This is a genomic window from Paraburkholderia sp. IW21, assembly GCF_041321145.1.
Taxonomy (GTDB): Bacteria; Pseudomonadota; Gammaproteobacteria; order Burkholderiales; family Burkholderiaceae; genus Paraburkholderia.
The window spans coordinates 229180-285167 of the sequence record NZ_JBGGWA010000001.1; the positions used below are offsets into that span (position 1 = coordinate 229180).

A 55988-nucleotide genomic window follows, 5' to 3' on the forward strand; every position below is an offset into this window, starting at 1 on the left:
CAAAGGCCGGTATTGCCGTGCTGAAAGGCAACCTTGCCGTGGACGGCGCGGTCATCAAGCCATCGGCGGCCACGCCCGAACTCTTGCAGCACCGCGGCCGCGCCGTCGTGTTCGAAAACGTCGAAGACCTGCATGCACGCATCAACGACGAAAGCCTCGATATCGACGCCAATTGCGTGATGGTGCTCAAAGGCGCCGGGCCGAAAGGCTATCCGGGCTTCGCCGAGGTCGGCAACATGCCGCTGCCCACCAAGGTGCTGAAGCAGGGCATTACCGACATGGTGCGCATCTCCGACGGTCGCATGAGCGGCACGGCGTATGGTGCGGTCGTGCTGCACGTGGCGCCCGAGGCCGCGGCGGGCGGCACGCTGGCGCTCGTTCGCGACGGCGACATGATCGAACTCGACGTCGCCGGGCGGCGCCTGCATCTGGATGTGGACGACGCGGAACTGGCACGCCGGCGCGCCGAGTGGAAGCCGGCTGCCGCGCCCGCGCGCGGTTGGTACAAGTTGTATGTCGAAACGGTGCAGCAGGCCAATCTGGGCGCCGACCTGGAATTCCTTGTCGGCTCCAGCGGCGCGGCCGTTCCGCGCGATTCGCATTGATTGAGCCAGCCAACGCGAACGAATGCGTGGCGGAGCGAACCGCCGCGACCACGGTGAACTAAAGTCATGAATCAACCTTCTGTCCATTCCGGCCGCATCGCCGGAATCTATCCGATCCTGTACGCGTTCTTCGATCGCGACAATCGTCTGGACCGCAACGCAATGCGCCGGCAAATTGAAGCCGTCGTCCGGGCGCAAGCGCCCGGGGTCGCCGTGCTTGGGCTTGCCACCGAGGTCAACAAGCTGTCGCGTACCGAGCGCGAACAGATCATCCAGTGGGCGATCGAAGATAGCGGCGGCACGCTGCCGCTCGCGGTCACGGTGAGCGGCAGTTCAGTCGAGGCCCAGCGCGATCTGGCTCGCTACGCAATTGCACAAGGCGCTAGTTGGCTGATCCTGCAGCCGCCCGCGCTGGCCGCAGGCGCGATACCGCAGCCCGAAGCGTTCTATTTCGACTTCTTTGCGGAGGTGATGAACGGACTCGGCGTGCCGGTCGGCATTCAGAACGCGCCCGAATATCTAGGCGTCGGGTTGTCAGCCGAAAGTCTCGAACGTCTTGCCGCACAGTGCCCGAACTTTCGGGTGCTCAAGGGTGAAGGGCCGTCGATCGTGCTGGCGGAAACGGTGGCGCGCGTCGGCCATCTGATGCCGGTGCTCAACGGGCGCGGCGGCATGGAGTTGCTCGACAATCTGCGCGCCGGATGCGCGGGCATGATCGTGGCGCCCGACTGTTTCGACTGGCAGCAGCGGATTTATCAGGCGTTCATCAGCGGCGACGTTGCGCACGCCGAAGCGCTGTACCGGCAAGTGCTGCCCGCGATAGTCTTCGTCATGCAGTCGTTGGATACCTTGATCTGTTACGGCAAACGTATCGCGGCATGGCGGATGGGTTTTGAGGTCCAGCATGATCGCGAAGTAAAACTGCTGCCCACCAGGTTCGGCCTCGAAGCCGCGCGACGCTTTGCAGACATGCTCGGACCGTTGCCTTGATCTCTTGCGTGTAGCCCGAAGTCTGCGTTTCCGGTGCGCCTATCCCTGCGCGGCCATCGCGCCGCGCTCGGCGATGGGCGACTCGGCTCCCGAAAAGTCTCACCTTTAGCGCGAAGCAACTGAGGCCCGGCGCGAAGCGCACATCGGGCCACTCCCGAAAACACTCACCTTTAGCGCTTGGGGACAGGCCGCAAAGGCATGCTGGGCGCGACACCGATGGTCCAGAACAGGCTATTCCCGCAAACTCTCACCTTTGAAGGTCGTCGGGTAATCTGCATACCCAGGTAAGAGGAAGGGTGCCGGGCTGTGCCGCGTTGACGTGTGCGCTTACCGGTTACTCACGACTCATCCGTCGGTGTGGCGCGCGGATACGTCGGCGCCCGCAGCCGATCTGTTCAACGAATGTTTGCGGCAGCCCTCGCGGAATTGCTGGATGGTGAGGCGGAATGATACGGACGGGCTCACGTCCCGTGATCACGGTCCGGCTCCCGAATGTTCTCACCTTGAGGCGTGAAACACGTCGAGGAAGCACGGCCGTCATCGCCGATCGAAGCCTGTGCGCTCACCAACTTGCCGCTCGCCTTCTGGCAGCCGGTCCGTGCGTACAGATCGGTGCGCTTTGACAGTGCGTCGTCCGCACCGAGGTTGACCTGGTTGTGATGCGCCGAGCTGCTTGCGCGGGCTCCCGAAAACACTCACCTTTGCCTGGGCTGCGGCGCGTGCGGCGTCTAGCTCGCCAGCTTGCGGAACGTTTCGAGCACCGCGTCGCCCTTGAACGGCTTGACGATCCAGCCCTTCACGCCCGCCGCCTTGCCACGCTCTTTCATGGCCGGGCTGCTCTCCGTCGTCAGCATGATGACGTTGACGGTCTTGTTCGCGAGTTCGCCGCGAATCTTCTCGACCATCGTCAGGCCGTCCATATTCGGCATGTTGACGTCGCTGATCACCAGCTTGATGCCCGGACTGGCCTTCAGCTTGGCGAGGCCGTCCTTGCCGTCCACCGCGGTGTCGACGTCGAGACCGTTCTTCTTCAGAAAGCTGGCTACTTCGTCGCGCACCGTGCTCGAGTCGTCCACCACCAGAATTTTTGACATGACTTTTTCCTATGACAACAATCAGAACAACTCCAGCTCGCCGCTGGTTTCTTCGATGGCGTTCGTGTCCGCCACGAAGTCGATCGGCGCATGCGCACAGACACATATCGTCGCGGCAAGCTGCACGGAACCGTTAAGCGTGACCGAATACGACGACAAAAAAGCCGGCTTCAATTCCCGCAGATGCGGCAGGCAACGCGCACTCAACACATAAGGCGTCGACATGCCGAGGTCCGGAAAATAGCGCAGCAGTTCCTGATTCATCGCGCCGCAGCACAGATTGCAGACTTCCAGAAAAACTTCCTGAAACGGCCGGTCGTCAGCCTCGTTCAGGTAGTACTTGCGGGTGCTGTCGTTTTCGTCGAAGTGAAGGATCAGCAACAGTCTGAAAACGATCGACGAGATGGTCAGCACGACCACCTGAGTGTCCTTCGTTGCACCCGAGCCGGCTTCGGCGATCGGCGCGATCTCGCACGGATCGCCGGAATCCAGCGGCAAGCGCGCCTGCGCCGCTTTGCGGAAAATGCGTTCGAAGCTGTCCTGCGCGTGGGCCGTGATCACATCGGCACCTCGTGCAACTTGGAGTGAAACTGATTGGCCAGCGATTCGACGCTGGCGAGCGAGGCCGCGATCATCTTGCCGCCCGCCTGGATATCCTGGAACGTGGAGGTCGTGGTCAGATCGTTGCGGTGCAGGCTGTCGCGATAGCTCTTCGACAATTCCTCGGAACGCGCGGCGAGCGCCCGGACCTCGCTCGCCACCACTGCGAAGCCGCGTCCGGCTGGACCCGCGCGCGCGGCTTCGATCGACGCGTTCAGCGAAACGATCACCACATGCCGGACGATCGACGACAACTCCTGATTCTTCGCGTGCATGTCGTGGTTTTGCGTCATCAGCGAGATCATCTGCTCATGCCAGCGCTCGAATGTCGCGCCGAGACTCTTCAGACGCGCGGCTTCGCTGGCGATCTGTTGCGCCTGATGCACCCACTGGTCTTTGTCGTCGGTCGCCGCTTTCAGCGTTGCGCGCAACTCGTCGACGCTTGCCGACTGCTGCATCAAGTCCTCGCGCCACTGTGCAGCCAATGCTTCCATCTCTTGCGCGGCCTGTTCGCGTTCGCGCATGGCTTCATCATGGTCAGCCTGTTCGGCCGACAGCGCTTTGATCCGGGCGTCTACTTCGGCGCGCAGGCGTGCCGTCAGCTTTGCGCTGTGCAGCTTGTGCGCGATAAACGCCAACAGCGCGGTCACCGCGCTGCCTGCCGCCGCTGCCAATACATACTGTTGAATCACAACCCATCCTTCCTAAGTCCGTCGCGAAATCCGTCAATCAGCACTCGACCCACGCTTACTCCGCCATCGCGTCGTATTGCATTGCGCCGGCATCGCCGCGCGCTTCCATACCGAGCGTATCGACGGCGACACTATCCGGCAGGCAGACGATCGTCTGGAACTGACGGAACGGCGCGCCCTTGTGATCGTCGGTGAAGCGCAGTTCGATGCTGCCGTTCTCGCGCTTGAGAAAGTCGCGCACGGCATCCATACCGACGCCGCGGCCTGACACTTCCGTGACCGTTTCCGCTGTCGAGAAGCCTGGCCGAAAAATGAATTCGGCGGTGGCTTCGTCGCTCAAGTGTTCGTGACTGCCGATCCAGCCGCGCTGGACGGCGATGCCGCGAATCCGTTCGAGCGCGAGGCCACGGCCGTCGTCGCTGAGCGTGATCTGCAGTGCCCGCTTGTCCACGCCCACTTCGATATCGATCGTGCCAGCCGGTGTCTTGCCGTGTGCGCTTCGCGCCTCGGCGGTTTCGATGCCGTGGTCCATCGAATTGCGCAGCAGGTGCATGAACACATTGTTCAATGTGCCGCCCGCCTGGCCACGCAGACGGTAGCCGTTGTCGTCGATACGGACGGTCGGCGCCGGCTTGCCCAGCTCTTGCGCGAGCGAAGGCAGGGCGTCCAGCACGCCGGACAGCGCATCGTGCACGCTTTCGCTGCCCAAGGCGCGCAAGGTTTGACGCATCGCATCGCGCATCGACTGCAAGTCCTGGAGTTCGCTGGCGTTCGTCTTGTCCAGCATGCTCAAGGTCTGCTGAATATGTTCCTTCTCAACCATCACGTAGCGGCTCGCGTTGCCGGCGTTGTTCACGCCGCCTTTGCCCTTGCGGCCGAGGCTATGCTCGTTGATCTTCGCGTAGCTCTCGATCGCCTCGCGCACGCGCGTCAACTCCTGCATCAGATGTTCCTGATCCCACGAGCGGTCCGCGTCCGGTTGGCGCAGTTCGTGATAGCTCTGCTCGGTTTCGTGGACGACGTTGGTCAGGTGCGCCAGGTTGTAGGTCCGCGCATTGCCCTTGATGGTGTGCATGTTGCGGAACAGCTCGGCGATCGCCGCATGATCGGCTTCCGAATGCTTGCGAATGATCCGCTCGTTCTCGCTGACAAAGCCGGCAGAGCTTTCGATGAAGTGATGGAACTTCTCTTCGCTCACCGCGAGAATCTCGCCGATCATGTCGAGACGGCGGCGCTGCTCGCTCGCTTCAGCAGCGAGCTTGCGCAGTTCGGTGACGTCGCGCACGCACACCATCAAACGCACGATGACGTCGTTTTCGTCGGTGATCGCCGACCAGCTCAGGTCGAGAATCTTCACGCGGCCATCGGGCATGCGCTTCGAAATTTCGCCGACCAGCAAATGCTGATTGAACGCGAAATTGATGCAGTCTTCACCAAGGCATGCGTGCGCCGCCGCATCGACTTGCGAGAGCACGTCCGAGCCGAGCTCGGTATCCGAGAACACCAGATCCATCAGGCCGCGGCCGGCAATGTCCTTCGTTTCGAAGATGTCTTCCAGATACGCCGAGTACTCCGCATGGATCACCGCACCGTCGATCACGGTCAGAATACCCTGCTGCATGTTCTGCAACATCGCCTGAATGTCGGCGGTCTTCTGCTTGAGTTGCGCCGAGCTTTCCTGGATCTTTTCGATCATCCCATTGAAGGCCACGATCGAATGGCCGATCTCGTCCAGGCGGCCCACCGGCACGCGGCGCGTGAAGTCCTGACTCGACGCGATTTCGCTCATCATGGCCTGCATGCGGCTAAGCGGGCGCGTAATCTGACGGTAGAGCAGCGAGCCGATCGAGGTCAGCAGAATGATCGCGATACCGGTAACGGAGGCGATGGCCGTCGTGGTCGTGGCGAGCGTGGCATTCAGTGCGGTGATCGCCTCGTCTTTCTGGCGGTTCTTCTCGACGCGCAGGGTTTCGACAATGCCTTCGAGTTCGTCGCGATACTGTGCGACGTTGGCGAACAGATACGCCTGCGCGAGTTCGTTCTTGCCGTCGGCCTTCATTTTTTCCGTCTCGCCGATCGCGGAGAAGTAGTTCTCGAGGCTGTCGTTGGCTTGTGACACGAGGCCTTGCTGGGCGTGGCTCGCAGCATCTTTGGCTTGCAGCGCGAGGGCCTGTTGCAGCGACACCTTTTTCTTCTTCAGTTCGTCCTGTGCCTGAGCGACGACGTTGCCGTCGGGGGCGTACACGAGGGTCATCGTGGCCAGTTGCACGTCTTTGACTTGCGACACGAGGTCGGCTGAGGCGAGCGCGCTTGGCACCACGCCTTCTGTTACCTTGCGCACTTCGGCTGCGCTGCCGCGCGTCTGATACACGGCGTAGCCGCCGATCGCCGACAAGGCGACGAACATCAAGACAACCAAAAGCGTGATGCGATGACGGATAGTCATGTGAACCCCCGGGTGTGGCCTTTTGCGTCAGCCCTCGATCGGGGCAGCGCGTTTTTTGCAAAGTGTGGTGATGCCTGCAGCCTGGTCATGCTTGCAGCGCTGCCGAGTATTACCGACGCATGTTACTAAGCGATGACTACAGGGTTTTGAATGGCGAAAACGGGGTTAAATATATTTCTAAAGTTTTGGGTCTTAACGCCGTTAATTCATGACCATTCATTTTTTCAACGTGTAGCACCTGAGCGACCCGCTGTGGGCGATCCCCGCCTTCGAAGCGTTCGGGGAAGAGGCAGGACAACGCGTCGCTTGCGATCGTCTACGACTCGCATGAAGTGGTGCAGAGGGGCAAGCCGCCCCTGGAAGCGCGCGTAGATACGCCAAGGTGAGGAATTCCAGGAGACGACGCGCAAGGTGAGCGATTCCAGGAGGTGAGCCATCGCCGTATTGAACACGCACCCGGAATAAGGTGAGGATTTCCAGGGAGTTTTCCTCATGCGCCATAGCGGTGATACTCGTGGCTTGATACAAGGTGAGTGGTGGCGGCGGGGAAGGAAGCCGATAGGTGAGGATATTCGGGAGCTGGCGCGGTGAGAATAATGCTACCTGTCCGTGCACTTTAGATTCAAAGGTGAGGATATTCGGGACCGCATGCCGAAGTCCTCACCAGTGATCGACGGTCTCTTCCTCCATGAACCGTCACAACGCGTTGTTTTTCGTTATTGCCCCGCGCACCATCAGTTTGCTTTAGCTCCCGCCGAAGAAGATATTGCATTGCGGGTCATTGCCGCAGGACTTCATATGTTTTCCGCCGCCCTGTACTCTCGTGTCGGGCATGCCGCCGTATGCCTGCGTCGCCGTATCGGCGGGGGCAGCCTGAGTCGCTGCGTTTTCCTGTGGAGCGGATTGTTGCTCCGGCATGGCTTGCGAATGCGCAAACCCGGCGATGACAAGCAATCCGGCAGCAGAAGCGATCATCAGTTGTGATTTCACGTTAGCTCCTTAATTCAGGTTGCGTTCTTACTCATGCGATTCGTTATTCGCGTGCCCGTTAGTCGGCATTCGTGGGGGATTTTCGGACGCGCGAAGCGCTCTTCGGTCCGCGGGCGAATTGCTCGCGGTCAAAGTTTTGGGTCGTTGTGAAAAATAAGGAGAGCAGTGCGCCGAGCCGAGGCCCCGGGCGCAAGGTGGCGTGCGAACTGGCAGTGTCAACGGATTTTGTGGACCCGTCGGCACGTAATAATCGCCCTGCAAATAAGTTATAGAGCGCGGGATGCTGAAGCGATAGCGAATATTTGCGTCGAGGCCGGCTACACGCTCGCAAGCGGCTTTTTACGCCAGGTTCGGAGCTTATTACGCCAGCCAGCTCCTCAGCGTTCTGGCTCCTATACCAGTCGCTACGCCCGAAGTTCGCGTCCGGTCCTTCGAGACGGATTCAGCGTAAAACCTGCTTTAGAACTTCACCTTCAACTGAAACCCGATCGTGAACGGAAGATCGTTCGATGGAATCGGCGGAATCACAATGAAGTTCGCCCCGACGCGCTTGTATTCGACCATCACGATCGGCGCGACCACCGGTCCGATCGTGTGGTTGCGGCCCAAGCCCCAGTTGCCGTAGTTATAGCCCGAGATGATCCCGCCGAGCGCCGCGATCCGCATAATGCCCCAGTGCGCAAATTCCGGCGCCCAGAGACCGCCACCATAGTAAGAAGGCCGCCGCAGCGAGTTGCGAAAGCCGCCGGCCGTCACCGCCCACTGGTTGTTGATCCAGCATTCGACGCCGAGGCCCGGATTGAACTGTTCGAAATGGGTATTTGGGTCGGGGTTGATGTGATACGAGCCGAGCATTGCGTCGACCCATACGCCGCCCTGACACCAGTCGTCCGCATGCGCCACGGACGCCGCGGCGAAGCTCGCGGCGAGCGCCACGGCGGTGTGTCGAGCGTGCTTCCTTATCTGCCGAAAATGCATGTGTTCTCCGCCACCGGTCGAGCGCAGGTGTCACTTTGTTGTGGGTATTCTTGCTTGCCGTCCGTCGCGCACTGTACCTCAACCCGCACAGGCGACGTGGAGGACACACTCGGGGATACGGGCACAAGACGTGCCCGGCAGCCTCGAAGACGGAACAATAACGGAGGACCGATGGCAGAGCCGTGAACGCGCGGCAGCCGTTCACCTTCAATGCATGGATAAAGTCTAGAGGCCGAGGTCGGACAAGCCCGGATGATCGTCCGGGCGACGGCCGAGCGGCCAATGATAAAGACGGTCGGCCTCGCGGATCGGCAGATCGTTGATGCTGGCATGACGGCGCGCCATCAGCCCGTGCTCGTCGAACGCCCAATTCTCGTTGCCGTATGAACGGAACCAGTTGTTCGAGTCGTCGTGCCATTCGTAGGCAAAGCGCACCGCGATGCGGTTACCGGTGAACGCCCAGAGTTCCTTGATCAGGCGGTAGTCCAGTTCCTTTGCCCATTTGCGGCGCAACAGTCCGACGATCTCCGCGCGGCCATGCGTGAACTCGGCGCGGTTGCGCCACACGCTATCCGGCGTGTATGCGAGTGACACGCGCTCGGGGTCGCGGGTATTCCAACCGTCTTCTGCGGCGCGCACCTTCCGGGTCGCGGTTTCATGCGTGAACGGCGGCAGCGGCGGGCGAGTTTCGATCGGGTCAGCCATGATGTTTCCTCAGTCAGGTTGCGGTTCGCCGGGACGGCGGTCGGTTGCGTGGGGACGTGCCTGGATTCCTGGCTGCGAGCTTGCGTGATTGGCTCGCCGACTCGATGTCGAGCAAGGCTTCGGCTGCGGCTCGCGCGTCGAGCGCTGCGTCGGCCTCGCCGCTCACCAGCGCCACGGCGATTGCGCCGTCGAGCAGGATGAGCCATTGGCGCGACAAGCGCGCTGCGCGGCGGGTGTCCATAGCCGATTCGGCAGCGTATTCATCGCACTGTGTTTGCACGAACGCGAGAAGGCGTTCCTTATGTTCACGCGCGACGATCCGGATCGGATCATCTGCGGAAGCGATCTCACCGGCGGCATTCAGAAACGCGCAACCATGAAAATCCTCCGATGCAAACCATTCGCGCAACACATCGAACATGCCGAGCAAGTGTTTGCGCGCGCTCTTGCCCTGTCGCAACGTGCCCGCGATAAACCAGTTCATCCAGCGTTCATCGCGCCGCGCTAGCGCGGCGGCGACGAGCGCGTCTTTCGATTCGAAATGCGTGTAAAAGCTTTTGCGCGCGGTGCCGGACTGCTTGACGATCGCGTCGACGCCGGTTGCATGGATGCCGCCGGCGTAGATCAGCGCCTCCGCTGCGTCGAGCAGCCGCTCACGCGCGCTGCCAGATGCCGCTAATTCAGTTTGGGGTTCAGTCACCATGCACGAAGGGTAGAACGATCATTCTCCTTCGTCAAGTTGTCGAGCGTTTTTGCGGCTTGGGTGCGCAAGCTGCTATCTTGATGACGATCGGCTAACCGGAACGAATTTCATGAGTACCACTCTTGTCCGCGTCACGTTTGTGCGCGCATTGCTCAGCGCAGCGCTGCTGACGGCGATGGCCTGCACGCCCGTGCAAGTGCTCACGCATACCGTCAGCCAGAACGAAACGCGCGTGCCGCCCGGACACTATGATCTCGATCCGGACCATTGCAGCATTACCTTTGACATCGATCACTTCAAGTATTCCCGCTTTACCATGCGCTTCGATCGCAAGCAGGGGCACCTCGACTGGAACGAAGGGGGTCTCGACAAGAGTACAGCGACGATTACGATCGACGCCGCGAGCATCGATACGAACGTGCCGCTACTCGACAAGATGGTGAAAAGCGCCAGCATGCTCGATGTGTCGCGCTATCCGGAGGTGCGCTTCGTCAGCACGCGCTTTGAGCGCACCGGCGAATCGCGTGGCACGTTGACCGGCGACCTGACGATTCACGGTGTCACGCAACCCGTAGTGCTCGACGTGACCTTCAACGGTTTCGCACCCGACCCGCTCACGAAAAAAGATACGCTCGGCTTTTCCGCCGATGGTCATTTCAGCCGCGCGAGGTTCGGTTTGGCGACGTGGTATCCGGCTGTCGGGGACGACATTCATGTGCGCGTTCAGGCCGAGTTCGTCAAAACGCCCGCAGGCGCGTGAGCGCGGTGCGGGCGTTTTGTGGGCATTTCTTTTTACGCGTTGCGCTTGAGTGCGCCGTTCGCTTCAGCTCACGCGGCGGTCCAGTCGAGAATCACCTTGCCGCTCTCGCCTGACAGCATCGTGGCAAATGCCTCTTGATAATCGTCGACCTTGAAATGGTGAGTGAGGATTGGCGACAAATCCAAACCGCTTTGCAGCATCGCGACCATCTTGTACCAGGTCTCGAACATCTCGCGACCATAAATGCCCTTGATTTCAAGGCCTTTAAAGATGACCTGGGTCCAGTCGATGGCAGTCTGCGCAGGCGGAATGCCGAGCAGCGCGATCTTGCCGCCGTGGTTCATCGCTTCGAGCATGCCGGTGAAGGCGCTTGGCACACCTGACATTTCCAGCCCGACGTCGAAGCCTTCGGCCATGTGCAGATCGGCCATCACGTCGCGCAACGATTCACGCGACACATTCACCGCACGCGTGGCGCCCATCTTGCGCGCGAGTTCGAGGCGATAGTCATTGACGTCGGTAATCACGACGTTGCGCGCGCCAACATGTTTCGCGATCGCCACCGCCATGATGCCGATCGGCCCGGCACCGGTGATCAGCACGTCTTCGCCGACCAGATTGAACGACAGCGCCGTATGTGTGGCGTTGCCGAACGGATCGAAAATCGCGGCGAGATCGTCTGAGATTTCCGGCGGAATCTTGAACGCGTTGAAGGCAGGAATCACGAGGTATTCGGCGAACGCACCTTCTCGATTCACGCCGACGCCCACCGTATTGCGGCACAGATGCCGGCGTCCCGCACGGCAATTGCGACAGAAGCCGCAGGTGATGTGCCCTTCGCCCGACACGCGATCGCCGATCGCAAAGCCACGCACTTCCTGGCCCATTTCGACAATTTCACCGACGTATTCGTGGCCGACGTGCATCGGCACCGGAATCGTCTTTTGCGCCCAGTCGTCCCATTTCCAGATGTGGATATCGGTGCCGCAAATCGCCGTGCGCGTGATGCGGATCATCACGTCGTTGTGACCGACTTCGGGCTTCTTGACGTCCGTGAGCGTGAGGCCCGGTGCGCGTTCGAGTTTTGCCAATGCTTTCATGTGCGCCCCCGCTTCAGATAATGCCGAGTTGACGGCCGACGCGTGCGAATGCATCGACGGCTCGGTCGATTTGTTCGGGCGTGTGTGCGGCGCTCATTTGCGTGCGGATTCGCGCGCGGCCTTTGGGGACCACCGGGAACGAAAAGCCGATCACGTAGACGCCTTCTTTCAGCAACGCGTCGGCCATGTTCGATGCGAGTTGCGCGTCGCCGAGCATGACCGGAATGATCGGGTGTTCACCGGGCACGAGCGTGAAGCCGAGCGCGCTCATCGCGCGGCGGAAATGCGCGCCGTTTTCGCGCACGCGGGCGCGCAGTTGCGCGCCTTCGTCGCTGGCGAGCAATTCGAGTACTTTCAGCGATGCAGCAGCAATGCTCGGCGTCAGCGTGTTCGAGAACAGATAGGGACGCGAACGTTGACGCAGCAAATCGATCACTTCCTGCCGCGCGGCGACGTAGCCGCCCGATGCGCCGCCGAGCGCTTTGCCGAGCGTGCCGGTGATGATGTCGATGCGCGACAGCACACGGCAATGTTCCGGCGTACCGCGCCCGTGTTCGCCGACGAAGCCGACCGCGTGCGAATCGTCGACCATCACTAGTGCGCCGTAGCGGTCAGCGAGATCGCAAATGCCGGCGAGATCGGCGATGATGCCGTCCATCGAAAACACGCCGTCGGTCGCGATCAGCTTGAAGCGCGCGCCTGCGGCGTCGGCTTCTTTCAGTCTTGCTTCGAGATCGGCGAGGTCGTTGTTCTTGTAGCGAAAGCGCTTCGCCTTCGAAAGCCGCACGCCGTCGATGATGCTCGCGTGGTTGAGTTCGTCGCTGATGATCGCGTCGTTTTCGTCGAGCAGCGTTTCGAACAGACCGCCGTTCGCGTCGAAGCAGCTCGAGTAGAGGATGCAGTCGTCGGTTTGCAGGAATGCGGCCAGCGCTTTTTCGAGGTCTTTGTGCACGGTTTGCGTGCCGCAGATGAAGCGCACCGACGCCATGCCGAAGCCGTCGTGATCCAGCCCTTGCTTCGCGGCCTCGATCAGCCGTTCGTCATTGGCGAGGCCGAGATAGTTGTTCGCGCAGAAATTCAGCACTTCCGCGCCGTTCGCGAGACGCACGTCAGCCGACTGCGGACTGGCGATCACGCGCTCGTTCTTGTAAAAACCGTCGGCGCGGATCTGCTGGAGAGTGCCGCGCAGATGGGCAAGGTAAAGGTCACGCATGAACCAGACTCCTGAAAGGGTGGTGCGCCCGCAGCCGACATGTCCGGCATTCGCGACGACGAGGCGCCCTGTTATAGTCGGCTGTCGGTTTTAGCGGATATTTTCGTTTTTCCGAACTAAAATCCGGTATGTCGAACAACTCTAAACGATAGGTCAGTAAATGGCAAGTTCGGGAAACCGCCGTGCAGCGGGCACCACGGCACCCCCTTCAAGCGCGGGCGCGGTCCCGGCGAGCGCAGCGCCGCCTCGCGTCGGCGAGCAGATTCAGCGTCTGCGCGCCGAACGGCGCATGACGCTTGACGACTTGTCACGCGCGGCCGGCGTGTCGAAATCAATGCTCTCGGAGATCGAACGCGACAAGGCCAATCCGACCATTGCGGTCGCCTGGCGCTTGACGAACGCGCTCGGCGTCAGTCTCGATTCGTTGTTCGCGCCGCAAAAGACCCCGGAAGCGATCGCCGTCTCCGGTCCGCACGACATTCCGACTTTGAGCGGGCACGAGGCCAAGTATCAGCTGCGCGTGTGGGGGCCGATCGAGCTGGCCGGCAAGTTCGAGTGGTATGAGTTGACGCTGCAACCGGGCGGGGCGCTGGTGTCGAACGCGCATGAACCCGGCACGCGTGAGCATCTGACTGTGCTGCAAGGATCGATCGAAATCGAGGCGGCGGGCACGACGAAGCGACTGAAGGCCGCGGACACCGCACGCTATGTGGCCGACGAGCCCCACGCGATCCGCAACGCCGGAAAGGGCGAGGCGAAAGCGTTGCTGGTGGTGATTCACGGCTAAATGCGCGAACGCGCCTTTGCTGATAGTTGGCGGAATCATGCTGGATCGGTCGTTCGGCCGAGGTTGCGCGAAACACTGTATATTTGTACAGTACAGGGTATCGACTGGAGCCGATAATGAAAGACCTGACCACCGACCAAGCCGAGCATGCTCTGGCCGCGCTGCGCTATCAAACCGCGGCGCGCGATCTCGAACACATTGTGCGCAACATCGCGGCGCGCTACATCGTCCAGCAGGTGCCCCTTTCATGGCGCTTGCTGCATGCGATCGAGGCAGAAGCATTGGCGGATCTCGGATTTGCCAGCCGGCACGACGCGATCATGCTGGGTCTGTTTCAGCGGCCGTCCGACTTGCCCTATCCGGAAACGGACGAGGCTGTGGACTTCGGCACATCTACGGCGTTACCCGCCGTGTTCGCGTTCGCCGTGTCTTCTTATGAAGAGGCGGCACGCCACGCCGCGCAACCGTCCCCTGAAGGCACTCCGCCAAAGCGCGCGCGGGCGTGGGGCGACTGAGTGCTGTATTTGCGTCGGCTGCCACCTACAATAGGCGCAACTAACGGAAAGATTGCGTATGTCTCCTCCTCATCTGTCTGACCCCGTCGCGCGCCCTGCACCGTCTACCGATCTCTTCGATCAGCAACGCGAAGACTGGCGCCGCGACCCGCAAATCGCCTTCGACGCATGGCTGGCCAAGCAGCATTTCAGGCGTTCTTCCGCTGAAGTCTACCAAGCACAGTGGGGGCTTTTCCTCGACTGGCTTGGCACTCGCCACAAGAGTCTGGGCACGGTCGATACGCGAACCATCGCTGAATTCGTGGGTGGGCTTGCGATCCGAAAACCACAACGCGTCAGATACTTGCGGCTGATTGAACGGGTGCTGGACCACGTCCGCGAAATCGAGTCCGCGTCGACCAATCCGGCGCGCTTCATTGCCCAGGATGGCGAAGCAGCATGGCGAAACGCACGCGATAACGAGCCGACCGGTTTTCTCAACCATGCCGAACGAACCGCGCTCATTGCACATCTGTTTTCGCCCTTGCCGGCGTTGTCCGCATCCCAGCGCTGGAGAGAGCGGCGCGATCGCGCATTGATTGCGGTGTTTCTCGGCGGTGGACTCAAGACTGGCGAGGCTGCGCCTATTACGGTTAGTTGCGTGAGTGTCGGCTCAGCGTGGGTGACGATCGAGTCCGTGAATCCGATGCTGACGCGGCGCACGCGGCTCGCACCTTTCGCGGCGGCCATTCTCGACGCATGGCTGGCCGAGCGGCGCCTTGCCGAACTGGCCGGCAATCTGGTCTTTCCCGCGTCGCCTTCTGGACGGCCCATGCATAAGGCGACGATGCTGCGCGCGGTCGACGCGCTGATCGATGCGGCCGGAATCACTGCGTCGCGAGAGTCACGCGCCAGTCCACAAACATTGCGCAATACCTTTGCCGCAGATCTATTCGAGAGCGGGGTTGAAGCAGAACTGGTCGGGCAATGGCTGGGATTTGTTCAGGCGGTGTCCGCCAACCGTTTGTATCGGGCGTGGCAAAAGTGGATGGATGAGCAGGATCCGCCTGTCGTCGAAGAACCCGATCCGGCCGCTCCGCCGCTGCCCGAGCCTAGGCGTGACGGGCATTTGACGAGGAAGGGGTGATCAGGGAAGCCCTGCAAATACTCACCGTTGGGGTCCCGAATTTCCTCACCTTTGGCGATTTATCCGCTCCAGCACCCGAGAAGCCGTCATGCCGACGCCGCGATCGGGCCGCTCGACAGAAACCGGCTAACCGCCTCCAGCCTTGATTCTCCGGGTCCCGAAGAGTGATCGCATTCCGGACACTGCAATTCGAAGCGGTAATCCACTTGCGATAGTTCCGGCTCACCTTCCTCACATTTTGGACAGCGCAGCGGCAGCATGACATGGCCGTCCGCCGCAGTGCCGATCGCCGTCAACTCGTCACTCGTAAGCCGCCCCGCTTCGACCAGCGAACACAGTAGGCTCGCGATCGCCGGGTCGATACCTTGCTGCCCGCGCAGTGCGGCAACTTCTTTCGTCAGCGTATCCAATTCGTCCGATTGCTCGCGCAGCTGCGCGTCGAGCCGGTCACCGCGCGCCTTGGCAGAGGCGATTTGTTGAATGAACTCGAATTCCTTGCGGCTTGCGTCACGCACCCCCGACTGATAAGTGGCGGCCATGCTGCGTAAGGAATCCAACTCGACCAGCATTGGTTTCACGCGTCGTTCGGCTTCCGCGACGGCATCTTTGATTTGTTGCGCATAGTGTTCGGTGCTTTGGCGCAATTCAACGTGCAATGCATCGATCCGGTCGCGAAGCGCCGCATTGGTAGCCTGTTCGTTATCCAGGCGCTGACGCAGCGTTTCGTTTTCTCCGTCGAGGCGGCGAACGGTTGCCTGTAGGCCTTCCTGGTGAGCAGTTCCATGCGTGGTGGCGCTGGAGAGTTCGGCCTCGACTGCGCGCACACGTTCCCAAGCGGCTTCAGCACGCAGTTCGCTACGCTTGATCGCTTCCTCCGATAGGTCGCGGCGAATTTCTGCTTCTCGCGCGCGTTGGTCGGCGGAGGTGACTTGAGCACGAATTTCCTCGCGTTCGCTGTCAAGCGTCAGGCGCGCGTGCACCACGGCTTCCTCGAAAAGTGCACCCAAGAGTTCCCCGGCCCGGTCTTCCAATGCTCTGGGGATGGCGCCGGCGCCCACTTTTACGCGCGACACATTTCTGATGCGTTCCCAGAAATGGTCGATGTCCTTCGGTATGTCGCTCGCGCTGCCTGTTTGAGTCAGGTCGCGGACCGCAGCCATTGACGGGCGAATCCCCAAATCGAAAAAGAGCCGCTTGCAGGCATGCAGTGAGAGTTCTTGCCGCCGCGCACCGTTAGTTCGCATCGATTCAAGCTCATCACGAATAGCTTGCCGTTCCTGGTCCAGATTCATGCACACCTCGATGTCACTTGAATTGGATTAATCATAACAATTTACGTATTAAATGCTACGAATTTGTTTGATGTGAGTGCGGTTTGGCGAACTGGTGTGTTTTGAGGCTTCCGTTAGGTCCATGGATCGGAGCACGGTCTATTTTTCCGTGAAACAAAACTAAGATTAGCCAATAAGTCTTTGTAAGCAAAGACGTTTCGGCAGTTCGTCGTTGATCGTGCACTGTTTCACGATCGTGTGATGGGAGCGATCGGGGTGGGAAGGTCTTGTCTGAGCGACACGCGGGGAAATGCTAGAGAGTAATAAAAGTAAACACCTTTGAACCCATGTTAAAAACGTTAACGCCATCGCAAACCCTTATCTGACAAGGGTTTCAGCCCGGTAAGGTGAAGCTTTACGGGAGCGGTGGTGAGGTCTTGCGGGAGCATTGAGTGATGAGGTTCGGGGGCCTCGGTGAGCGGGTCCGGGACAGAACGTGAGCGGGTTCAGGAGACACCCCAAAAACGCGGTTTGGCCAAAGGTGAGATTTTGCGGGACCTGAACGTCCGGGATCGCCCGGTAGCGCTCGAAAGTCGTTCCAGAGTGTGGCCGCACAGAAGGTGAGCGCTTTCGGGACCACCTTGGCCCCGGATTTCTGACCTTATTTTGGGCTCACGCACCCTATTGGTGAGTCAAGACGGGAGAAAACGCGAACCGAAGGTGAGACTTTTCGGGGAAGAGGCGTCATTTTTGCCTTAATTCTAGGCATTCGAGGCCTTAAGGTGAGGGTTTGCGGGAGCAGAGTGGGATTTCGACGGAAATTCGGCTGACGGCGTCGACGAAGGCATGGGTCGTCAATGAGGAAAGGTGAGGAAATACGGGAGATGTGGATCGGAGTGGTCGCCAGCTCGGCAAATTGCCCTTTTGGGTGAGAGGTGAGGCTTTTCGGGAGCCTTTTGGGGCGCGTGTGATCGCTAAGGTGAGGAAATACAGGACCAAAATCGTCGCGACGGACCGGAAAGGCCCTACAGACGCTGTCGGAGCGATTCGGGTTTTTCGGCAGATCAATTCCAAAGGTGAGGTTTTTCAGGACCTTCAGGACCGGCGTCGGAAACGCCGGATTTCACCGAAAAGCGGTCAAAGGTGAGGATATACGGGAGGAGGCTGAAATAGCTGGCCTAAGTCGACTCCTATAAGTCAATGAAATCATTGGATTATTTTTGTGCGCCGCGCAAAGGTGAGGGTTTTCGGGGGGCTTTTTTATGGTCAGCGCGGGCCTCGGCAAGGCGCCATGGTGAGGCTTTTCGGGAGTCTTTATCGACGGTTTTTAGGGTCTCCAGGTCTGGAGGCCGCGTCGTTCCAAGCGCTCGGCGGGCGTTAAGGTGAGCTTTTTCGGGGGGAGTTTGTCGCTAGTCGGGTTTGCCGCACCGGTTAGGATGCGGCTGTCTGCGTGTCCGACAACATTTGTGCTGCAGCCATGCGGCGATTGCCCCCTATCCGCGGAAAATAGATCGGGCGCTTTCGCGCCACCGACCCAGTGCGAGGGCGCTCCATTCGCAACGTACGGTATAGCCAAAATTCACGAGATTTTTTTGAGGTGAGAGGATTCGGGATCGAATGGCTCCCGTTCACCGTTAGTCAGAAATTGGTCCGTATTCGGGAGGCCGCGACCTGCAAGGATGCCCCGAACCTGGCGCGAAACGGGTGAGGTGAGGGTTTTCGGGAGCTGCTCGAGGTGAGTTGCGCCTCGTAAGCTCACTTCACCGGGAACGGTGAGAGCCACGCTATAGACGTGTATCACCACAGCCGGTATGCTCTCGCCAAATCCCTCCTCGACCAGACGCATGGCCACCAAGCGCGCGAAGAAGACCGATGTAGTCAGCCCGAGCTCGGCCGAATTGCGCAAGGCCGTCGAGGCGATTGCCATCCAGCCCAAGAGCGGCAAGATCACCCTCCTCACCCGCAAGCTGTTCAACGTGCTGCTCGCCGTTGCTCAGCAAGCCGACGAGTCCGGCGACACGTATCGCGCCTTGCTGTCCGATATCGTCGCCAATTCGGCGTTCGATTCAAACGACACCGCGCTGGTGAAAGAGCACCTGCGGCGCATGGTGTCGGTGCAGGTCGAATGGAGCACGGGCACGTCCAGTCAAAAGCCGGGTCGGAAATGGGGCATTTCCACGCTGATCGCCGACGCGGAAATTCTCGAAGACCCCACTACTCGCCGCGTCTGGGTGGAGTTCTCGTTCGCGCCGAAGATCAAGAAGAAGCTGCTCGATCCGGTTCAATATGCACGCCTGAGTCTGCAGTTTCAGAGCCAGTTGCGCAGTAGCGCGGGTCTCGCGCTTTATGAGATCTGCGTTCGTTACCTGACCAACCCGAGCCATCTGACGATGCGCGAATCGTGGGAATGGTGGCGCCCCATTCTCTCCGGCACGCCGGACACGGAAGCAGGCGACGAAGCGAAGCGCGAGTACAAGTACTTCAAGCGTGATTACCTGCGGCCGGCCATCGCCGAAGTGAATGCCGTCACCAACATCTTCGTCGAATTGATCGAGCATCGGGAAGGGCGACGCGTCGCCGAGATCCAGTTCCGCGTGACCGAACGCAAGCAACCCATGCTCGCACTCGACGAACACCCGAACGTGTTCGACAGCACGCTGGTGGACCGCATGGTGAAGATCGGTATCCCGCTCAAGGAAGCACAAACGCTGTACGCCGATAGTGAGGAAAATCGGATTCGCGCGGCGCTGCAGATGACCGAACAACGCATGCGCAGCACGTCGCTGCCGGCTGTGCGCAGCGCACCGGCGCTGTTCAAGGACGCGTTGAAGAAGGGCTATGCGCCGCCGGTCGAAACACTGCCGTCCGGCAGCGGTGGAAAGGCTGCGGTAGCGGCGCCGGCGGACGATCTGAAAGCGCGTTTGCTTGGCGAGTACTCCGCGTATCGCCGCAGGGAAGCGCGTGAGCTTTACGACGAGCAAGGTGAGTCCGAGCGGGAGATCGCCCGAAAGTCGTTCGAGGAAGACGAGTTGCCCGATCTAGGCACTCACATGCGAGACGACTGGCGCCGTCGTGGACTGGATTCGAAGATCGTCGAAACGGCGTTCTTCGATTGGCTGGCTCGCAAGACGTGGGGCGAACCCACGGATGGAGACTTGCTCGCTTTCACGCTGAGCCAATCGCGCGCGGCTTAGGCTTGGTTCTTCAGGACGGCGGCCCTCTCTGGTGTGCCGCCGAATCCTGCCCTGCTGTACTTCATCTGCTTTTTACTTCAGCATCTTTTCAATCTGACGAAGAATGTCGTCGCGCTTTTCACGCGTGAGGCCCTTCAGGCGCAACTCGATTCGATCGTCCCCATACGATTTCAGATCGCCGACCGCGACACCGCCGAGCTTGATTTCCAGACGTTGCGCGTAGCGTTGCCGGCCCGCCGGCTTGGTGCTCTCCTGTGCGCTTGCCCTACCCTTCACAATATCCGCGACTTGCCGTGTGCTCAGATCATCGGAGAGGATTTTGTTGATCAGGCGCAGCGTCGCATCGGCGCCGCGCGCACTGTGATAACGGCCCACTTGATACGCCATGTTCGAGCCGAAGCGGTCAGGCCTCGCGACCATCTCATGCATCACCAGCTCGGGCAACTTCGCGATCGACAAGGCAACGGCCACGGTCGACTCGTCTAGTCCGAGATGCTCGGCGAGTTCTTTCTGGCTCTGGAAATGCCGATCGTCGAGAAAGCGTTTCCAGACGACGGCATTGTCGAACACCGTCTGCGAATCGCGCTGGACGTTGAGGTCGTAGCCGAGCTTATAGCTTTGGATGCCGATCGGCAGATCGATGACGATCGCCTTCACCGATTCCTTGTTCGCTTCTTTCAACGCCCGCACTCGCCGACCGCCGTCGCTGACGAAGTAGCTGCCGGGATTGTCGTAATCGGGAATGACGTGAATCGCCTGCTGCTGTCCCTGCTTAGCCAGATTGACGGCAAGCTCCGCAATCGACGACTTGAGATAGAAATGGCGCGGATTGAACGGACTCGGCTTGATCGTTTTGAGCGCGAGGTCGATAACCTGGCCCGGACGGTAAGCGTGCTCGGTCCGCCAAGCTCGGTAGGCAACCGATTCATTGGCGGTGTCAGCCGTTTCAACTTCCGCGACGCCCTGCGGCGCGACCGGCTGGACGAGGCGGCTTGGCGCATCGCTGCTCGTGGAGCCATGCTTGACCAAACCGTCGATCGCGTTCAGGCGGTCAAGAGCGGTTCGCTTTTCGCTGCTGGTCGTATCAGGACGTGCTTGAAAGCCTTTGGCGAATTGGGAGGGTTTCATTCAGGGTCCTTTATGCGCATAAATTCACGGGAGCAAGGCGGCGATCTCATTGGCGCACGCCCGTACTTCGATGGCGGCGAGCTTCGCGCCGCGATCGTTCATCTGAAGCACTGTTTGCCCTAACGCCATGGCCTGCTTATAGGCTTCGCGCGTCGGGATCTGGGTTTTGAGCAGTGGGAATCCGAGCTCTTCTAGCGCGCGCTTCAGTTCGCGCGTCAGCATCCGTTTCTCTTCGGTCTTATTCAGTAGAAAGACTGCGCGCAGGTCTTCGTTCATCACCTGGGCTTGCTGGACGAGCTTCACCAGCCCGACGCTCGACCAATAATCGGCGGGCGATGACGACGTTGGAATAACGGCGACGCTCGCCGCGAGCAACACGACGCCGGATACCTTCTCGGTAATGGAGGGGGGGCAGTCAACGACGATGATGTCGTAGTCAGCCACGAACTTCTTGATCTCGCGATGGATCTGGCTGCCGGCCTCGGAGAGGTTGACGACCGGAAAGGGGATGCCGTTTTCGCCGTCTGATGCGCTGGCCCAGTGGATCAGGGTGTTTTGACCATCTGCGTCTACAACGAGAACGCGTTTGCCTTTCTCATGGAACGCAGCGCCGAGGTGCATCGCGATTGTGCTCTTCCCGACCCCACCTTTCTGCTGAGTTACCGCGATGATTTCTGCTGCCAATCTTCACCTCCTCTTTTTAGACGCAGATGGATTTTACCTGGATGAATTCGCATTTCAATCGTTTTGTGTAAACGCGAGAAGAATTAGCCGCTTGGGATAGGTTTATGCGCATAAACCGCGTGGATGTGGAGGGCCACAGCGTAGTGACTGAGACGTGACGGCGTAGCGACCAGTTTGGAGGCGCGGTTGAAATCCACCACGGCTAGCTAGCGGACGACAGAAAGCTGCCCACACGATCCATGCGTTGTCACGGTGAAGGGGAGGGTAGCTTGAGGATGATCTCGGGGATGACGACACACGGTTCTGCCCGTCTGGTGTCTCTGTTTGAAGCGGGCGGTGCTGATCTGCCCGGGAGCTATTTCGCGTCGGCACCTTTATGCGCATAAACCTGTTGCGGGGTATGCACAGATTGAGTCTGCCTCGGCGTTGATCCTTGACCTGGCGAATCGATGCATGAAGACCGTGGCTTGGCTTGGAGTCTGCGTCTGTCGATGGCGCTCATCCATGCGGCAGCTGCACGTCGCGAGCGAAGGCCTTTGCGATTGAGAGATGCGTGACAGGCTTTGACCAGTGATGGCAAGCCTCAAGCAAGCGCTTTATGCGCATAAACCGGAGGGGCAGATCTGTTAGCGCTGGGAATGGGGCCGCTCCTCCTTTGACTACACGACACATCGCAGCCCGCAGCCCCACCACCCACCCCTTCACGACAACCGCTAAAATCCCCCAACCAAAACGCGCCCTGCACTTGGTACAAGCAACGCCTAACCAGACAACCATGATCACGATCTACCACAACCCCCGCTGTTCCAAATCGCGTGCGGCTTGCGACTTGATCGCCAGCACCTACAACACTGCAAACGAACCAACGGAAGTTGTCGAATACCTGAAGCAGCCACTCACGGTCGCGCAACTGAAGCAACTCAACGCGCAGCTTGGCTGCCCAGTCCGCGACATGATTCGCGACACGGAAGCCGAATACAAAGAACTCCAACTTTCCGACGCCACGTTAAGCGACGCTCAGTTATACGAAGCATTGGCGAAGCACCCCATCCTCCTGCAGCGACCGATCGTCGCGCGAGACGGGCGAGCCGTGATTGGCCGCCCGCCGGAAAATGTCGGAGCGCTATTCGAGTGAGTGTCGAAACAACGCGAGCTAGGTGATTTAGGCCTTGGCCGGCAATGCCGCATCCTTGGTCACAATCCTGGTCGGGATGATGCGCAGTTCGCTGAATGTGTCGGCGATACGTTGTTGTTCTGCAAGTACGTTCGCGTCGACGGGTTTGTAGATATGCGCGTAGTGCCGCAAACCGGCTTCGATCACGCCCGCGTCGAGCCCCTGAATCGGCGCAAGCTGCGCGGCTGCTTCGCTATAGTGGCCGCGTACCCAGGCGCCCTCCTTGCCGACTTCATCCATCGCGATCGCGAGCACCGTACCGTTTTGCTGCGCAAACGGCCGCGCGCTCAGGAAAAACTGATGGTGACTGACGATACCCTCGGCGTCCGCTAGCAAGCGCGCGTTCGACTGCCGCTTCGCCGCTTCCAGGAACGGGTCCCAGATCGCCCATGCGTCGATAGCACCGCGTTCGAAGGCTGCGCGCGCATCGGCCGGCGCCAGATAGACGGGCTCGATCTCGTTGTACTTCACGCCGTTCTTCTGCAGCGCGGCGACCAGGAACCAGTGAACATCCGAACCTTTGTTGAAGGCGATTTTCTTGCCCTTAAGGTCGGCGAGTGTTTTGATCGGTGCATCCTGATGTACGAGGATGCCTTCGGCATGGGGCGTCGGGATCTCATAGGCGGTGTAGACGAAGTTCGCGCCGGCGGCCTGCGCGAATACTGGCGGGGCTTCGCCGACATAGCCGAAGTCAATGGCGCCGACGTTCAAGCCTTCGAGCAACTGCGGCCCGGCGGGAAACTCGGTCCATTTGACCGTGATGCCGAGTGACGCGAGTTGCTTTTCGAGCGTGCCGTGCGCCTTCAGTAACACCAGCGTACTGGCCGCCTTCTGATAGCCAATGCGAATTTCTTTCGCATGCGCGTCCGCGGCGAAGACAGACGTGGGGACAAGGGGCAAGATGCCGGCGGCCAGCGAGGTGCTCACGCCGGCGATAAATGCGCGGCGCGTGAGCCGCGGATGACGGGACATAAGAGTGCTCGTTAGAAAGACGGCCGCAAAACGGACCGGTTGGCTCCGACGATAGTTCGTCTGCCAGTTTGGACGAACCGATAAATTCGCATAAGCAAATCACGCCGGATGGAACGGGACATACCGCAGGCCGCTATCTGCGTGTCTCGCTGCGTCCATTCGCCAGGCGCCGCTACAATCCGTGATCCGCGCGCGGCCACTGCCGCGGCTTCGTCAATCGACAAAAAGGGACATCGTGCATCTGACGACAACACTCGCGCCGTGGTCATCCCACGACACCCAGTTGATACTGTCGTGCGTGCTTGGGCTCGCACTGATCATCGTTTTCATCAGCGTGCTGAAGCTCGCGCCGTTTCTGTCGATTCTGGTCGGCACTTTCGCGGCGGGATTTTCGGCCGGTTTGCCGCTCGATGCAGTGGCTGGCGCATTCAGCAAAGGCGCCGGGGCACTCCTCGGCGACGTCGGCATCATCATCGCGCTCGGGGCGATGCTGGGTGCGCTGATGGCTGAATCAGGCGCCGCCGACCGGCTCGTCTCGACGATCCTTAAACATTCAACGCCACGCACGCTGCCGTGGATGATGGCGCTGGTGGCGATCATCGTCGGCCTGCCGCTTTTCTTCGAAGTCGGTCTCGTCATGATGGTGCCGATCATCTTCGTGATGGCGCGGCGCTCGCAGCAGCCGATTTTGCGTATCGCGATTCCGGCGCTCGCCGGCATGACCACGCTGCACGCGTTGTTGCCGCCGCATCCGGGTCCGCTGATCGCCGTGAGCGCGCTGCATGCCGATCTCGGTCTGACGCTGGGGCTCGGCCTGATCGTCGCGATTCCGGCAGTCATTCTCGCGGGCCCGCTATACGGCATCTGGTTGTCGAAACGGATGCACGTGGTCGAGCCGGAAGAAATGGGCAAGCTCTTCACTGCGCAACCCGATACCATCGAGCCGCCGAGCTTCGCGATCTCGCTCATCACGATCCTGTTGCCGGTCGTGCTGATGCTGGGCCGCACGGTCGCCAAACTTCTGCTTCAACCTGAGACCTTCCTGTTCAACGCGCTCAATTTTCTGGGCGAGCCGTTGATTGCACTCGGCCTCACCGTGCTGTTCGCGGTGGTGGCGCTGGGCTGGTCGCGTGGGATGGCGCGCGAGCGGGTCGGCGGCATTCTGCGCAAGAGCTTGCCGCCGATTGCCGCGCTGCTGCTGACCATCGGCGCAGGCGGCGGCCTCAAGCAGGCGCTCGTGGTGGCGGGCATCAGCACCACGATCGCCAAGATCGCAGTCGGCGCCCACATGCCGCTGATTCTGCTTGCGTGGCTGATCGCCGTCGCGCTGCGCCAGGCCACCGGTTCGGCGACGGTCGCCACCACCACCACCGCCGGTATCGTCGCGCCGGTCGTCGTGGGCCTCAGCACGACTCACAATTCGTTGATGGCGCTCGCCATCGGCGCGGGTTCGGTATTTTTCTGCCACGTGAACGATGCGGGCTTCTGGATGGTGCGCGAGTACTTCGGGCTGCAATTGAAGCAGACCGTGATGGTCTGGTCGGTGCTGCAAACGATCGTGTCGGTCGTCGGCCTGGCACTGACGCTCCTGTTGTGGACCATGCTGACGTGATGACGGTATAGGTAGCGCAGCCGGTGGCAGAAATTGACGCGCAGCTGCCAATTCAGCATGAAAGGTCGCTTACACTGCTTCGATACACGCGAGGTGCAGCCCGGCACCTCGATTCCCTGCGAACGCGGAGCCACCATGCTTGAACTGAGACCTTCCTGCGAAGGATGCGGCAAATCTTTGCCGCCGAACGCGTCCGACGCGATGATCTGCACGTACGAATGCACTTTCTGCGAAGTGTGCGCGCTCAGCACGCTGCGTAACGTGTGTCCCAACTGCGGCGGCAATTTCCAGCATCGACCGATCCGCACGCGGGCGCAACTGGCCAAACATCCGGCCCGCACCGAACCGCATCCCATCTCTATCGACGAAGCGCAGCACGCGGGCTATTTGGAGCGCTACCGGAACACACCGCCCGGCGAGCGCTAGAGGAGACGACGTGCGGGGGTCTCCGCACGAGCGGACCGCTCACGTCCACACGCTACGCTTCAATCGTCGCCGGCGGCTGGGTCCGGTGTCGCAATCCCACTCACCGTATGCGCCGCCACGCGCAGCAGGCGAATCTGTTTGCGGTAATTGCGGCACCCGCTGCACGTCGGCAGATGCAGGCGGATCGCGACCCATTCGCCGGTCGTCAAAGGGCGGTCGAGCGCGTCGGACAACAGGCGCGTGATGTTCTTACACTTCCCCATTCGCATCCTCTCTGGATAGGCCCTTTTCGCTCAGGCAAGTGCGCAAGCGCAGCCGCGCGCGGTAGATCAGCACGCTGCAGTGATTGGCGGTCATCTGGAGTTCGGCGCAGATCGCTTCGGTCTCGAGATCGAGGAATTCACGCATCATGAACACGCGGCCGATGTGCTCGGGCAGATGTTCCAGGCACATCTCGAACAACGTCCAGAACTGCTGCTGACGCAGCGCGGTTTCCGGCGTCGGCCAAGGTTGCGGCTTGGTCTCGCGCGACCAGTGGCCGTTGTCCTTAAAGAGCTCCCGATCGAGCAGCGCCTCGCCGTCGATTTCGGATTCGAGCGACGACACGTTCACCGTGCGCTGCCGGGCGCGCAAGGTGTCGACGAGCTTGTGCCGCAGGATGCCGAACACCCACGTCTTGTGCTCCGATTGGGCGGCAAACCGGTCTGCCTGCGTCCATGCGGCGGCCAGGGCCTCCTGGACGGCGTCTTCCGCGGCTGCGGCATCGCGCAGTTGCAAGCGGGCGAAGCGCAGCAGATCACGCCGCAGTTGCGTCAGATAAACGGGATCGTCGAGCGCTGGCCCGCTTACTTGCGCCATGGCGTGCTCCGTCGCCGCGCTCGCGATTGCTGCACGTTTTTTCTTGAATCGTTGTGGTTCATAGGCGGATGAATTTCCTCGCGCAGTTCCCGGACGTGTGCGCCATTCTCCCGCACGTTCCTGCGCAAGCGAATCGGTATTGAACATGTGTCCGCCAGCAAGCAATGACCTGATGAGCTTAGTCGTGCCGCGACGCGCTTTATGACATCAAAAACATTGTTGCGCAAATTGAAACCAACGCAGCGGGATGAACCTTCCCGTCAGGCTGAGGCGGGAAGCCTGCTGGCAAACAGGGCGTAACTCCGCCGGCAGAGAGATGTTCGAATTATTTCATTATTTGAAAAAATGTCTTCTTGTCTTCGGTATTTTTAGGCGAACACTGAATTGCTATTCTTCATTCCATCGATCGCACCTGATCGCGAACCAAACGCCGAAGAGGAGTAGCACCATGAAACGCATTCTTACCGCCCTGATCGCTTCCGTCGCTCTGTTTGCTGCTGCTTCGGGCGCAGCCCAGGCCGCTGCGCCGGCCCAATGTAACGGCCCGGCATCGTACTGCAACGTGTTCTTCGGTAACTAATCGTCTGAGGGACGCCGCCGGACGCATATCCCGGCGCAAGTCTGCAAGTCTGACAACGAGATGTTTCTCGAAGCCAAGAAGGGCGCCGATAAAGGCGTCCTTTTTTGCATTCAAATCCCACACTTTTGACGCGCATGCGAGGCACGCGCAAAACACGGCGCGGACCAACGCCCACCGGCATGCCAGCGCCCCGAAACAGAAAGCAGTACACAATACGCGGCACTCCGAAGCAACACCCGCGCCCGGCGTGCAAATGCGTCGAATATTCACTCTACTTACGTGTTACAGTAAGCCAACAGCTTGCAGTTCTCCTGCGCGTCTTTCGCAGTCCCTCAAGCATCTGCCTCTATCACAGCACCCTCGATCGAACAGGGTCCCTTCCTTCTACTCAGCTTTTACGGTGTCGTCGGCGTGGCTTGACTAAAGCGGCCGCTCTTTACGCGCATCGTCGATCAACACTTTGTTTTCGCAGAACCGCCGCGATTCTCGCCCGGCGCTATGCCGAAGCCACAGCAACACGTTTCGCGAGAACCTTCACCGGAGACGACCATCATGAGCAATACAATTAGAAGCTACCGGGGCCTTGAGATTTATCCGCTGGTTTATCCACACCAGCCGCGCAGTCTCGACGGCGCGCGTCACTACGATGCGGGCTTTGACGCCGCAGTGCGAATCTGCCGGCGCGGCACCGACGACACCTTGACCAGCAGCCGCGTTTTCCGCGTGCCGAGCCGTTCGCCGTTCGGCGCCGCAGGCGACGCGCGGATTGCGTCGGCCAGTTATGCAGAGCGGGTGATCGACGGCATGGTTGCCGGCGAGTCGATCGCCGGGCTCTGATGCGAGTACCGATGGCAAGCCACGTTTCCAGGCGCTCGCAGGGCGCGAATCCCGGGCCGCTGACTGGCCGGGCGAACTATCAGGTCGCGGTGTCGTCGCGGCGTACATCCAGCGGTACTGTGCCGACGCTGAAAGTGACCCGCTTGAGCGACGAGCGGGTGATTTACCCTTTTCAGGGCCATGCGGACATGCCTTTTTTTGAGAATGCCGACGCCGCTCAACTTTTCGCGCAGACGTATGGCTGGCAACTGGTGGATGGCGATATCGCCGTCCCGGAGTGAATGACCAGACGAACCGTATCAGCAGACACGATTTGCCAGGCGCCCGGCCTCCATTCCGGGCGTCTCGATGAACGGGCCGCGGTTCGCACGGCCCGCTGCAAATGAATGCCGCAACCGGCGGTTAGATTTTCCCGCCGCCGTCTATGCCATTACCTTGGCGCCATACCGCCTTGCCCCGTTCGGACAGTTCGCCGGAGCTGTGCACCGCGTCGGCTTCCGTACCGTCGACGGCCATTTCGCCCCCGGCTTGCTCCTGCGATCGCTGCTTTTCTTTCTTGCGAGCGGCCACGGCTTCGTCATGCGACTTACCTGCGTAATTCAGACTCATTGCTGGATCCTCCATAAAGTGGGCTCCATCTCAGCTAGGCGCGCACTGTTCGCGCCCCTCTGAGCGGCCCTGCCCCTCTGAGCGGCCCTGCCGCCGTGGGCGGGGCTCACGGCCAGATCGATGCCTCACTGCCGACGGCTCGACCCGCACCGTCGGTCACTTATGCCGCCTGCCTCGATTTTCGTGCGGCCGGGCGGCGACGAACGCCCATTTGCCTCAAATCGTCCTAGCCCGAAAGCATGCTTGATTGACAAGGCAAAAGTTCCAGTTATCCACAAGGTTATTCAGTGAATCTGTGGATAACTTTGGGGGCTACCGGGTTATCCACCGGTAGCAACGTGGACCTTGGTTTGCGGATCGCCAAAAGCCGGCGTTTTCGTGTTCGCTGCCGCCATCCCGCGCGGCTTTTGCCTATGATGGACAGTTCGTACCCTTTCGCGCGTCAAGCGCCTCACATCAAGGAAGCGAACATGGCCCATCACATCGCAGTTGTCGTCGGCAGCCTGCGCCGCGAGTCGTTTAATCGTCAATTAGCGCAAGCCGTGATTTCATTGGCGCCCGCCGACTTCACATTCGAATTCATCGACATCGGTTCTTTGCCGCTTTACAGCCAGGACTACGACGCCGACTATCCTGAAGTCGCGAGGCAATTAAAACAGCGTGTCGAAGCCGCTGACGGCCTGCTGTTCGTCACGCCTGAGTACAATCGCTCCATGCCCGGCGTGCTGAAGAACGCACTCGACTGGGGATCGCGGCCGTGGGGCACAAATTCATGGGGCAACAAGCCTGGCGCCGTGCTCGGCACCTCGGTCGGCGCAACCGGCTCCGCGCTGGCGCAACAGCATTTGCGCAATGTGCTGGCGTATCTCGATGTCCCCACGCTGGGCCAGCCCGAAGTATTCATCAAGCACGACCCGGCGGTGATCAACGAAAAGGGCGAGATCGTGAGCGACGGCACGCGCAAGTTCTTGCAGACTTTCGTCGATCGCTACGTGACGTGGGTCAAACGGCATACCGCTGCCTGACGGATGCTTCGCGCAAAATGTCCAGACTGATGGCGCCGACCTTGCAACCTCGCAGTATGCCGGCGCCACCGCTTCCCCGTTTTACACGTGGTGATGCCCGGTCACCCGTTCCCAGCCGTGTCGCACGGCGAGCTTGAAGCGCTCCCACGTGCTGTCCGGCGAGGTGGTCTCCCAATGACGCCGGGCTTCCGGCTCGACGTCGTCCCACAGCCTGTCGCGATAACGCGCGTCTTGACCGATCTCAGCGCCGTAGCGATAGGCTGGCACGTAATCTTCATACCGCGCGTTCTCGGATGCGTATTGCTCGTCGTAGTGCGTGCGGAAATCCTCTTCATACTCCAGATACTCGTTCGGAATCTGACCGCCTAAGCCCGCGGTCGGCTGCCCCGCTTCGGAGACGACTTCCGACGGCCGCAAGATGGCGCCCGAACCCGGCATGGAGCCGGCAGCGATCGCGCTGCGTCCCGCATCGCCGACCAGCGAATCGGTGACTGGCTCGTTAATCGGGTCGAGTACCGGCCGTTCAGTCAGCGGCGGCGGTACGAACGGCTCGGCGTCGGTGCTCGTGGACCCTGAATACAGCGGATCGGTAGCAGTCGCAGGCCGAGCGGTTGTGCTCGGGGCCGCTACGCCGGGCGAAACCACGCTCGATGAGTGCGGCGTGCCGGGCGTCACGGCGCCGATGCCGAGTTCGTCGAGCATCGAATGCTCACGGCTCGCGTCCGGCGGCGTATCCCAATCGGGCGAACGCTCGCCGATGTCGGTAGCGCCGAGTCTCGTCAAGGTATTGCGGGCGAGCTCCGCATGCGATTCGCTTGCTGCTCTCACACACACCAGCACGGCACCGCGGCGCACCGCTTCGGCGTAGCGAGCCGTTTCCGGCGCACGCGGGCTGGACGCGAACAGGTTCGACAGAAAGCGTTCGATATTGGCCAGCACACCCGAGCCGGCGACTTCATCGGTGGCCGAACCGACTGAGGGCTCTGGATTCGCCTGCAATTCGATCGTTTCGCGCGCAAAGCCGGTTTGCACAAGCGTGTCGCGGGCGGTTTCTGCTTGGGAATAGGTGTCGAATAAACCAATCACGGTGTGTTGCATGGCTGTCTCCCGACGCATTTAAGCGGAATGGACGGTGCATGAACGCGCCACCCTCCTTCTCACCAACGTCGCAATGATCGTGCCGGGACGGCCACGATACGCCCACAGTCGCTCGTGCCCGCCTGCGCCAATTGGCTCACGTGGAAAACGCGGCATCCCGCTGCCGCGCTTTTACAACCGCTGGTAATTGGCGGCGATATCCGCCCACGCCGGACTTAGACCGCTAGTCCGCCCGGATGCGCCGTCGCCGCCGGATCGGCGGCCGCCTGCGCCAAGTCACGCTGGATCGCTTGCAGGAGCTTCTCCAGCAACGCGACATCGAAGGGTTTGGACAGCACTCGCACATTGACATGACGCGCACGGTCGAGTTCTTCCGCGTAGCCGGTGACCAGAATGACAGGCAGTTTGGTGTGGAACGTCAGCACCGCCTCGGCCAGATCGATGCCGTTCAACGTGCCTGGCATGTGGATGTCCGACAGGACCAGATCGAACGGCAGCGGCTCGCCGGTGCGAGCCTGCCTGGCGTGGGCGTCGTCGAACAGACGCAGCGCGGTATCGGCATTGAAGACGCAGGTGACCTGGTGGCCCATCATCTGCAGCAGGGCTTCCGTGCCGGCTGCGACCTCGTCGTTGTCTTCGACCAGCAGAATGCGTAGGCCTTGCGGCACGCCGCTTTCCTCGACACCCGGATCGGTCGGCAGCTCCGCCTCGAGCGCGGTCGTGGCGCGCGGCAGATAGAGACGCACCGAGGTGCCCGCGCCGATCGCGCTGTCGAGCGCGGCAAGGCCGCCGGAGCGCTCGCAGAAAGCAAAAACCTGCGGCAGGCCCAGGCCCGTGCCCATGCCGTTCGGCTTTGTCGTGAAAAGCGGTTCGAAGGCACGCGCGAGCACGTCAGGCGGCATGCCGCCGCCGGTGTCTTCAAGCGCCAGTTGCACGAAGTCGCCGGTGAGTGGAAAGCCGTCCTCATGGGGGAAATTAATATTGGCTGCTCGCACGGTGAAACGCCCCCCGCTGGGCATGGCGTCGCGCGCGTTCACCGCGATGTTGATCAGCGCCAGTTCGAGCTCGGCGACGTCGACGCGCATCGGCCAGACCTCGTTGCCGATGTCCATGACCAACGAAACCTTCGCGCCGAGCGACGCGCGCAGCAATTCGCTGCACGCCGGCAGCCAGCGTTCGAGCGCCAGCGTCTCGTTGCGCAACGGCTGCTTGCGCGCGACGCCAAGCAATTGCCGGGTGAGCGACTGACCGCTCTTGAGCGCTCGCTCGATCGCCAACAATTCGCGATCGAGTCCCGGCGTGCCGCGGCGCCGCACGATCTGCGCGTTGGCCGAGATGATCATCAGCAGGTTGTTGAAATCATGCGCCACGCTGCCGACCAGATTGCCGAGCGCCTCCATCTTGCGCGACTGGCGATACGCGGATTCGATCGAGCGGCGCATCGACGCCTCAGCCTGCCAGCGCTCCCACGCTTCCTCTTCGGCGCCAAGGCGCCGCAGCGACAACCAGATGACGCACCACAGGACGATGGACGGCGTGAACATCGACAGGATCAGCACGCTCAGGTGCCGATACCACGCTGCCCAGATCGCCGAGGTACGATAGCCGCACGACACGTACACCGGATACGCGCCGACGCGACGGTAGGCGAGGATCACGTTGTCGCTGTCGAGGTCAGAACGCATCCGCACGACACCCGCACGCCGCCCTTGCGCCAGCGCTTCGGCGAGCGGCGAATTAGGCGGCATCGCCACCGGCTCGCGCGGGCGGCGCGGATAGTGTGCGAGGATCGCGCCGTCCATGCGGATCAGGCTCATGATCATCGGCGTGCTGTCGCTGCCGCCCAGCAATTCACGGTAGAAGGCATCGAAATAGCTGGGCCGCAGCGCGACCGAGACGACCCCGGCGAATGAACCGTCGGCGGCGTGCCGTTCCACGCCCGTGTCGAACAGCTGCTCGCCCACAACGTGTCCTGTTATCACCTTCGAGACATGCTCGAGGTCCTTGCCTTCGCGAATGCCGGTGAAATCTTCGCGATCGGCAATCGACAATGCCGGCGCAGGATAGAAACGGCTGGTGACGAGCAAATCACCCTGCCGACCGAAAATCGAGACGGCGGCCACCTGAGGGTAGCCGCCGCCCATGGTGCGCAGTTTCTCGTGAATCCCGGCTTCTTTAGCGCGAATGCCCTTGTCGTCCAGACCTTGTGTCAGATCGACGATGCGCGCGTCGAGCGTCTCGTTCATGTCGAACACTTTCAGCGCGTGTTCTTCCGCCACGCGCACCGTGCTCAGCGTCGAATCGGTGGCGTCGGCCATGCGCGCATGCAGATCGTTGAACGCCATCGTCGCAACGTACGCACACGGCAGCACGATGGCTGCGATGAGCAACGCGATTAGCGTGATGCGCCGTACCTGGAAATTGTGTTCCGGCACCGCTGGGAACGGCGCCTCGTTCTGCCGGATAGCGGAAAGGCGGCTCGCTTGCGGCGGGTCGAACCGGTCTGGTGTCATGTTCGATAACGCTCAAGGTCGTTTGGGACGGAAAGGCCGGGAGTGGGCATCATACGAGAAACATAGACCCGTGCCGGTGGTCGTCGTTGCCGCGGCAAGCCGGCGCGGCTGATTTGTCTGTACTTTGAATCAGCGACGAATCGGCAAGCGCAAACGTACACAAAAGTATAAATGTAAAAGTAAACCGCCAGGATCTATCCAAATTTTTCCACAAATAGTATTTAATGGGAGAATCTATTTAACGAACGCTAAATTGGCGAGTTGCCTTTCCGCCGTTTTGCTTCGAAAATCCACGCCATCACAAAGAATGCGTCCGCCATGTTCGGATGCATCTGCCGCGAGGGCAGCCAGACAGCGCGTACAACGCGTAACGGAAGGCACTCGCGGAAGCAAGCGCGCGGCAAGGGGACCAGCCCGATCCATGAAACCGCGCGGATTCATCTACGGGGTAGGCTCCGAATATGCTGGCCATAGCCGTCGTCCACCGGGTTCGCACGCATTCATGTGTGCGCCGGGTTCCGTCAAAAGCGCCGCGCTGCGCGCGCTCTCCGTTCGTTTTCAAGCTGCAATCTCGCAAGACTCAACCCGCTTCGCCGCTGGTCGACAGACCTCGCGCTAAAGAAATCGCCTCTACCCGCCGTTAACGCGCTAGAGCTAATTCCGCTTACCGACCCGCCCATGCCTTTGTCTATTGTGATCGCCGACGATTCGTTGCTTGCCCGCAAGGTGCTCACCAAGGCATTGCCGCCGGACTGGGATGTCGACGTGTCCTACGCGGCGAACGGGCGCGAAGCGCTCGGCCTGTATCGCGAAGGCAAAGCGTCGGTGATGTTCCTCGACCTGACAATGCCGGACATGACCGGCTATCAGGTGCTGGAAGCACTACAGCATGAGGACCTGAACACCTTCGTCATCGTCGTCTCCGCTGATGTTCAGCCGATGGCCCAGTCGCGCGTGCGCGCGCTTGGCGCCGCCGCCTTCATCGCCAAGCCCGTGACGCCCGAGGCGGTACTACCCATCCTCAAGGAGTACGGGTTGTATGTCTGAGCCAGTCCTCAACGAAGACCAGCGCGACGCGCTGCAAGAGGTCGCCAATCTGGCGATGGGCCAAGCCGCGACGCGCCTCGCGCGGCTGCTCGATGCGTTCATCGAACTGTCGGTGCCGCGCGTGAAGGTGGTGGCGGTGACCGAGGCGGCGGAGGCGCTGCGCGAGATGACCGGGATCGAGGACACGGTGAGCGCGGTGCGCCAGGGCTTTCGCTCCGACATCAAGGGCGAGGCGCTGGTGATCTGTCGCAGCGACAGCATCGCGCAGTTGTGTTCGCTCGTTAGCGATCCCTATGCGCGCTCGAGCTACGAGGCGGTGAGCCAGCAAGAGCTCGTGTTCGATGTCGCGAACGTGCTGACCGGCGCGTGCGTCTCGTGCATTCTCGACCAGCTCGGCCGCACGCCGGTCTTCTCCGCGCCGGGGCTGCTCGGCGAAGCCATGACGCTCGACGAAGTATTCCAGCCGGGCGTGTTGCAATGGGAAGTCGCGTTGCTGGTCGAAGTGAATTTCGCGCTCGAAGATCAGAGCTTCCGCGCGCACCTCGTGATGCTGATGGCCGAAGAGTCGATTCGCCATATGAGCGGGGCGCTCGACGCGCTGTTGTCCAGCATATGAATGTTCCCGTGGATTCGTTGAGCGATCTGGTTGTCGAACGTGTCGGCTTTGGCATCTTCGTGCTCGATCGCAACATGACCGTGCTGATGTGGAACCGCTTCATGCAGGATCACAGCGGTTTGTCGCCGGAGCAGATGGTCGGAAAATCGCTCTTTACGCGCTTTCCGGAGCTGCCGCGCGTGTGGCTGTCGCGCAAGATCGAAAGCGTGTTTCAGCTCGGCAGTTTCGCGTTCAGTTCGTGGGAGCAGCGGCCGTATCTCTTCAAGTTCGATCACGACCGGCCGATTACCGGCGGTGTCGATTTCATGCAGCAGGACTGTACGTTCATGCCGCTCATGCGCGATCGCGAAGTGGTGGCCGTGTGCGTGACCATCTCGGATGTCACGCATGTGAGCATCGTGCAGCGCGAACGCGAAGAAGCGGTCGCCAAGCTGCAGGAATACGCGGATCGGGACGGGTTGACGGGCATTGCCAATCGCCGTTTCTTCGAAGCGCGCCTGAGCGACGAATATACGCGCTGGCAGCGCTACGGCGGCGAGATGTCCGTGCTGCTGTTCGATCTCGATCACTTCAAGAAAATCAACGACCAGTTTGGCCATGGCGTCGGCGATACGGTGTTGCGCGTGATGGCGCAGCGGGTCGCCGAGGTGGTGCGGGCCCAGGACACCTTCGGGCGCTTCGGCGGCGAGGAGTTCGCCTTGCTGCTGCCGTGTACGCCGCTCGAAGACGCCATGCGGGTCGCGGAAAAGATCCGCTGCACGATCGCCGACACACCGGTCGAAGTGCAGGGCACGAGTGTACCGGTGACGGCAAGCGTCGGGGGGGCGGCGGCGCGAGTGGGCGTGCCCGCCTATGACGTGCTCATCAATGAAGCCGACGCGGCGCTGTATAGCGCGAAGCGGCAGGGACGCAACCGTTCGGTGGCGTTTATCTGATTCTCAGCTCCCTCGCGCGGCCACGCGCGATTTTCCCAACGCCGTTCAGCAGCGTCGCGGCCGTATCCGGCCCTTATTCGCCCAAAACTGCGGCATCTTACAAACGTTGTTATACTTTTCGCCGTTTCCGGCATCCCCGCCGGGTGTTTCGCGCGTGTCCGCGCGCGTGGGGCGCTTGCTCTGCGGTAAGCATAAAATTTCTTGAACGCCTTTCAGCGGGCGCCTCCAGTGGAGATCGTCTTGGCTGTTTCCAATCTTGTCGTGGACGATACAGAAATCGACGCCGCTGCCGCCACGTCCGGCAGCTCGTTCTATCTCGCGATGCGCATCCTGCCGGCCGCGCAGCGTGATGCGATGTATCAGGTCTACGCCTTCTGCCGCGCTGTCGACGACATCGCCGACAGCGACATGCCGCGCGCCGAGCGCGCCGCTGCGCTCGAGCGCTGGCGCGCCGACATCGACGCGTGCTATGCCGGCACACCGCGCACGTCCTTGTGCGCGCTGACGCGGCACATTCATACGTTTCACCTGCAACGCGAAGATTTTCACGCCATGATCGACGGCATGGCGATGGATGCAGCGGCTGACATCTGCGCGCCCGACGAAGCCACGCTCGACCTCTACTGCGACCGTGTCGCGAGTGCGGCGGGCCGGCTATCGGTGAGGATATTCGGGATGCAGGAAGAATCGGGCCGTCTGCTGTCGCACCACCTGGGCCGCGCGCTGCAACTGACCAATATCCTGCGCGATATCGACGAAGACGCCGGTATCAACCGCTGCTACCTGCCGCACGAATTGCTGGCGCGCGAAGGCATCGCGGTGGAGAGCCCGACGCAGATCGCCGACGATCCGTCGCTGCCGCGCGTCTGCGCGACGCTGGCCGAGCGCGCCAGGCAGCATTTCGCCGCCTCCGACGCGATCATGAACCGCGAGCCGCGCAACCACGTGCGTGCGCCGCGCATCATGTCGGGCGTCTATCGCGTGCTGCTCGAACGCACGCTCGAGCGTGGTTTCGACATGCCGCGTACGAAGGTCAAAAAGCCGCGTCTGCGCATGCTGTGGATCGTCGCGCGTTACGCGCTCTTGTGAACTGATGCCCAAGTTCGTACATGTGATCGGCGCCGGCGTCGCCGGCTTGGCCGCAGCGGTGCAATTGCAGCGGCGCGGTGCACAAGTCGTGCTGCATGAAGCGATGCCCCAAGCGGGTGGCCGGTGCCGTTCGTACTACGACGCGAGACTGGGCGCGACCATCGACAGCGGCAATCACATGATGCTGTCCGGCCATGTTGCGACGCTCAACTACTTGCGAGCGATCGGCGCCGCCGACGAACTGGGCGGTCCGGCGCAGCCCGAATATCCGTTCGTGGATCTGGCAACGCGGGCGCGCTGGACCGTGCGCCTGTCGCCGGGCCGCATGCCGTGGTGGATTTTCGATCCGAACGCGCGCGTGCCGAACACCGGACCGGGCGACTATCTGACCCTCGCGCCACTGCTGTTCGCCAAGCCCGGGCGCAGCGTGGCGCAGACCATGCGCAGCAATGGCCCGTTGTGGGACCGCCTGCTGCGGCCGCTGTTTCTCGCGATGCTCAACGTCGAGCCGCGCGAAGCGTCGGCGGAAATGGCGGGCGCGATGGTCAGGGAGACGCTGATCGCCGGCGGCCTGGCGTGCCGCCCGCTGGTCGCACGCAACGGTCTGGGCAGCGCTTTTGTCGATCCGGCGCTGCGGCTGTTGCAACACGGTGGCGCCGCAATCAGGCTCGGTTCGCGTCTGCAGGAAATCGTATTTGCCGGCACCGGCCGTGTGTCGGCACTGAATTTCGCGGACGAGCGCATCCCGATCGAGGCCAAACAGGCCGTGGTCCTCGCGGTACCGTCGGAGATTGCGCAGACGCTCGTGCCCGGCTTGCGCGCGCCGAATCGCTTCGCGGCAACCGTCAACGTGCATTTCGCCGTCGAGCCGCCGTTCGGTATGCCGCCGATCACGGGGCTGCTCAATGCGACGGCCGACTGGCTGTTTGCCTTTGCGGGCCGTGTGTCGGTCACGATTAACGCCGCAGAGCGCCTGCTTGACACGCCGCATGAAGCGCTGGCGAAAACCATTTGGGCGGAAGTTGCTCAGGTCGCCAGTTTGCCCGCCGAGCCGATGCCGGCCTGGCAGGTCGTGATGGAGAAGCGCGCGACATTTGCCGCGCTGCCGGACCAGGAAACGCTGCGCCCCGGCACGCGCACTCGCTGGACCAACTTGACGCTCGCGGGAGACTGGACGGCCACCGGCCTGCCCGCAACGATAGAAGGCGCGATCCGCTCCGGCCAGAAGGCCGCGGATACGTTGCTGAATGAACCGATGGAACGCCGATGAACGACTTATCTCAAGCCCAGCAACTGGACGCCGTGTTGCCTGAATGTGCCGAAGCGGCGCCGAACGTGCCGACCGTTGAGCCGGTTGCTGCGGCGCAAGCGCCGGCAACGTCGCTGGACGCCGCGATCACGCGCGCCACCGAGGCGATTCTCGCCGCGCAGAAGCCGGATGGCCACTGGGTCTACGAACTCGAAGCCGACGCGACGATTCCCGCCGAATATGTACTGCTGGTCCACTATCTCGGCGAAACGCCGAACGTGGAACTGGAGCAGAAGATCGCGCGCTATCTGCGCCGCATCCAGTTGCCGAACGGCGGCTGGCCGCTCTTCACCGACGGCGCGCTCGACATCAGCGCCAGCGTGAAAGCGTACTTCGCGCTGAAGATGATCGGCGACCCGGCGGATGCCGAGCATATGGTCCGTGCGCGTGAGGCGATTCTGGCGAACGGTGGGGCGGAAACGGTGAACGTGTTCACACGGATTCTGCTTGCGCTGTTCGGCGTGGTGTCATGGCGTGCCGTGCCGATGATGCCGGTGGAAATCATGCTGCTGCCCCAATGGTTCCCGTTCCATCTGTCGAAGGTATCGTACTGGGCGCGGACCGTGATCGTGCCGTTGCTGGTGCTGAACGCGAAGCGGCCGGTGGCGCGTAATCCGCGCCGCGTGCGTATCGACGAGCTGTTCCGCGCCGCGCCGGTCAACACGGGCATGCGTGATCGGGCGCCGCATCAGCACTTGGGTTGGTTCCGCTTCTTCCGTGGCGTGGACATGATGCTGCGCGCGGTCGACGGCCTGTTCCCGAAAGTCACGCGCGAGCGTTCGGTGCGCGAGGCGGTGGCATTCGTCGACGAACGGCTGAACGGCGAAGACGGCCTCGGCGCGATTTTCCCGGCCATGGCCAACTCGGTAATGATGTACGACGTGCTCGGCTATCCGGCCGATCACCCGAACCGCGCGATTGCCCGCGAGTCGATCGAAAAGCTGCTCGTCATCAAGGATGACGAAGCATATTGCCAGCCGTGTCTGTCGCCGGTGTGGGACACCTCGCTTGCGGCGCACGCGCTGCTCGAGACCGGCGAAGCGCATGCCGGGCAGGCGGCCGAACGCGGGCTCGCGTGGTTGCGTCCGCTGCAGATTCTCGACGTGCGCGGCGACTGGATTTCGCGCCGTCCGAACGTACGTCCTGGTGGCTGGGCGTTTCAGTACAACAACGCGCACTATCCTGACGTGGACGATACGGCCGTGGTCGTGATGGCGATGCAACGCTCGGCGGCGCTGACGCAATCGGATGTCGATCGCGAAGCCATTGCGCGGGCGCGCGAATGGGTGGTCGGCATGCAGAGCAGCGACGGCGGCTGGGGCGCGTTCGAACCGGAAAACACGCAGTACTACCTCAACAACATTCCGTTCTCCGATCACGGCGCCTTGCTCGATCCGCCGACCGCAGACGTGTCGGGCCGCTGCCTGTCGATGCTCGCGCAACTCGGTGAACTGCCGCAGGGCAGCGAACCGGCGCAACGCGCCTTGGCCTACATGCTGAAGGAGCAGGAGTCCGACGGCAGCTGGTACGGCCGCTGGGGCCTGAACTACATCTACGGTACGTGGACCGCGCTGTGTTCGCTGAACGCCGCAGGCCTGCCGCACGACGATCCGCGGATGAAGCGCGCCGCGCAGTGGCTGCTGTCGATCCAGAACGAAGACGGCGGCTGGGGCGAGGGTGGCGAGAGCTACAAGCTCGACTATCGTGGCTACGAACGCGCGCCGAGCACGGCTTCACAAACCGCATGGGCGCTGATGGGCCTGATGGCGGCGGGCGAGGTGAATCACGAAGCGGTGACACGCGGCGTCGAGTATTTGCAGCGCGAACAGCGCGAGCACGGCCTGTGGGACGAAACGCGTTTTACGGCGACCGGCTTCCCGCGCGTGTTCTATCTGCGTTATCACGGCTATCGCAAGTTCTTCCCGCTGTGGGCGCTGGCGCGCTTCCGTCATCTGAAGCGCAACGGGCTTACGCGCGTCGCGGTCGGGATGTAACGGATGGCGCTTTCGACAACGCCGTCAGCCGATGCGCAGCGCAGCACCTTGCCGGTGATCGTGGTGACGGGTATGGCGTTCGAAGCGCGCATCGCGCGCGGCAAGGGTGTCGAGGTGGTCCACGCCGCACGCGCGGATTTGCTGGAGCGGGCGTTGAGCGCGGCGGTCGCGCGCGGCTGCTCGGGGATCATCAGTTTTGGCACAGCGGGCGGTGTGGCGCCTGATCTCGAGCCGGGCACGTTGATCGTCGCGGAGGCCGTCGAGGGGCCGTTTGGGCGGCTGCAGACCGATCGGCCGTGGGCTGACAGGCTCGCCGCGGCGTTGGCGACCGGGCCGCTGGCGGCGCGTCTGCGGCGTGGCCTGATGGCAGCCGTCACCGCGCCTTTGATCACCGCCGACGACAAGCGCGTGCTGCATCGCTCGACCGGCGCGTTGGCCGTGGATATGGAGTCGCATATTGCCGGCGCGACGGCCGCCGCGCATGGCGTGCCGTTCGCCGTGTGCCGGGCGATTGTCGATCCGGCTTGGCGCACGCTGCCTTTCGCCGCGACTGCTGGCTTGCGTGACGATGGCACCACGGCGCTGGCGCCGATTTTGCGCGAGCTGCTGCGGCAGCCGTCGCAGCTCGGGGCGCTGATTCAGGTCGCCGTCGACGCGCGGGCGGCTCGGACCTCGCTGGTCCAGGCGCGATATGCGATGGGTGAGGCTGGGGTCTTGCGGATGGTTGTTGCCTGAAGGCGGCTGCCTGCTGCCTGTGCATTGCCTACCCAGCGCGCCTTCGCGCGCTGGATTACCTAACTCAAGCCCCCTATTGAGCCGCCGGTACTGTTTCCGGCGGTTTCTTGCCCGTCGGCGCCGTTTGTGCTGCCGGCACCGGCGTCACTGCGCCCGAAGCTGCATCAGGCACTGCAGTCGGGGCGTGCAGTCTCTCGCTCGGGTTGGTGTAGTTCGGCACGCCTGCCGGAGCACCTTTGGCGCTTCCCGAGGCGGCGTTCGGGGCTTGCGCTGCGTCGCCTGGGTCCGTGTAGTTCGGTACGCCCGCCGGAGCACCCGTGGCATTTCCCGAGGCGGCATTCGGGGCGTCCGCAGCGTCGCCCGGGTCCGCGTAGTTCGGCAACCCCGCCGGTGAGTCGGCGCCGGCGCCTTTGGCGGGCGTCGCGCCTGCGCCTGAGTCTTCCTGGTCGTCGTAGTTCGGGAGCGGCGCGGCGTTGTCGCCGGTGCCGCGCAAACGCGCCCGGCGCTGCTGGGTGTAGGCGTCGCGTACGAAGGAATACTTGTCGAGCGCGGCCTGTTGCAGCAGGTCGGTCGCGCCCAGCAGGTCGGAGCGCACGCTCACGAACTGCAGCACGTACAGCGGGTTGCGCAACGCCGGTTCCATGTAATTCAGCGGGTTGAACCTCACGTCCACCACCAGACCCATGCTGTCACGCACTGTGCTCGGACCGAACAGCGGCAAGACGAGGTACGGACCCGACGGGATGCCCCAGTGGCCCAGCGTCAGACCGAAATCCTGGTGGTGCTTCGGCAGGCCGGCCGGCGTCGCCCAGTCGAGCAGGCCGCCGAGGCCAAAGGTCGAGTTGAACGCGAAGCGCACGAGGTCTTCGGTCGCATCGGTGATCTTCAACTGCAACAGATTGTTGGCAGCGTTGTTCAGGTCGCCGAGATTCGAGAAGAAGTTGCTCACCGCCGTGCGCAACGGCTGCGGCGTCACTTTCTGGTAACCCTTGGCGACCGGAATGGCGACATAGCGATCCACCCCGTCGTTGAAATTGAATACCGCCCGGTTCACCGGTTCGAACGGGTCGCCAGGCTTGCGGTCGGGGCCGGTCGCGCAGCCGGAGATGAGACCGGCGGCGGTCAGCGTCAGCACGGTAGTTCGGAGCTTCATGCTTATATTCCTTTGTGCCTGGCGCGGCGTTGGCGCGGCTTGCCCATCAGTACGGGTTGGAACACCACCGCGCCGATCAGCGTGCAAAACAACGAGAGCGCCAGCAAGCGTCCCATACTCGACGTCCCCGGATGGTGCGACAGCCAGAGGCTGCCGAACGCCGTCGCGGTGGTCGCCGCGCTGAACAACACGGCATGCGTGAGGCTCGACTGCAAGAGGCCGGTCTGCCCGTTGCGCCACGCCATCACAAAGTAAATTTTGAATGCTACGCCGACGCCGAGCATCAGCGGCAACGCGATGATGTTCGCGAAGTTCAGCGGCATGCCGAACACCACGCACAGCTCCAGCGTCACCAGCGCCGACACCAGCAGCGGAACCAGCGTGCGCAGCACGTCGCCGAGCCGCCGCAGCGCGATCCACAGCAAGATTGAAATCGACAGCAACGCCCAGCCGGCGGCCTGCAGGAACGCCTTAATGATCGTGTCCGCGGAATGCAGGATCGAAATCGGGCCGCCGATCGCATCTGGCTCCGCTTTTTTCACCGAATGGGCGAAGCGGGCGAGCATGGTGTCGTCGTTCGGATCGGTGCCGGATATGACCTTCGGCGCAATGTCGACGAGCGCGCGGCCGTCCTTCGAGACCCAGCTCGTGGAGATCTCCTTGGGCAGGGTGTCGCGGGTGATTTCGGTCGGCTGCAGCAGATCAGCCAATTGCTTCAGCGCGATACGCAGCGGCTCGGACATCGCGGTTTCGGCGCGGTCGCGCATGGCGGCGTCTGCGGAAGCCAGCTTTTGCAGCGTCGCGGACAGATGCTTCGCTTCGGCGGCGCCCGGACCCGGATGGTCGTCGGCGGCGAGCGATAGCTGGTTCGATGCGCGCTTTAACGCGGCGACGCGCACCGCGTCCGTGGCCTGAGGGGCTGGCGGCTGCTGCAGCGCGGGCAACAGTTGCTGCGCGGCGCTCGCGATCAGCATCAATTTTTGCTGCTGCTCGGCAGGAATGAAGGTGTCGAGCGTGGTGACGCGGCCCACTTCCGGCAGCGTGCGCAGATGCGCGGCCTTCCGGTCCGCATCGGCAAGCGTTGGCGCCAGCACATGCACGTTGTTGACCGCCGCTTCCGGCGAGTCCTTGAGCGATAGCAGCGTCGCCATCGACTCGGTATGCGGATCCTTCAGATGCAGCGGATTGAAGTCAAAGCGCAAGTGCGTCAGCAAAGGCGTGGCGCCGATCACGATGAGGAGCGTTCCGATCAGCACCGGCTTGCGGTGTTGATCGAGAAAATCGTCGACAGGAGCGAGCTGCTTGAAGCCGGGCGAGGCCGCCTCGGCGCGTGGCCTGAAGATTTTCAACAGCGCCGGCAGCAGCGTCATGTTGGTGAAATACGCGACGAACATGCCGACGCCGGCGATCTCGCCCAATTCCGACACGCCGCGATACGCCGTCGGCAGGAACGAGAAGAAGCTCAGTGCGACCGCGACCGCCGCAAGGGTCAGCGGCACGCCGATGCTGTGCGCGGTGTGCGTGAGGGCGGCGGAAATACGGTCGTCGCGATTACGCTCTTCACGATATTTGACGCCGAACTGCACGCCGAAATCGACCCCGAGTCCGACGAACAGCACCATGAAGGCGACTGAAATCATGTTGAGCGCGCCAACCAGCAGCAGGCCGAGCGCCGCTGTGATCGCGAGGCCGACGAACAGCGTGATGAACACCGCGGCGATCATGCGGCCCGAACGCAGCGCCAGCCACAGAATGACCAGCACGACGATAAAAGTGCCGATGCCGTTGAGCGCCGCGCCGTCCTTGACGGAGGCGAATTCTTCGTCGGCGAGCGGCTGTTGGCCGGTCAGGCGGACTCTGGCGCCAAAGCGTGTATCGAGGTGCAGCGAGGCGGCGGTGTCGCGGATCGCCTGCGAGGCGGCCGCACCGGGCTCCAGCGCGTCGTAGTTCACGACGGGCTGCACCGTGACGAAGGCGCGCGCCGGCTCTGTGCCGGCACTCCTGTCGACCAGCGCGCGCCACGAGAATGCCGCGGGCTGTCCGGCCAGCACGCGGTCGAGCGTGGTTGCGCTTTGCGACAGCAAATGGCTCATGTCGGACAGTTTCACCTGGCCGAGTTGCAGCGGCAGCAACAGGCTCGTGGTGAGCGTGCCGGCGAGACCCGTCAGGCTCGGGTCGTGCGCGAGGGCATTGACGAGCGGGCGGGACTGGACGAGCTGCGAGGTGGTCGAGAGGACTTCATCGGTCGAGGGGAATAACAGGCCGTTGTGTTCGAAGAACGGGCCGCCGGCGGGCTGCGAGACCGCGACGAACTCCTTCTGATTGGCTTTGAGCGCGGCCGTCAGGACATTGGCGGCGGCGTCGGCGAACTCCGGGGCGCGGGCTTCGACCACGACCAGCACGGTTTGACCGCGATCCGGGAAGGCTCCGTCCATGGCGTGCTCGAGCGACGACCATTCCTTGTCGGTGTCGATGAGACGGCTGATATCCGTATTGATCTTGAAGTGATGGACGACGTAAAAGCCGCTCAAAACGGCGAGCACGAACGACAGGGCGATGATCCGTAACGGATGACGCACCGAATAGGCAACGAGACGGACAATAGATGACTTCAGCATGTAGGCGGAGGCGGCCTTATCACGGTTGTTGTTTTTGAAGAAAGTGCACAAGTATACAGAGCCGGAGCAATCTGGCGCGTCTTCGGTAGCAAGCGCGGCGCCCGGGGCGGCACTGGGGCGGGAACGCAACCTCGTTATACTGGTCTATCTTGCTTTTTATCGCGGGCTGTAAGGCTGCCCGCGCTTACTTCTTTCGGGTCTCGGCGAACGTATGAAACGTTATTTGTCTGCTTTTTTGGCTGCGGCTGTGGTGTCTACGGCGGCATATGCGCAGAGCGCGCCTGATGCGGTGGTAAAGAGTGCCGTCGAGGGCACGGTTGCCGCGATGAAGGCCGACCCGCAAGCGCGCGGCGGCGATATGGCGAAGATTACCGAGCTGGTTCAAACGCGATTTGTGCCGGCCACGGATTTTCAGCGAACCACGCGGATCGCGGTGGGCAAGGCATGGAGCACGGCGACGCCTGAGCAGCAGAAGCAGCTATACGAGCAGTTCACGCTGCTGCTGGTGCGTACTTATGCTTCGTCGCTTTCGCAACTGCGGGATCAGGATGTGAAATTCAAGTTTTTACCGGCTAACGTGTCTGCCGGTGCCAAGGATGTAGTCGTGCAGTCGCATGTGATCAGTCATGGCGGCGACGATGCCATCGATTACCGGCTGACCAAAGGGGCCTCCGGCTGGAAGATTTACGACATCAACATGATGGGCGCCTGGCTGATTCAGGTTTATCAGACGCAGTTTTCCGATCAGCTTTCCAAAGGCGGAGTCGACGGGCTGATCAAGTTTTTGACCGCCCACAATGCGCGGAGCGCCGGGTAACAAAAAAGCGCGGTAGCAACAAAGCTACCGCGCTTTCGAACGCTGCCCAGCTTGGGGCGGTGCAACACCGCCCCCGTGTCACACGCTCAGTGCGCAGACGCAGACGCAGCCGCAGCCGCAGCCGTCTGCACCTTCTTGCCCGTCCCGGCGCGCCCGATCTCTTCAAGCTTGATCTCGACGTGTCGCGAGAAGACATACTCAGCGGGACGCTGCTTATCCAAAGGAATGTCTTTCGTGAAGGCACCCGACGTCTTCGGGCCGCGCAGGCTGACCTTCAAAGCCTTCAACGGATGCGCAACCGTATCCATCACGGCAGTGGCTTCAAAGCCGCAGTGCACCATGCAGTCCGCGCACTTCTCATAGTTACCCGTGCCGTAGTTGTCCCAGTCCGTGGTTTCCATCAGTTCCTTGAAGGTCTTCACGTAGCCTTCGCCGACGAGGTAGCACGGCTTTTGCCAGCCGAACACCGTACGCGCCGGGTTGCCCCAAGGCGTGCACTCGTACGTCTGATTGCCGGCCAGGAAGTCGAGGAACATCGCCGACTGGCTGAACGACCAGTTCTTGCCATTGTTGCCGCGCTTGAAAATCTCGCGGAACAGATGCTTGGTCTTGTCGCGGTTCAGGAAGTGCTGCTGATCCGGCGCGCGTTCATATGCATAACCCGGCGAGACGGTGATACCGTCCACGCCCATCGGGCCGAGCGTATCGAAGAATGCAGCAACCCGTTCCGGCACCGCGTCGTTGAACAACGTGCAGTTGATGTTCACGCGGAAGCCACGGCGCTTCGCTTCCTTGATCGCGGCGACAGCCTTGACGTAGACGCCTTCCTGCGACACCGAGTGGTCGTGCGCCTGCTCGTCGCCGTCCAGGTGAACCGACCAGACGAAGTAAGGATTCGGCTCGTAATCGTCCATCTTCTTTTCCATCAGCAACGCATTCGTACACAGGTACACGAACTTCTTGCGCGCGATGATGCCCTTCACGATCTGTGGCATTTCCTTGTGCAGCAGCGGCTCGCCGCCTGCAATCGAAACGACCGGTGCGCCGCATTCGTCGACTGCGCCAAGGCATTCTTCGAGCGACAGACGCTGATTCAGGATCGGATCCGGATAATCGATCTTGCCGCAGCCATTGCAGGCAAGATTGCAGCGGAACAGCGGCTCCAGCATCAAGGCGAGCGGGTAGCGTTTGTTGCGCGAAAGGTGCTGACGCATGATGTATGCACCGACCCGGACTTTCTGTAGCAGCGGAATAGACAAGACGTCCTCCTTAAACTTCGCGTGCAGCGAGTGGTTGCATCAGTTTCGATGGCAACTTGAATTCGACTTTCTCTTCACGGCCCGCCATCGTCGTGACATCGACGGGCCCCAATGCGCGCAGCGCATCGATTACGTTCTCGACCATCTCTTCCGGTGCCGAAGCACCCGCCGTGATGCCGACAGTCTGCACATTCGCAAACCACTCCGGCTTCACTTCCGAACCGTCGGCGACGAGATAGCTCGCCACGCCGCTTTCGCTGCCGATCTCGCGCAGCCGGTTCGAGTTCGAACTGTTGGTTGCGCCCACCACCAGCAACACGTCGACCTCGTTGCTCAGTTCACGCACCGCCGCCTGGCGGTTTTGCGTGGCATAGCAGATGTCGCGCGTGTCAGGCCCGACGATGTCGGTGAAGCGACGCAGCAAGGCATTGATAATGCCACGTGTGTCGTCGACCGACAGCGTGGTCTGCGTTACATACGCGAGCGGCGTATCGGGCGGCAGGTCCAGATGCGCGACTTCCGCCTCGCTCTGCACCAGCACCACCTTGCCGGGAATCTGGCCGATCGTGCCTTCCACTTCCGGATGTCCGGCGTGGCCGATCAGAATCAGCGTGCGGCCCGCGCTCACATATTGGCGCCCTTGCACATGAACTTTGGTCACGAGCGGGCAGGTCGCGTCGAGCACGTCGAGGCCGCGTTGTTCCGCGTCGCGCTCGACTGTCTGAGCGACACCGTGCGCGCTGAAAATCGCCACGGCGCCTTGCGGCACCTCGTCAAGTTCTTCGACAAAGCGCGCGCCTTTCTGGCGCAGGTTATCTACCACATGGCGATTGTGAACAATCTCGTGGCGAACATACACGGGCGCGCCGTGTTGCTGTAACGCGCGATCGACGATCTCGATCGCACGAACAACCCCCGCGCAAAAGCCGCGGGGCTGAGCAAGGATCACTCGCATAAGTTGGCGAACTCCGACTGACGCGGATTTCGACGAAGCCGGTAAATATGACTTTATCGCCGCGACCATCTATCTAGTTGATGTCTTGAGCCCCGGCGACGCGCCGGTACAGCAAAACCAAACGCGCATTCTAACGCTATCAGGCCGGCTTTGCTCTGGCGCGCCCGCCCAGGTGCTGGGCCGGTGTCGCGGCCGTGGGGCCGCCACCCGGCATCCCCTTCATGACGCATGCGGCAATGATTACACGCTGCACCGGTTTGGCGGAACCCTTAAACTACGTGGTCTTGCGGCGTACGTTTGCGCCCGCTTTACAGAAAGGTTTCGAGGCTCGCTGGTGCGCGGTGCGCCGCTCGCGTGCGCGTTCAATCGAGGGTCATGCTGAATGGCGGTAGTCCTGTTTCTTCTTTCGTGTCTTTCCCTGCTGATCTGGTGCGTGTTGCTGTTCGCTCGCGGCGGGTTCTGGCGGGCGCGTCCCGCTGCGCCGCTCACCCTCGAAGCGCGTGAAGCGTGGCCGGCGGTCGCCGCCGTGGTGCCGGCCCGTAATGAAGTCGACGTGATTGCCGAGGCGGTCACCACGCTGCTTCAGCAGCGCTATGAAGGCGAATTCCACGTGATCGTCGTCGACGACCACAGCACCGACGGTACCGCCGACGCCGCTCGCGCGGCCGCGTTGCAGCTGCAGTGCCCGGATCGCCTGACCGTGCTGAGCGCGAAGCCGCTGCCGCCCGGTTGGTCGGGCAAGGTGTGGGCGCAATCGCAAGGCATCGAGGCGGTGCGCACGCTCGGCTTGCCTGCCGATTTTCTGCTGCTCACCGATGCGGACATCGGCCATCCCGCTGATGCCGTCGCGCAACTCGTCGCCCGGGCGGAGGCGGAAAAGCGCGACCTCGTCTCGCTGATGGTGCGCCTGCGCTGCGATTCGTTCTGGGAAAAGGCGCTGATCCCGGCCTTCGTGTTCTTCTTCGCCAAGCTGTATCCGTTCGCATGGGTGAACAACCCGCGCAATCGCACCGCGGCGGCGGCGGGCGGCTGCATGCTGGTGCGGCGCAGCGCGCTCGAGGAAGCGGGCGGCATCGAGTCGATTCGCGCCGAGCTGATCGACGATTGCAGCCTCGCCGCGCGTATCAAGCATCGCGGCACGGGGCGTCATCCGATCCGTCTGGATGTGGCGGCGCGTAGCGTGTCGCTGCGTCCGTACGATAGCTGGCGTGAGATCTGGAACATGATTGCGCGCACCGCATTCACCCAGCTGCATTACTCACCCCTGCTGCTGGCGGGCACGCTGGTGGGCATGACGATCATTTACCTGATGCCGCCTGTGGCCGCCTTGGTGCTGGGTCCTCTGGGCTGGCCCGCGTGGCTTGCGTGGGCGGCCATGTGCTGTGCTTATGCGCCCATGCTCAGCTACTACCGGCGTTCGCCGCTGTGGGCGCCGTTTCTGCCGCTGGTCGCGTTGTTCTACGTCGGTGCGACGTTCGCGTCGGCGGTGCGCTACTGGCGCGGTAAGGGCGGCCAATGGAAGGCGCGCGTGCAGGCGCCGGTGCAGGAGCGCTAGCACAGCGGTTGTGAAGCATTTGTCAGATGAAAAAAACGGCGCTCACCCGGGCGCCGTTTTTTTCGTCACCCCTTGGTGAGCAGCATGTACAGCTGAATCACCATGTCGGGCGAGAAGGTGAACGGCACCCAACCGTGGCCGGTATGGCGCATGACCAGCAGACGGTCGCCATTCGACTGTTTCTGCACGGCCATGACGGGATTCTTGGTCGACACGAAGCGCCAGCCAGGTGGGATGCCCGGGGGCGGCTCCGGCGTCATGGAGGCGCGCGCGTTCGACAATTCCTCGATCAGTTGCCCGATTTGCTCAGCACGCAGCGCGACCATCTGGCCGCCGATCGTCATCGTGATCTCGTTCCGCGCGGGGCGGTTGATTTCGAGCGTGGGTTGGATGCGAACTGCTGGTTCTTCGGCAGGCGTCGATGCCTGGTCCGCTGCGGCTGCCGCCTCTGCTTCCGTTGCAACCGCTTCGCCTTCGGCTTTGGATTCGCACGTGACGACGTGATCCACCGGCGCTTCCTGCGCGGCGGCTTGTGCGGATGTTTCGGGGATGTTTTCGGCCTGCGGGGCCACGACAGCCTGGATGAGCTGATCGACGCCCACTTCCAGCGCGCCGAGCTGTTCGTGAAGGTTCATGCGAGGTTTCTCTGGTAAGACCCACGATTTTACCTGCTGCGCGTAGGCTTTTACCTGCCGCAAACCAAGTGACGTTGTAACAAAGTGCGTGCAGGCCACGCCGGATCGCCAGCGCGGGCCGGCCTGACTCCATGCACGCTTCAGGGCTTTAAATACCCGGCTTGCCTGAACCATTCGATCGCATCGCTCAGGCCCTCGCGATACGGCCGCGCGCGATAGCCGAGCTCGCGTTCTGCCTTCGCCGACGTGAAATACATCTTGTTCTTCGACATTTTCAAGCCGTCGACGGTGACGAAGGGTTCGCGCTTCGTGAACCTGGCGACCGCTTCGGCGCCCATGGCGAGCGGATAAAGCGGCCAGCGCGGCAGACTCAGCGTCGGCGCCTTGCGGCCGGTCAGCGCCGCGATATCCGCGAGCATTTGTTGCAGCGGCAGATTTTCGCCGCCGAGAATGTAGCGCTCGCCGATCTTGCCTCGTTCGAGCGCCAGAAAATGGCCGGCGGCGACGTCGTCCACGTGCACGAGGTTCAGCCCCGTATCGACGAACGCCGGAATCTTGCCGAGCGCCGCTTCGACGATGATGCGCCCGGTCGGCGTCGGCTTGACGTCGCGCGGACCGATCGGTGTGGACGGATTGACGATCACCGCGGGCAGGCCGTCCTCGGCGATCATCCGCTCAACCGCACGCTCGGCCAGCACCTTGCTGCGCTTGTACACGCCGATCGCCTGGTCGGCCTTGAGCGGCGAGGTTTCATCCGCGGATTGGCCGGAACGGGTGACTTTCAGCGTCGCCACGCTGCTCGTGTAGACAATACGTTCGACCCCTTCCTTCAGCGCCGCGCGCATGGTCGCCTCGGTGCCTTCGAGATTCGAGCGCTCGATTTCGCTCGGGTCCGGCGCCCACAGGCGATAGTCGGCGGCCACGTGCAGCAGATAGCGCACGCCGCGCAGCGCGTTGCGCATCGACGCTTCGTCGCGCATGTCGCCGACGACGATTTCCGCATCCAGCGACTCGACGTTTTTGCGCGAACTGGTGGCGCGCACCAGCACGCGCACCTTGAAACCCTTCTGTTGCGCGATGCGCGCCACCGACGAGCCGACGAAGCCGGAAGCGCCGGTCACGAGCACGAGATCGCGATTCTGTTCGGTCATTCTCTTTCATTCCCTGCGTGACAGTCGACGGATTGTACGTGTCGCGCGCGCCGTGTGTCGCGGTGGGCGGCTTAAGCGTGCAGAGCGTGAACTAGGCGCGGCCGAGCAATCTCGCGGCGACGCGATTAGAATGCCGGCTTGAAAGATTTGCGTTGCATGGATCGACGCGCACGCGTGCATGATCGACAGAGGAGAGGACGGCATGGCCCCGGATCTGGATCAACGGATCGAAACGTATTACGTGCGAGTGCGCGGCACCGTGCAGGGCGTCGGCTTTCGCCACGCGACGGTGCGGCAGGCGCACGCGCTCGGTATCAAAGGATGGGTGGCGAATCTCGACGACGGTTCTGTAGAAGCGATGTTGCAGGGTTCGGCCAATCAGGTCGATCGGATGCTGTCGTGGCTGCGTCATGGGCCGCCGGCGGCGCGTGTGACCGAGGTGGCCGGCGAGGAGCGCGCAACCGGAAAACGTTACGAGCGTTTCGAGCAGCACTGAGCGAATGGACCCGGCGCAAAAAAAGGCGACGCGCCATCACATCGATAGCGCGTCGCCTTGCCGTTTGTGGGTCTTTGCGTGTCCGGCTCGCGGCCTCGTAGCACTTGGCGCTTATCGCGCCACCAGCAAGCTCTCCGCAAAGCCCCATTCATCTTCGATCCATTGATGGCTGCACACGAAGCCCGCATCGTCGGCGATCGCGGGCATCTCGTCCGCACGATATTTGTGGCTGCTCTCGGTCCAGATCGTTTCGCCCGCTTTGAGCGAGACCGTCAATTGCGCGGCGCCCACGTGCGCGGTGATATCGCGCCTGGCGCGCAGATGCATCTCGATGCTGCGCGCGTCCGGATTGAAGCGCGCGACGTGTTCGAACGCATCGAGCGGAAAGTCGCCGTCGAGCTCGCGATTGATGCGCGCCAGCAAATTCAGATTGAACGATGCGGTTACGCCGATCGAATCGTCGTAGGCGGCCACGAGTACCGGCGTCGGCTTGAGCAGATCCGTGCCGAGCAGCAACGCGTCGCCGGGCGCGATCATGTTGCGGATATCGCGTAGAAAACGCGTTGCCGCGAGTCTGCCGAAATTACCGATCGTACTGCCAAGAAACAGCACGAGTAACCGTTCGTCCGCCGCGCGGTTCTTACTCACTTCGGCGAGGCCGGCCAGGTAATCGCGTTCATACCCGACAATCGAAATCCGCTCGATGTCGCCGAGTTCGCGCCTGCACAACTGCAATGCGCTGCGCGAAATTTCAATCGGGCAGTAAGAAGTGGGGCGCTTTTTACACAGCGCTTCCAGAATGCGCCGCGTTTTACGGCCGCTGCCGCTGCCAAGTTCGGCGACGGTCACGTCGTGCGGCAAGTGCGCGACGATGTCCGCTGCGTGCTTCGCGAGCAGCCGCTCCTCGGCGCGCGTCACGCCGTATTCGGGCAGTACGGTGATCACTTCGAACAGCGCGGAGCCTACTTCGTCATACAGATACTTCGACGGCAGCTCTTTCTGCGGCGCGTGCATGAGGCCGGCGCGGACGTCGGCGGCGAAGGCGGCGCGCAGCTCAGGTGCTGCTTCGTGCGAGAGGGCTGGCTGGGTCATGCTGGCTCCAGGAGTCACATTCGATGAGCGGGATTGCTGGCCGGGCGGCGGCATGCGCGGTGAAACGAGGGTGACGCATGCCGTGGGAAAGAAGGGCTGGCTCGGTCCGCGTGGACTGCCTTTGCCGGCCCGGCGCACTGATGTTGCAAATGACAATTGCAAATGATGACGGCAACGGATGTCTTTTCAGATGACGTTGCAAACGGTGTCGCTGGACTTTGTAGCAAGATTCGCGCTTGAGCGACCGCACGGAAGGTTGCCGACGTTGCAGCGCCGGATTTGCCCGTGCGCATGAAGTTATGTTCTAGTGCATCGCCGCGCGATGCGCACGGAATAAATTGCTGCTTGCGGCAAGGTATGTTCGGGCACGTTGGCGGAGAACCCGTCTAGAATGCCCGCTTGCGTCACATATCGAAGATAAAAATGCAGCGCTTAATCCGTACTGCCTGCTTGTGAGACACCACTTCTAATGACAACAACTCAGGCCGCGCAGCCGCATGCCGCGCGGCACACCCCTGTATTTGCATTGCACGTCGAAACGCTCACGTAACGGACCGGGCAATGAACCAGTATGACCCAAAACGCGGTATCGCGTTGTCAGTCGGCGCGGCCGCGATGTTTGCATTGCTATCCGCCTACGCCAAGCTGCTTGCGCCGTTGAGCGGCCTCGACATTTTCGCGTGGCGTGTCGTGTGGACCGTGCCCGGCGCGCTGTTGCTGATCGTGTTGCGCAAACGACAGCCCGTTCTCCGGCAACTTCTTTACCGCATGGTGGCGAACCCGAAACTCGGCGCGGCGATGGTTGTCAGCGCGGTTTTGCTAGGCGCGCAACTGTGGGTGTTTCTCTGGGCGCCGCTGCATGGCCGGATGCTTGAAGTCTCGCTCGGCTATTTTTTGCTGCCGCTGGTCATGGTGCTCGTAGGTCGCTTTTATTATCACGAGCGTCTCGATGGTTTGCAGTGGCTAGCGGTTATCTGTGCCGCTTTGGGCGTCGCGCATGAACTGTGGATAACGGGCGCGTTTTCGTGGCCGACCTTGCTCGTCGCACTCGGTTATCCACCGTGTTTCGTGCTGCGCCGCAAAATCAACCAGGATTCGCTGGCGATGTTCACGGTGGAAATGGCGCTGCTGTTGCCGGCAGCGATCGTGTTCGTCATCAGCGGCGGCTCGCTGACGACGATCGGCGGCCGTCTCGACATGTGGTGCCTGCTGTTGCCGGGCCTCGGCGCGCTCAGCACCCTTGCGCTGGCTTCGTATCTCAAGGCGAGCCGTTTGCTGCCGGTTGCGTTGTTCGGCATCCTCGGCTATATCGAGCCGGTGTTGCTCGTGCTTGTCTCGATCACGTTGCTTGGCGAGACGCTGAGCGCGGCGCAGTTAGCCACGTATATTCCGATCTGGATTGCGGTCGCGCTAACGGCATTGCATGGAGTGCGTCTCGTTCGCCTCGATCGCTTCACGCAACGCGGGTCGCCAGCCAAGACCGAACAACGCTTCAGCGAGGACGAATAGCGGCCCGATCAGCAGGCCGATCATGTCGTCGACAAAGGCCGGCTTGCGATGCTCGTATGCCACGTGGCCGATGAACTGAAACACCCAGCCGATCACAAAGAGACCGATACCCGAACCGAGCCACGTCAACGTCGATTGCCCGGCGAGCCACTGTCCGCATGCGACGCACAACGCCGACACCCCTGCCATCATTACGCCGAGCGGCACGTCGAGCACGAGGTAATAGACGGTGGCCGCGGTGAACAACACCCACGCGGGCGACAACGCGAACGGCAGCGCGCCGACACTGAAAGCGGGCCGGCTCAACAACACGGCCAATGCCAGCACGATCATCGGAATGCCGATGAAATGCGTGGCGATATTGCGCCGGTCACGATGGTAGGCCGCGTATTGCGTAAGCTGTTGCGTCAGCGTTCTCATGGATGCCGCTCCTCGGTCGAAGTCAGCATAATCGAGATCAGCGTCCATGCGAAGCGCCCATAAAAAAAGGCGAGTCGTGAGACTCGCCCTCCCTGAACGGCACAGTCGGCTTCGATTAACTACGCATGCGTGGCCGGTGGGTGCCGAAACCGTCCACGTGTTATTGCGTTTTCGTCGTGTCGGTCATTGCGCCGTCGGCTTTTACCGGGCCAGTGCTGGCCTCTTTCGTGCTCGCCGTTTTGGTCTTCTCTGCGCTTGATTCCACAGCGGTCTTCTTGGTGGCTTTATGCATCTTTGCCGTGTGAGCGGCGGAAGTCTTTTTCACATGCGCCTTCGTGGCGGTCTTCGTCGGCGCTTTCGCTGCGGCGGTGCCTTCGTCAGTAGCGCCCGTTTGCGCGGCGGTGCTGGCCTTCAGATTCGCTTGACCGGCGGGCTGCGTTTGCATGGGCTGCGCGGCCGAGGGGGCGGCGGTTTGTGCGAATGCGGTCGACACGAGCAGAGCGGAAGCGAGAGCGGCGAAAAGCGTCTTCATGGTGTAACTCCTGGTTTAACCGGTTGATTCTTGTGTCGCAGCTGAAATGTTTCAGCGCTGCCGGTTTAACGTTGGGCGGAGGACAGGAGTTGACGGCGCTCTGGTGACAAAACGTAACGGCTGAAACATATCGGGGTCCTGATTCAGCCTGAGACGGGCGAGGCGGCGCAAACGTATCCCGCCTCGATCCGGCAACGATTCCGTGACGCGTTACTGAAAGGGGTTCTGCACGACGCCCGGTTTCGCATCCGGTTCGTCCTTCACCTTCGCCGGCAGGTTGGTTTGCGCCTGCAGTGCAGCCACCACCGCATCGACCGCTTCTTTCAGCGCGAGCGCCGCCTTCAGCCCGCGCTGGTCTTGAGTCAACGCCAGCGTTCCGTTCAGCACGACGCGTGTGGTGCCGTTGCTGACCGTGAGGGCATCGCCCTGGATGTTGAGCACGTCGTCATCGTTCGAATAGGGTTTAAACACCTTTTAGTCCTCCCGGTCGCTGGTCTTTGAGGTTCTCCGGAATGCCCGGAAAACGGATGCCCGATGCCGCCTCGAGTTCGTGGATCGTCTTGATGTCGTAACGATTGGTCGAGACATTGTCCACCATCACTGCGAACGCCATCTGCCGGGACGGCACGTAGACGACCTTGAACAATTGCGTCGGCACGAAGACGCGTGTCGGTCCGATGGTTTGCAATTGCCGGCCGCTGAAAATCGGCCCGGTGACCACATACGTATCGTCGTACGACATCGAAATCTTGCGCACCGATGTTTCGATGCGCGCCCACAAACGCT

At 61.8% G+C, this 55988-nt stretch carries 56 protein-coding genes (2 of these 56 only partly in view); 25 read left to right on the forward strand and 31 right to left on the reverse strand.

Going from position 1 to position 55988, the window contains the following annotated elements; translation table 11 throughout:
* Together ACAX43_RS01005 and ACAX43_RS01010 are read left to right on the forward strand one after the other, a co-directional pair.
* On the forward strand, positions 1–605 hold the 3' portion of the coding sequence (locus ACAX43_RS01005; RefSeq protein WP_370706557.1) for an IlvD/Edd family dehydratase. Its footprint begins 1123 nt before the window's first position; only the last 605 of its 1728 coding nucleotides appear in the window; its start codon lies beyond the left edge, outside the window; the stop codon is at positions 603–605.
* Positions 606–671: 66 nt separating this feature from the next.
* Positions 672–1595 (forward strand): dihydrodipicolinate synthase family protein, encoded by a 924-nt coding sequence (locus tag ACAX43_RS01010; protein WP_370706558.1) that lies wholly within the window; start codon positions 672–674, stop codon positions 1593–1595.
* Between the two features lie 461 nt (positions 1596–2056).
* Here ACAX43_RS01010 and ACAX43_RS01015 read toward each other — a convergent pair whose 3' ends face one another.
* From ACAX43_RS01015 to ACAX43_RS01055, 9 genes are all read right to left on the reverse strand, one after another.
* Positions 2057–2290, reverse strand: coding sequence for a hypothetical protein (locus ACAX43_RS01015; protein WP_370706559.1), 234 nt, complete (start codon positions 2288–2290; stop codon positions 2057–2059).
* A 33-nt stretch (positions 2291–2323) separates the two neighbouring features.
* The gene (locus tag ACAX43_RS01020) at positions 2324–2689 is read right to left on the reverse strand and encodes a response regulator (protein ID WP_370706560.1); all 366 of its coding nucleotides are present in this window, start codon (positions 2687–2689) and stop codon (positions 2324–2326) included.
* Positions 2690–2710: 21 nt separating this feature from the next.
* The gene (locus ACAX43_RS01025; protein WP_370706561.1) at positions 2711–3250 is read right to left on the reverse strand and encodes a hypothetical protein; all 540 of its coding nucleotides are present in this window, start codon (positions 3248–3250) and stop codon (positions 2711–2713) included.
* Positions 3247–3981 (reverse strand): methyl-accepting chemotaxis protein, encoded by a 735-nt coding sequence (locus tag ACAX43_RS01030; RefSeq protein ID WP_370706562.1) that lies wholly within the window; start codon positions 3979–3981, stop codon positions 3247–3249. Before ACAX43_RS01030 ends, ACAX43_RS01025 begins: the two co-directional genes overlap by 4 nt.
* A gap of 55 nt (positions 3982–4036) precedes the next feature.
* The gene (locus ACAX43_RS01035; RefSeq protein ID WP_370706563.1) at positions 4037–6427 is read right to left on the reverse strand and encodes a HAMP domain-containing protein; all 2391 of its coding nucleotides are present in this window, start codon (positions 6425–6427) and stop codon (positions 4037–4039) included.
* Positions 6428–7171: 744 nt separating this feature from the next.
* A complete protein-coding gene (locus tag ACAX43_RS01040; protein ID WP_370706564.1) occupies positions 7172–7417 on the reverse strand; it encodes a hypothetical protein in 246 nt (81 codons plus the stop codon).
* Between the two features lie 459 nt (positions 7418–7876).
* Complete coding sequence (locus tag ACAX43_RS01045) at positions 7877–8395, reverse strand: hypothetical protein (RefSeq protein ID WP_370706565.1); 519 nt, start codon at positions 8393–8395, stop codon at positions 7877–7879.
* A gap of 225 nt (positions 8396–8620) precedes the next feature.
* The gene (locus tag ACAX43_RS01050) at positions 8621–9100 is read right to left on the reverse strand and encodes a DUF1348 family protein (RefSeq protein ID WP_370706566.1); all 480 of its coding nucleotides are present in this window, start codon (positions 9098–9100) and stop codon (positions 8621–8623) included.
* A 13-nt stretch (positions 9101–9113) separates the two neighbouring features.
* Complete coding sequence (locus tag ACAX43_RS01055) at positions 9114–9803, reverse strand: TetR/AcrR family transcriptional regulator (protein WP_370706567.1); 690 nt, start codon at positions 9801–9803, stop codon at positions 9114–9116.
* Positions 9804–9912: 109 nt separating this feature from the next.
* On the opposite strand from ACAX43_RS01055, the gene ACAX43_RS01060 reads away from it, so the two are divergent.
* Entirely contained in the window at positions 9913–10563 is a 651-nt protein-coding gene (locus ACAX43_RS01060; protein WP_370706568.1) for a YceI family protein, read from the forward strand.
* A gap of 68 nt (positions 10564–10631) precedes the next feature.
* On the opposite strand, the gene tdh is transcribed toward ACAX43_RS01060, so the two are convergent.
* Together tdh and ACAX43_RS01070 are read right to left on the reverse strand one after the other, a co-directional pair.
* Positions 10632–11663 (reverse strand): L-threonine 3-dehydrogenase, encoded by a 1032-nt coding sequence (gene tdh, locus ACAX43_RS01065; RefSeq protein WP_370706569.1) that lies wholly within the window; start codon positions 11661–11663, stop codon positions 10632–10634.
* 13 nt (positions 11664–11676) lie between these two features.
* Positions 11677–12876: a glycine C-acetyltransferase gene (locus ACAX43_RS01070; protein ID WP_370706570.1), complete on the reverse strand. Its 1200-nt coding sequence runs from the start codon at positions 12874–12876 to the stop codon at positions 11677–11679.
* Positions 12877–13036: 160 nt separating this feature from the next.
* On the opposite strand from ACAX43_RS01070, the gene ACAX43_RS01075 reads away from it, so the two are divergent.
* From ACAX43_RS01075 to ACAX43_RS01085, 3 genes are all read left to right on the forward strand, one after another.
* The gene (locus ACAX43_RS01075) at positions 13037–13663 is read left to right on the forward strand and encodes a helix-turn-helix domain-containing protein (protein ID WP_370706571.1); all 627 of its coding nucleotides are present in this window, start codon (positions 13037–13039) and stop codon (positions 13661–13663) included.
* A 116-nt stretch (positions 13664–13779) separates the two neighbouring features.
* Complete coding sequence (locus ACAX43_RS01080; RefSeq protein ID WP_370706572.1) at positions 13780–14178, forward strand: DUF2471 family protein; 399 nt, start codon at positions 13780–13782, stop codon at positions 14176–14178.
* Between the two features lie 58 nt (positions 14179–14236).
* A complete protein-coding gene (locus ACAX43_RS01085) occupies positions 14237–15304 on the forward strand; it encodes a tyrosine-type recombinase/integrase (protein WP_370706573.1) in 1068 nt (355 codons plus the stop codon).
* A gap of 86 nt (positions 15305–15390) precedes the next feature.
* Here the strand turns inward: ACAX43_RS01085 and ACAX43_RS01090 are convergent, their stop codons facing one another.
* Positions 15391–16596, reverse strand: coding sequence for a DNA-binding protein (locus ACAX43_RS01090; protein ID WP_370706574.1), 1206 nt, complete (start codon positions 16594–16596; stop codon positions 15391–15393).
* 1823 nt (positions 16597–18419) lie between these two features.
* Here ACAX43_RS01090 and ACAX43_RS01095 point away from each other — a divergent pair.
* On the forward strand, positions 18420–19769 hold the full coding sequence (locus ACAX43_RS01095; RefSeq protein ID WP_370706575.1) for a replication initiation protein: 1350 nt from the start codon (positions 18420–18422) through the stop codon (positions 19767–19769).
* 72 nt (positions 19770–19841) lie between these two features.
* On the opposite strand, the gene ACAX43_RS01100 is transcribed toward ACAX43_RS01095, so the two are convergent.
* Together ACAX43_RS01100 and parA are read right to left on the reverse strand one after the other, a co-directional pair.
* Entirely contained in the window at positions 19842–20897 is a 1056-nt protein-coding gene (locus tag ACAX43_RS01100; protein ID WP_370706576.1) for a ParB/RepB/Spo0J family partition protein, read from the reverse strand.
* A gap of 24 nt (positions 20898–20921) precedes the next feature.
* Positions 20922–21581, reverse strand: coding sequence for a ParA family partition ATPase (parA, locus tag ACAX43_RS01105; protein ID WP_370706577.1), 660 nt, complete (start codon positions 21579–21581; stop codon positions 20922–20924).
* Between the two features lie 775 nt (positions 21582–22356).
* Between parA and arsC the strand changes: the two genes are divergently transcribed.
* Complete coding sequence (arsC, locus tag ACAX43_RS01110; protein ID WP_370706578.1) at positions 22357–22716, forward strand: arsenate reductase (glutaredoxin); 360 nt, start codon at positions 22357–22359, stop codon at positions 22714–22716.
* A gap of 27 nt (positions 22717–22743) precedes the next feature.
* On the opposite strand, the gene ACAX43_RS01115 is transcribed toward arsC, so the two are convergent.
* Positions 22744–23727: a sulfonate ABC transporter substrate-binding protein gene (locus ACAX43_RS01115; protein WP_370706579.1), complete on the reverse strand. Its 984-nt coding sequence runs from the start codon at positions 23725–23727 to the stop codon at positions 22744–22746.
* 235 nt (positions 23728–23962) lie between these two features.
* Between ACAX43_RS01115 and ACAX43_RS01120 the strand changes: the two genes are divergently transcribed.
* Both ACAX43_RS01120 and ACAX43_RS01125 read left to right on the forward strand, forming a co-directional pair.
* Positions 23963–25339 (forward strand): gluconate:H+ symporter, encoded by a 1377-nt coding sequence (locus tag ACAX43_RS01120; protein ID WP_370706580.1) that lies wholly within the window; start codon positions 23963–23965, stop codon positions 25337–25339.
* 135 nt (positions 25340–25474) lie between these two features.
* Positions 25475–25765, forward strand: coding sequence for a DUF1272 domain-containing protein (locus ACAX43_RS01125; RefSeq protein WP_370706581.1), 291 nt, complete (start codon positions 25475–25477; stop codon positions 25763–25765).
* Between the two features lie 59 nt (positions 25766–25824).
* Here ACAX43_RS01125 and ACAX43_RS01130 read toward each other — a convergent pair whose 3' ends face one another.
* Together ACAX43_RS01130 and ACAX43_RS01135 are read right to left on the reverse strand one after the other, a co-directional pair.
* Complete coding sequence (locus tag ACAX43_RS01130; RefSeq protein ID WP_370706582.1) at positions 25825–26028, reverse strand: zf-HC2 domain-containing protein; 204 nt, start codon at positions 26026–26028, stop codon at positions 25825–25827.
* Entirely contained in the window at positions 26015–26623 is a 609-nt protein-coding gene (locus tag ACAX43_RS01135; protein ID WP_370706583.1) for an RNA polymerase factor sigma-70, read from the reverse strand. The genes ACAX43_RS01130 and ACAX43_RS01135 overlap by 14 nt, the downstream gene beginning before the upstream one ends.
* Positions 26624–27071: 448 nt before the next feature.
* On the opposite strand from ACAX43_RS01135, the gene ACAX43_RS01140 reads away from it, so the two are divergent.
* The 3 genes from ACAX43_RS01140 (at position 27072) to ACAX43_RS01150 (ending at position 28321) form a co-directional block, all read left to right on the forward strand.
* Positions 27072–27203, forward strand: a complete 132-nt coding sequence (locus ACAX43_RS01140; protein ID WP_256737959.1) for a hypothetical protein — start codon at positions 27072–27074, stop codon at positions 27201–27203.
* 552 nt (positions 27204–27755) lie between these two features.
* Entirely contained in the window at positions 27756–28040 is a 285-nt protein-coding gene (locus ACAX43_RS01145) for a hypothetical protein (RefSeq protein ID WP_370706584.1), read from the forward strand.
* Positions 28041–28051: 11 nt separating this feature from the next.
* Entirely contained in the window at positions 28052–28321 is a 270-nt protein-coding gene (locus tag ACAX43_RS01150) for a DUF6723 family protein (protein WP_370706585.1), read from the forward strand.
* Positions 28322–28442: 121 nt separating this feature from the next.
* Here the strand turns inward: ACAX43_RS01150 and ACAX43_RS01155 are convergent, their stop codons facing one another.
* A complete protein-coding gene (locus tag ACAX43_RS01155) occupies positions 28443–28649 on the reverse strand; it encodes a hypothetical protein (RefSeq protein WP_370706586.1) in 207 nt (68 codons plus the stop codon).
* 470 nt (positions 28650–29119) lie between these two features.
* Between ACAX43_RS01155 and ACAX43_RS01160 the strand changes: the two genes are divergently transcribed.
* Complete coding sequence (locus ACAX43_RS01160; RefSeq protein WP_370706587.1) at positions 29120–29674, forward strand: NADPH-dependent FMN reductase; 555 nt, start codon at positions 29120–29122, stop codon at positions 29672–29674.
* Between the two features lie 81 nt (positions 29675–29755).
* Here the strand turns inward: ACAX43_RS01160 and ACAX43_RS01165 are convergent, their stop codons facing one another.
* Both ACAX43_RS01165 and ACAX43_RS01170 read right to left on the reverse strand, forming a co-directional pair.
* Positions 29756–30772 carry a hypothetical protein gene (locus ACAX43_RS01165; RefSeq protein ID WP_370706588.1) on the reverse strand — a complete coding sequence of 339 codons (1017 nt, stop codon included), beginning with the start codon at positions 30770–30772 and terminating at the stop codon, positions 29756–29758.
* A gap of 215 nt (positions 30773–30987) precedes the next feature.
* Positions 30988–33285 (reverse strand): ATP-binding protein, encoded by a 2298-nt coding sequence (locus tag ACAX43_RS01170; protein WP_370706589.1) that lies wholly within the window; start codon positions 33283–33285, stop codon positions 30988–30990.
* Between the two features lie 678 nt (positions 33286–33963).
* Here ACAX43_RS01170 and ACAX43_RS01175 point away from each other — a divergent pair.
* From ACAX43_RS01175 to ACAX43_RS01205, 7 genes are all read left to right on the forward strand, one after another.
* Positions 33964–34332, forward strand: a complete 369-nt coding sequence (locus tag ACAX43_RS01175; RefSeq protein WP_370706590.1) for a response regulator — start codon at positions 33964–33966, stop codon at positions 34330–34332.
* Positions 34325–34948 carry a chemotaxis protein CheC gene (locus ACAX43_RS01180; protein WP_370706591.1) on the forward strand — a complete coding sequence of 208 codons (624 nt, stop codon included), beginning with the start codon at positions 34325–34327 and terminating at the stop codon, positions 34946–34948. Before ACAX43_RS01175 ends, ACAX43_RS01180 begins: the two co-directional genes overlap by 8 nt.
* Entirely contained in the window at positions 34945–35883 is a 939-nt protein-coding gene (locus tag ACAX43_RS01185; protein WP_370706592.1) for a diguanylate cyclase, read from the forward strand. The genes ACAX43_RS01180 and ACAX43_RS01185 overlap by 4 nt, the downstream gene beginning before the upstream one ends.
* Positions 35884–36123: 240 nt before the next feature.
* Positions 36124–36972: a presqualene diphosphate synthase HpnD gene (hpnD, locus tag ACAX43_RS01190; RefSeq protein WP_370706593.1), complete on the forward strand. Its 849-nt coding sequence runs from the start codon at positions 36124–36126 to the stop codon at positions 36970–36972.
* 4 nt (positions 36973–36976) lie between these two features.
* Positions 36977–38242, forward strand: a complete 1266-nt coding sequence (gene hpnE / locus ACAX43_RS01195; protein ID WP_370706594.1) for a hydroxysqualene dehydroxylase HpnE — start codon at positions 36977–36979, stop codon at positions 38240–38242.
* Positions 38239–40275: a squalene--hopene cyclase gene (gene shc, locus ACAX43_RS01200; protein ID WP_370706595.1), complete on the forward strand. Its 2037-nt coding sequence runs from the start codon at positions 38239–38241 to the stop codon at positions 40273–40275. The genes hpnE and shc overlap by 4 nt, the downstream gene beginning before the upstream one ends.
* 3 nt (positions 40276–40278) lie before the next feature.
* A complete protein-coding gene (locus tag ACAX43_RS01205) occupies positions 40279–41010 on the forward strand; it encodes a phosphorylase (RefSeq protein WP_370706596.1) in 732 nt (243 codons plus the stop codon).
* Positions 41011–41083: 73 nt separating this feature from the next.
* Here ACAX43_RS01205 and ACAX43_RS01210 read toward each other — a convergent pair whose 3' ends face one another.
* Positions 41084–42163 (reverse strand): MlaA family lipoprotein, encoded by a 1080-nt coding sequence (locus ACAX43_RS01210; protein WP_370706597.1) that lies wholly within the window; start codon positions 42161–42163, stop codon positions 41084–41086.
* Positions 42164–42165: 2 nt separating this feature from the next.
* Entirely contained in the window at positions 42166–44781 is a 2616-nt protein-coding gene (locus tag ACAX43_RS01215; protein WP_370706598.1) for an MMPL family transporter, read from the reverse strand.
* Between the two features lie 211 nt (positions 44782–44992).
* Here ACAX43_RS01215 and ACAX43_RS01220 point away from each other — a divergent pair, with 211 nt between their 5' ends.
* Positions 44993–45598, forward strand: a complete 606-nt coding sequence (locus tag ACAX43_RS01220) for a phospholipid-binding protein MlaC (RefSeq protein WP_370706599.1) — start codon at positions 44993–44995, stop codon at positions 45596–45598.
* Positions 45599–45684: 86 nt separating this feature from the next.
* Here the strand turns inward: ACAX43_RS01220 and hpnH are convergent, their stop codons facing one another.
* A complete protein-coding gene (gene hpnH / locus ACAX43_RS01225; RefSeq protein ID WP_370706600.1) occupies positions 45685–46857 on the reverse strand; it encodes an adenosyl-hopene transferase HpnH in 1173 nt (390 codons plus the stop codon).
* Between the two features lie 10 nt (positions 46858–46867).
* Positions 46868–47812: a 4-hydroxy-3-methylbut-2-enyl diphosphate reductase gene (ispH, locus tag ACAX43_RS01230; RefSeq protein WP_370706601.1), complete on the reverse strand. Its 945-nt coding sequence runs from the start codon at positions 47810–47812 to the stop codon at positions 46868–46870.
* 382 nt (positions 47813–48194) lie between these two features.
* Between ispH and ACAX43_RS01235 the strand changes: the two genes are divergently transcribed.
* A complete protein-coding gene (locus ACAX43_RS01235) occupies positions 48195–49367 on the forward strand; it encodes a glycosyltransferase (protein WP_370706602.1) in 1173 nt (390 codons plus the stop codon).
* A gap of 65 nt (positions 49368–49432) precedes the next feature.
* On the opposite strand, the gene ACAX43_RS01240 is transcribed toward ACAX43_RS01235, so the two are convergent.
* Together ACAX43_RS01240 and hpnA are read right to left on the reverse strand one after the other, a co-directional pair.
* Positions 49433–50002, reverse strand: a complete 570-nt coding sequence (locus ACAX43_RS01240) for a hypothetical protein (protein ID WP_370707069.1) — start codon at positions 50000–50002, stop codon at positions 49433–49435.
* Positions 50003–50142: 140 nt separating this feature from the next.
* Complete coding sequence (gene hpnA, locus ACAX43_RS01245; RefSeq protein ID WP_370706603.1) at positions 50143–51153, reverse strand: hopanoid-associated sugar epimerase; 1011 nt, start codon at positions 51151–51153, stop codon at positions 50143–50145.
* A gap of 202 nt (positions 51154–51355) precedes the next feature.
* Here hpnA and ACAX43_RS01250 point away from each other — a divergent pair, with 202 nt between their 5' ends.
* Positions 51356–51649 (forward strand): acylphosphatase, encoded by a 294-nt coding sequence (locus ACAX43_RS01250; RefSeq protein ID WP_370706604.1) that lies wholly within the window; start codon positions 51356–51358, stop codon positions 51647–51649.
* Positions 51650–51760: 111 nt separating this feature from the next.
* Here ACAX43_RS01250 and egtD read toward each other — a convergent pair whose 3' ends face one another.
* Positions 51761–52741 carry an L-histidine N(alpha)-methyltransferase gene (gene egtD, locus ACAX43_RS01255; protein WP_370706605.1) on the reverse strand — a complete coding sequence of 327 codons (981 nt, stop codon included), beginning with the start codon at positions 52739–52741 and terminating at the stop codon, positions 51761–51763.
* Between the two features lie 561 nt (positions 52742–53302).
* Between egtD and rarD the strand changes: the two genes are divergently transcribed.
* A complete protein-coding gene (rarD, locus tag ACAX43_RS01260; protein ID WP_370706606.1) occupies positions 53303–54250 on the forward strand; it encodes an EamA family transporter RarD in 948 nt (315 codons plus the stop codon).
* On the opposite strand, the gene ACAX43_RS01265 is transcribed toward rarD, so the two are convergent.
* The 4 genes from ACAX43_RS01265 to ACAX43_RS01280 all read right to left on the reverse strand — a co-directional run.
* Entirely contained in the window at positions 54152–54670 is a 519-nt protein-coding gene (locus tag ACAX43_RS01265; RefSeq protein WP_370706607.1) for a DUF962 domain-containing protein, read from the reverse strand. The two genes, rarD and ACAX43_RS01265, sit on opposite strands and share 99 nt — an antisense overlap.
* A 160-nt stretch (positions 54671–54830) precedes the next feature.
* The gene (locus tag ACAX43_RS01270) at positions 54831–55202 is read right to left on the reverse strand and encodes a hypothetical protein (RefSeq protein WP_370706608.1); all 372 of its coding nucleotides are present in this window, start codon (positions 55200–55202) and stop codon (positions 54831–54833) included.
* A 210-nt stretch (positions 55203–55412) separates the two neighbouring features.
* On the reverse strand, positions 55413–55673 hold the full coding sequence (locus tag ACAX43_RS01275) for a hypothetical protein (RefSeq protein ID WP_370706609.1): 261 nt from the start codon (positions 55671–55673) through the stop codon (positions 55413–55415).
* Positions 55666–55988, reverse strand: partial view of a DNA/RNA non-specific endonuclease gene (locus ACAX43_RS01280; RefSeq protein ID WP_370706610.1) — the 3' end only. Its footprint extends 427 nt past the window's final position; 323 of the gene's 750 nt are visible here — the last part of the coding sequence; the start codon falls outside the window, past its right edge — the gene reads right to left on this strand; it ends in the stop codon at positions 55666–55668. The genes ACAX43_RS01275 and ACAX43_RS01280 overlap by 8 nt, the downstream gene beginning before the upstream one ends.

Bases quoted from the DNA above. Each gene is read 5' to 3' on its own strand.
- shc (WP_370706595.1), top strand. From the start codon at position 38,239: ATGAACGACTTATCTCAAGCCCAGCAACTGGACGCCGTGTTGCCTGAA.
- ACAX43_RS01045 (WP_370706565.1), bottom strand. From the start codon at position 8,395: ATGCATTTTCGGCAGATAAGGAAGCACGCTCGACACACCGCCGTGGCG.
- arsC (WP_370706578.1), top strand. From the start codon at position 22,357: ATGATCACGATCTACCACAACCCCCGCTGTTCCAAATCGCGTGCGGCT.
- ACAX43_RS01070 (WP_370706570.1), bottom strand. From the start codon at position 12,876: ATGCGTGACCTTTACCTTGCCCATCTGCGCGGCACTCTCCAGCAGATC.
- ACAX43_RS01075 (WP_370706571.1), top strand. From the start codon at position 13,037: ATGGCAAGTTCGGGAAACCGCCGTGCAGCGGGCACCACGGCACCCCCT.
- ACAX43_RS01155 (WP_370706586.1), bottom strand. From the start codon at position 28,649: ATGAGTCTGAATTACGCAGGTAAGTCGCATGACGAAGCCGTGGCCGCT.
- ACAX43_RS01180 (WP_370706591.1), top strand. From the start codon at position 34,325: ATGTCTGAGCCAGTCCTCAACGAAGACCAGCGCGACGCGCTGCAAGAG.
- ispH (WP_370706601.1), bottom strand. From the start codon at position 47,812: ATGCGAGTGATCCTTGCTCAGCCCCGCGGCTTTTGCGCGGGGGTTGTT.
- ACAX43_RS01055 (WP_370706567.1), bottom strand. From the start codon at position 9,803: ATGGTGACTGAACCCCAAACTGAATTAGCGGCATCTGGCAGCGCGCGT.
- ACAX43_RS01020 (WP_370706560.1), bottom strand. From the start codon at position 2,689: ATGTCAAAAATTCTGGTGGTGGACGACTCGAGCACGGTGCGCGACGAA.
- hpnA (WP_370706603.1), bottom strand. From the start codon at position 51,153: ATGACCGAACAGAATCGCGATCTCGTGCTCGTGACCGGCGCTTCCGGC.
- ACAX43_RS01240 (WP_370707069.1), bottom strand. From the start codon at position 50,002: ATGAACCTTCACGAACAGCTCGGCGCGCTGGAAGTGGGCGTCGATCAG.
- egtD (WP_370706605.1), bottom strand. From the start codon at position 52,741: ATGACCCAGCCAGCCCTCTCGCACGAAGCAGCACCTGAGCTGCGCGCC.
- ACAX43_RS01170 (WP_370706589.1), bottom strand. From the start codon at position 33,285: ATGACACCAGACCGGTTCGACCCGCCGCAAGCGAGCCGCCTTTCCGCT.
- ACAX43_RS01145 (WP_370706584.1), top strand. From the start codon at position 27,756: ATGAGCAATACAATTAGAAGCTACCGGGGCCTTGAGATTTATCCGCTG.
- ACAX43_RS01160 (WP_370706587.1), top strand. From the start codon at position 29,120: ATGGCCCATCACATCGCAGTTGTCGTCGGCAGCCTGCGCCGCGAGTCG.
- ACAX43_RS01185 (WP_370706592.1), top strand. From the start codon at position 34,945: ATGAATGTTCCCGTGGATTCGTTGAGCGATCTGGTTGTCGAACGTGTC.
- ACAX43_RS01150 (WP_370706585.1), top strand. From the start codon at position 28,052: ATGGCAAGCCACGTTTCCAGGCGCTCGCAGGGCGCGAATCCCGGGCCG.
- ACAX43_RS01085 (WP_370706573.1), top strand. From the start codon at position 14,237: ATGTCTCCTCCTCATCTGTCTGACCCCGTCGCGCGCCCTGCACCGTCT.
- ACAX43_RS01100 (WP_370706576.1), bottom strand. From the start codon at position 20,897: ATGAAACCCTCCCAATTCGCCAAAGGCTTTCAAGCACGTCCTGATACG.
- ACAX43_RS01115 (WP_370706579.1), bottom strand. From the start codon at position 23,727: ATGTCCCGTCATCCGCGGCTCACGCGCCGCGCATTTATCGCCGGCGTG.
- rarD (WP_370706606.1), top strand. From the start codon at position 53,303: ATGAACCAGTATGACCCAAAACGCGGTATCGCGTTGTCAGTCGGCGCG.
- hpnE (WP_370706594.1), top strand. From the start codon at position 36,977: ATGCCCAAGTTCGTACATGTGATCGGCGCCGGCGTCGCCGGCTTGGCC.
- ACAX43_RS01250 (WP_370706604.1), top strand. From the start codon at position 51,356: ATGGCCCCGGATCTGGATCAACGGATCGAAACGTATTACGTGCGAGTG.
- ACAX43_RS01125 (WP_370706581.1), top strand. From the start codon at position 25,475: ATGCTTGAACTGAGACCTTCCTGCGAAGGATGCGGCAAATCTTTGCCG.
- ACAX43_RS01010 (WP_370706558.1), top strand. From the start codon at position 672: ATGAATCAACCTTCTGTCCATTCCGGCCGCATCGCCGGAATCTATCCG.
- ACAX43_RS01235 (WP_370706602.1), top strand. From the start codon at position 48,195: ATGGCGGTAGTCCTGTTTCTTCTTTCGTGTCTTTCCCTGCTGATCTGG.
- ACAX43_RS01130 (WP_370706582.1), bottom strand. From the start codon at position 26,028: ATGGGGAAGTGTAAGAACATCACGCGCCTGTTGTCCGACGCGCTCGAC.
- ACAX43_RS01140 (WP_256737959.1), top strand. From the start codon at position 27,072: ATGAAACGCATTCTTACCGCCCTGATCGCTTCCGTCGCTCTGTTTGCT.
- ACAX43_RS01215 (WP_370706598.1), bottom strand. From the start codon at position 44,781: ATGCTGAAGTCATCTATTGTCCGTCTCGTTGCCTATTCGGTGCGTCAT.
- ACAX43_RS01060 (WP_370706568.1), top strand. From the start codon at position 9,913: ATGAGTACCACTCTTGTCCGCGTCACGTTTGTGCGCGCATTGCTCAGC.
- ACAX43_RS01270 (WP_370706608.1), bottom strand. From the start codon at position 55,202: ATGAAGACGCTTTTCGCCGCTCTCGCTTCCGCTCTGCTCGTGTCGACC.
- ACAX43_RS01265 (WP_370706607.1), bottom strand. From the start codon at position 54,670: ATGAGAACGCTGACGCAACAGCTTACGCAATACGCGGCCTACCATCGT.
- ACAX43_RS01220 (WP_370706599.1), top strand. From the start codon at position 44,993: ATGAAACGTTATTTGTCTGCTTTTTTGGCTGCGGCTGTGGTGTCTACG.
- tdh (WP_370706569.1), bottom strand. From the start codon at position 11,663: ATGAAAGCATTGGCAAAACTCGAACGCGCACCGGGCCTCACGCTCACG.
- ACAX43_RS01050 (WP_370706566.1), bottom strand. From the start codon at position 9,100: ATGGCTGACCCGATCGAAACTCGCCCGCCGCTGCCGCCGTTCACGCAT.
- ACAX43_RS01210 (WP_370706597.1), bottom strand. From the start codon at position 42,163: ATGAAGCTCCGAACTACCGTGCTGACGCTGACCGCCGCCGGTCTCATC.
- ACAX43_RS01135 (WP_370706583.1), bottom strand. From the start codon at position 26,623: ATGGCGCAAGTAAGCGGGCCAGCGCTCGACGATCCCGTTTATCTGACG.
- ACAX43_RS01090 (WP_370706574.1), bottom strand. From the start codon at position 16,596: ATGAATCTGGACCAGGAACGGCAAGCTATTCGTGATGAGCTTGAATCG.
- ACAX43_RS01165 (WP_370706588.1), bottom strand. From the start codon at position 30,772: ATGCAACACACCGTGATTGGTTTATTCGACACCTATTCCCAAGCAGAA.
- ACAX43_RS01175 (WP_370706590.1), top strand. From the start codon at position 33,964: ATGCCTTTGTCTATTGTGATCGCCGACGATTCGTTGCTTGCCCGCAAG.
- ACAX43_RS01035 (WP_370706563.1), bottom strand. From the start codon at position 6,427: ATGACTATCCGTCATCGCATCACGCTTTTGGTTGTCTTGATGTTCGTC.
- ACAX43_RS01080 (WP_370706572.1), top strand. From the start codon at position 13,780: ATGAAAGACCTGACCACCGACCAAGCCGAGCATGCTCTGGCCGCGCTG.
- ACAX43_RS01095 (WP_370706575.1), top strand. From the start codon at position 18,420: ATGGCCACCAAGCGCGCGAAGAAGACCGATGTAGTCAGCCCGAGCTCG.
- ACAX43_RS01205 (WP_370706596.1), top strand. From the start codon at position 40,279: ATGGCGCTTTCGACAACGCCGTCAGCCGATGCGCAGCGCAGCACCTTG.